Consider the following 56,860-nt stretch of genomic DNA (forward strand, 5'->3'; position numbering starts at 1 on the left):
TGCCGCGCGACAAGGCGAGCCATTTCCGCTTCGTGGCCGTCCAGACCGAGGCCGGCCAGGTGCTTGCCAAGCGCTTCGGCATCGATCCCGCATATCCGCAGACGGTTGCCGTAACCCGCAACGGCCAGGCCCTGTTCAAGAGCGACTGCGCCATCGCCATCGGCCGCGCCCTGCCCGGCTGGGGCTGGGCGGCCGCCTTCCGCCTCGTGCCCCGCCCCTTGCGCGATTTCCTCTACGACCGCATCGCCCGCAACCGCTACCGCCTGTTCGGCAAGCGCGACACCTGCCTCATGCCAACGCCTGAGGTGAGGAGCCGCTTCATCGACGCCCTGCCCGATTTGCCGAAGGCCGCATGATCGACGCCGACATCACCGTCCGCCACGCCGGCTTTTCGCTGGAGGCCGCCTTTACCGCCGATAGCGGCATCACCGCCCTGTTCGGCCGCTCCGGTTCGGGCAAGACCACGGTGCTGAATGCCGTGGCCGGCCTGCTGCGCCCCGACCGCGGCCATATCAGGCTCAACGGCGATACCCTGTTCGATGCCGCCGGCGGCATCTTCCTCAGGCCGCACCGGCGCCGTGTCGGCCTGGTGTTCCAGGATGCCCAGCTCTTCCCCCATCTCACCGCCCGCCAGAACCTTACCTTCGGCCGCCTCTTCAACCGCTCGGCGCGAGACAAGCTCGATTTCGACATGGTGGTCGGAGTGCTCGGCATCGGTTCGCTGCTGAACCGCCGCCCCGGCGCGCTTTCGGGCGGAGAAAAGCAGCGCGTTGCCATCGGCCGGGCCCTGCTGGCCTCGCCACGCCTATTGCTGATGGACGAACCGCTCGCCTCCCTCGACACGGCGCGCAAGCTCGAGATCCTGCCGCTGATCGAGCGGGTGCGCGACGAGATGAAGATACCGATCCTCTATGTCTCCCACGCCGTGGAGGAGGTGGCGCGCCTCGCCGCCCGCGTCGTGGTGCTGGAGGACGGCAAGGTCACCCGCATCGGCCCGCCGCAGGACGTGCTGGCGCCTGCGCCGGGCCCGCTCTCGGACCAGCGCTTCGACACGGTCTCGCTGCTGCAGGCCAAAGTGCGGGCCTATGACGAGCATTACGGCCTCTCGACGCTCGACCATCCGGCCGGTCCCATCAGCATCCCCGGCCGCGCCGGCTCGCCCGGCGCCAGCGTGCGGGTGGTGGTGCGCGGCTCCGACGTCTCGCTCGCCACCAAGCGCCCCGGCGGCGTCTCCATCCGCACCATGCTGCCCGCCAGCGTGAAGGCTGTCGAAGTCGACGACGGCCCGATCGCCCGCGTCGACCTCGCCCTCGACGGCGGCGACATCCTCTCCGCCTTCATCACCCGCAACGCCGTGGACGAACTTGGCCTGTGCCCGGGTGACAGCGTGCTGGCGATGATCAAGGCGGCCTCGATCGACGCGCGGTAAGGGCGGTTAAAATAAGCGAATCGGAGGGCCAGTGTTGACAGTGCGGGAGAGGCACGACGCTTGAGGCGCTTGTTTCAAGCGATCCCTTGCTGACCCGGTCAAACCGCTCGCCAGTGCTCGTGTCAATCGATGGTGCTCTGCGTGGCATCCTACCCCGCGGATGACACAGGCGTTGGATTTCGTTGAACATAGAACGAACGGATATTGACTTTCATTCGTTCCCATGCTTTATTCCGTAACGGAATGAGGCGTCAGCGGCCGGCGTGTGCGCAACCCGGCCCCGAACGCTTCCATCCACCCCAGCGGCCTGTCCAAGTGGCGGGCGCAAGCGGCGGTCCTGCTTCCTTCGAAGCCGGCCTCCAGGGGTGACGAGCGGGACAGACGGGATCGGCACCCCATGGAAGTGCCCTGGATCCCTGGACGGAGCGTGAAGGGCTTGAGCCCGGCAACGCCTTCGTCCCTCCTCCCGCCGATGCGGTGAAGACGGCTGATGCCACCGTCCGGCCAGGACGGACGTCGCTCAGCCCCTTTGCCGGGCCGGCTGGGCCGGGTTCGGATGGTCCGTGCCGTCCGCTCTGGGCTCGCCTCCGCTTTCAGAAGGCGGAAAAAAACAGGTGGCCATGCATGCTTTGTCAGCGTGCCGGGCCGCCGGAACGGGGCGATGGCGTCTGGCACCGACAAGGCGGCCTGCCATCTTCCATGATCCTGCTTTCACGGCTGCCCCGCAGCCGCCATCGCCCGGTCTCCTCAATCAACCCAGCCGGAAACGGCGTGGGAACGAGAGCGTGTGCGCATTGCGGTGAAAAGGTGGCGGAGGCGAGCACAAGCGTCGCGATTGAAGCGCTTAGTGGTCGTTAAAAAATAAGCGCATCGAAGAAGCTGTCATCCCCGGCCGGGCGTAGCGAGGGGAAGGGGATCAAGGGGCCACAAGTTGTGTCCTTCGAGCCCCTGGATCCCCTTCCCCTCGCCCTCTCTCGCTACGCTCAAGAGCGGCTCGGCCGGGGATGACAGTGCGTTTATTCATTAACGATTCCTTATTTTAATTATTCCGATGGCGAGACCGCTCTCAACCCTTCACGGCACCGGCCGCCAGGCCCTCGACCAGGAAACGCTGCAGATAGACGAAACCGAATGCAACCGGCACCACGGCCAGCACCGACGCCGCCATCAGCAAGCCCCAATCCGTCTGGTGCGAACCCCTGAAGATCATGATTCCCGGTGTCAATGTCCGGCGGGCATCGTCGTTGATCAGGACATAGCCGAACATGAACTCATTCCAGGCCGCGACGAAAGCAAAGACGCTCGTGGCGAGGATCCCAGGTGCCGTCAGGGGCAGAAGGATGCGCCAGATGAATCGCAGGCGCGAGCATCCGTCGATCTCGGCCGCCTCCTCCAGGTCGGCCGGAATACCGTCGAAGAAGCTCTTCAACATGAAGGTCACCAGCGGGATCATGAAGGTGCAATAGACGATGATCAGTGCCTGGTAAGTGCTCAGCAGTCCGAGATGCTGCATGAGGCCGTACAGAGGCACCAGCAGGAGGACGCCGGGTATCATCTGCGACACCAGCATGGCCCCGCCCACGACCTGGCTTACCGGATAGCTCCCCCAGCGACTGAGGGCGTAACTTGCGAAGACCGATACGATCAGCGTCAACAGCGTCGAGGAGACCGCCACGATCAGGCTGTTGCGGAAATAGGTCACGAAGTCGCTCTCGAACAGCACCCGGCTGAAATTCTCCAGCGTCGGGGAAGCGATCAGCAGGGAAGGCTCGCTGCTCATGACCTCGGAGGCCGGCTTCAGCGCGGTGTCCACCATCCAGATGAAGGGGAACAGGCAGAAGACGCATAAAAGGGCGAGAACGCCATAGGTCAGGCCCGAAGCGACCAGGCGTTGGCTGCGCGATACCACCATGGCTCAGGCCCTCGCTCGGCGGATGCCGTAGAAATAGACGAAGAAGAGGCTTGCCATGAAGCCCATCGACATCGAGGCGAGGGCACAGGCAGCGCCGATGTCGTAGTCCTGCATGGCATATTTGTAGATCATCACCGGCAGGGTCTGCGAGGCGTTGAGGGGCCCGCCCTCTGTCATCACCCAGATGAAATCGAAGTTGATGGCTGTCCAGATGATGTGGATGACGACCAGGGTGAGGGACACCGCCTTGAGATGCGGCATGGTGATCACCCAGAAGCGACGGATCGGACCGGCGCCGTCCATGGCCGCGGCCTCATGCAGGTCGGCCGGCACCGCCTGCAGCGCCGCCAGCAGGCTGATGGTGTAGAAGGGGAAGCTGCGCCAGATATTGACGAAGGTCACCGTCAGGAGGGCGGTGTCGATCTGGCCGAGCCAATCGCGAGGATGGTCGAGCAGGCCGAGACGCACCATCCAGGCATTCAGCACGCCATAGTCGGGATTGAGCAGCCACATCCAGTTCAGGCCGGCGATGGCGATCGGGATGACCCAGGGCACCACGATGATGCCGCGGAAGATCGCTCTGCCCCTGATGGGTTGGGCGAGGACCACTGCGGCCGTCAGGCCCAACAGATATTCGCCCGCGACCGATAGCGTGGTCCAGCTCAACGTGTGCCAGAGCGCGGGCAGAAACTCCTCGTCCTCCAGCACGGTGCGGTAGTTCTCGAGGCCGGCATAGCCCTGGATTGCCGGATCCACGAGGTTGCCATAGTTGAGGCTTTGCCAGAGCACATTGCCGAGCGGATAGGCGATCAGCGCGAGGATGAAGATGGCCGCAGGCAGCAGGAAGAGCGCTGCCGTCCTGCGAAGCTGGATCTGGCGTGACGTCGCTTGCCGTCTGGACACGGCCTTGCGCCGGACAGCCATGAATTCCGCATTCGCCATATCCGACTCCGTCGCAAGCTGGGCCGCCCGTCAAATCTGCCAGCATTTTCCGAGTTCCGGCCGATCCGCGCTTCGGGGCGGACCGGCGGAGGCGTCCAAGCCGTCAGTTCTGAGCCGACATCTGTCCGGTCTGGCGCAGGCTCTTGTTGATCTGCTTGCCGAGCCATGCCGCCACGGCGGCCGGATCCTCATTCTTCAGGAGCACCCGCCCGATCGATTCCTCCATGTCACGGGTGATCGAGCCAAGCGCCACCTGGGGAAAGGACACGCCGATCGGCGTGAGGGAGGTGAAGGGCGTGCCCCAGATCGAATCGCCCTGGATATCCATGCGGGGCGAGCGGTCAGGAAAAACAGTGGCCTGGAAATCCTTGCTGAGCATGAAGGACGCGAATTCCCAGGTCTCGTCGGGATGCTTGCTCTTGTAGATATAGAAGGGGTTGATCTCGAAGAAGGTGGCGGCCTTCAGGCCGGCAGGCGGCGGGGCGACGCGTACGTCCTTCATCTGTTCGGGATTCTGGTCGGCGCGGTTGCGTATCCATGGCCCATTGACCACCATGGCATATTGGCCGAGCGAGAAATTGGTGTCTTCCTCCTCCCAGCCCCAGCCGGTCGCCTGCGGTGCGATCACGCCCTTGTCGAGGAACTGTCGGTACAGGGCGAATACCTGCGTGGCGCGCTTCATCGCCTCGGGATCGTCGGCCCAGTCATTCTTGAACTTGCCGTCTGCCTGCCGCTTGGCGATCTGAACATCGTTCTGCGCAAGATACATAATCAGTTCCTGCGGGGAGCGCACGCCGCGGCCAGCAATGCCGAAGCCCGGCTTGCCGGTGACCTGCTTGATCTTCAGGCTGGCATCGACCAGTTCGTCCCAGGTCTTGGGCGGCGCGGCGATGCCCGCCTGCTTGAGCATGTCGGCGTGGTAGAGCAGGCCGCGCAGGCCGAGATAATTGGGCAGGGCCAGCAATCTTCCGTCGACGGTGAGCTCCTTGAGGGCGTTGGGATAGATTGCCTCGCGATCGGCCCATTTGGCGGCATAAGGCGTCAGGTCGGCCAGAGCCTTCATGCGATCGAACTCGCCAAGCCACTCGATCAAGCCCCAGCTGAGATCCGGTGCATCGCCGCTGGCGATGGCGGTGACGAGCTTGTCGTGCAGGGCCTGGAAGGCGATCGTCTGCGTCTGGATCTTGATGTCGGGATGGCTCTGCTCGAACTTGGCGATCTCAGCCATTGCGGCCTTGCCATCGGCCTGCGAGGGATCCCAGGCCACCCAGAAATTGAGGGTTACGGGCTCCGCCCTCGCCGGGCTCAACGCCAGTGGCGAGAGCAGGCCGCAGAGCAGCAGTCCGATCTTCAGGATTTTCATGATCTCTTCCTCCAGCGTGTTCCCGGCGGTTCATGGCCGCCCCGGTTTTATGGGGTTCAACGATCTAGGCGACGACCTGCTGGTCGGGCGAGACGCCGCCCTCCTTGCGGGTGCGTTCGGCGCGCAACTCGTCGATCGAACGCACGGGCAGGCGGGCCGCGCCTTGCCAGTCGCGCTTTGGCACCTTCGCCCTGGCGAGGCGCGCTTTGGCGCCGTCGATCGCATGGGCGTATTGCGGCAGCCATTTGGCCTGGGCGATCAGCATCTCATCGGCCATCTGCCAGACTTCCTCGGGCGTGCAGACGGCGCCCACCAGCGGATCATGCAGCATCGCGAGCTTGAGCAGGTCGACATCGCCCGTCATCGCCGCCTTCACCGCCATCCGCTGCACATTGATGGAGGCGATGCAGGGCGCCGCACAGGCATCCGGCAGAGTGAGGCCCGCCACCATGTTGAGGCCGAAGCGGTCGACGAAGCCGGTGCTCTCGACGATGGCATCACCTGGCAGGTTGGTGATCAGGCCGCGGTTGCGCACATTGAAGTGTCCGCGATACACGCGGCCAGTTTCGAGCGCCTCGATGATGTAGCTGGCGTGCTCTGTGGTGCGGCGGCTCGGATCGACCGGCTTGTCGGCATCGGCCAGGAAACGAGGAAATTCCTCCTCGAACCAGTTGCGTCCCTCGGTGCAGACCCTCAGATAGCCGCCGGTCTCGCCGTGGATCCACTCGGACATGTCGATCCAGCGCGCGATCTCCTCGGGCCGCTTGCGGTACCAGGGCAGGTATTCGGACAGGTGCCCGTTGCTTTCGGTGGAATAGACGCCGAAACGCCTGAGGACGTCGATACGAACCTTCTCCTGCCTGGAATAGACCGGATGGCGCTCATAGGCTTCCAGCAGTTCCTGCTTGCCGATGCGCCGGCCCTTGTGCCGTATGTCGATGTACCAGGTCTGATGGTTGATGCCGGTGCAGATATACTCGACCTCCCTCGGATCCTGTGCGCCCAGGACCTCGGCGATCTGGCGCCAGCCATGCTGCACGCCGTGGCAGAGGCCAATGGTGTCGACGCCGCCATATTCGATGGCCGCCCAGGTGTTCATCGCCATGGGGTTGGCATAGTTGAGAAGCCGCACACCGGGCTCGGCGACCTCCCTGATGTCCTTGCAGAAATCCAGGATGGCGGCGATGGAGCGCTGGCCATACATGATGCCACCAGCGCAGATCGTGTCGCCCACGCATTGATCCACGCCGTATTGCAGGGGAATTCGGATATCGTCGGCGAAGGCCTCAAGGCCCCCCACACGCACGCAATTGATGACGTAGCGCGCCCCTGCCAGTGCCTCGCGGCGATCCGTGGTGGTGGTAATGCGGGCCGCGAACCCATTGGTCTCGACCATGCGGCGCAAGATCTCGCCGATCATATCCAGATTGTGCCGGTTGATATCAGTCAGCGCGAACTCGACCTCCCGCAGTTCAGGCACGCAGAGAATGTCGCGTACCAGAGTTCGGGTAAATCCGACGCTGCCAGCTCCGATGATCGCGATCTTGATGGCACTCATGGCCTGAAACCTCCCTGCAACGCCGCTCCCACCTGCCACGGGCGGGAAATCACACCGGGTGCACGCCGATTGATCTGCCGGAACAGCGGCGTATCCTGACGGCGCATCCATCTATGCGCGGCACCGGGTGTCCGGAACAGAGGACGATGGTGCTCTTTAGGGTAATTTTGTGCTCGCCACCCTCGCCACCAATGGCCCCTTCCGTCACACGATCTCGCTGCCACGCCGGCGTGACCGGCTGCACGTGATGCCGACCAGCACCGGTTACGAAATCGCCACCGCGCCTTCCTACGACTGGGACGGACGCAAGCGCGGCAACACCCCTTTCTCGATCCTGCAGCACACCATCGCCGGGACAGGCAACCTGCATTACGAAAGGCGCCGCTACACCATCGGCCCGGGCGAGACCATGCTGGTGACGATTCCCCATGCTCACCGCTATTGGGTGGAGCAGGGCGAAAGCTGGTCATTCTTCTGGATTGCCATGTGTGGCCAGGAGGCGCTGCGCCTGCACCGGGCGATCCTTGCCGCCGCAGGCCCGGTCTTCCGGCTGCGTCCAGAGACGATTGACACCCTGGCGGCCATCTCCATCGGCCTCGCAGATGGTGGACTCGCCGCCGGCAAGGCCTCGGGCCTCGCCTACCATGCGACCATGGCGCTTCACGATGATCTGATGGCCCGCCATGAGTCCGGCCCGGATGCCGGCGGGCATCTGGCGATCGGCCGCGTCACCTCCCACATCCGCCGCCATCTCGACCAGGACCTGGAAGTCCCGGCGCTCGCCGACATAGCGGGGATGAGCCGCGCCCATTTCAGCCGGACCTTCCGAGCCGTCGCAGGGGTCGCTCCCTCTGAATTCGTGATGCGTGAGCGCATGCAGCTGGCCACGCGGCTGCTCGTCAACGGCCAGCTCAGCATCAAGGCAATCGCCAGCACCTGCGGCTTTGCCGATCCAAACTATTTTGCCAAGGCATTCCGGCGCACCTTCGCCATCAGCCCATCCGAATTCCGCACCACCGGTATGTACGCCGCCAGGTCGGCGGGAACCTGAAGCCAGCCCTTTATCTTTCCGATGAGCTTCTCACTGCCCCTTCTTGGCCTCGTCCAGCCAGCGCTGTGCCGCATCGTAGTGGCGTTGCTGCATGGAACCCGACACCATGCGGATGGCAGCGAAGAGGATGGCGGCGTCATCCGTGTAGCCGAGACCGACCATGAAGTCGGGGATGATGTCGAAGGGCAGTACGAAATAGGCGAGCGCGGCAGCCAGCGTCATACGCACCCGCATCGGGGTTTCCCGGTCGAGCACCGTGTAATAGGCGGCGAGCAGATCGAGGGCGAAAGGCACATGCGCCAGCACCCGCTTCAGCTTGGGCAGGAACTGCGCGCGCAGATCGCGCTCGCGCTGCTCGAAGCCTGCATCGGCGTCATCGGACATACGGGACTGCGTGACCATGGCACCTACCTTTCGCGAGAGGATGTGGCCCCGTTAGGGAAGGTTTCAATGGGCCGCATTCCATTGCTCGAAAATAATTGGGCAACGACTGGCGCGCCGGTTCCGCATCGGCCCTTGCGCTTCTAACATGGCAGGCAAACGCGATTTACGGCGCGAATCCATTGCGTCCGACCTCGCAACGGGATATCGCATCGCAACAAGATTATAATGGGTCGAAACTGGAGTTTCTTTCCCGATGGCCGATCCAAAGCTATCTGCCGACAGACCCCTTTCCCCTCATCTCCAGATTTACCGCTGGCCCATCACGATGACGATGTCGATCCTGCATCGCGTCACGGGCGGCGCGCTTTATGTCGGCACGCTGCTTCTGGCCTGGTGGCTGCTGTCGGCCGCGGCGGGCGCGCAGGCCTTCGCCTGGATGCAGTGGTTCATCGGCTCGCCCATCGGCCTGCTCGTGCTCTTCGGCTACACCTGGGCGCTGATGCACCACATGCTCGGCGGCATCCGTCATTTCATCTGGGATCTCGGCCATGGCCTCGGACCGGGCGACCGCGACCGTCTTGCCCGCTACAATCTCATCGGCTCCATCGTGCTAACGATCCTCATCTGGATCATCGGCATCTGGGCGCTCGGCGGCTCGAACTGAGGAATGGGCATGAGCAACAAAAGCCTCAAGACACCGCTTGGCCGGGTCCGCGGCCTGGGAGCCGCCAAATCGGGCACCCAGCATTTCTGGCTGCAGCGCCTCACGGGCGTGGCCATGGTGCCGCTCACCGTCATCTTCGTGTTCACGGTGATCTATCTCGCCCGCGCCAGCCAGACCACGGTGATCAACACGCTCAGTTCGCCCCTGATTGCCATCTTTCTTTATCTTTTCATCATCGCCGGCGTCATCCACATGCGGGCCGGCATGCAGGTCATCATCGAGGACTATGTCGAGAAGGAGGAACTGAAGATCGCGGCCGTGATGGCCAACACCTTCTTTGCCATCTTCATCGGGGCGGCCTGCCTCTATGCCTTGCTGAAATTGAATTTCGGGATTTGATCGATATGGCCGACGGCTCCGTTTCCCAGCCTGCCTCGAGCGGCAACGCCTATCCCATCACCGATCACAGCTACGATGTCGTGGTCGTCGGCGCCGGCGGCGCGGGCCTGCGCGCGGTGGTCGGCTGTTCCGAGGCGGGCCTGCGCACCGCCTGCATCACCAAGGTCTTCCCGACGCGTTCTCACACCGTTGCGGCCCAGGGCGGCGTCGCCGCCTCGCTCGGCAACATGGGACGCGACGACTGGCGCTTCCACATGTACGACACCGTCAAGGGCTCGGACTGGCTGGGCGACCAGGACGCCATCGAATATCTGGTGCGCAACGCACCGGCCGCCGTCTATGAGCTCGAACATTGGGGCGTGCCCTTCTCGCGCACCGAGGATGGCCGCATCTATCAGCGCCCCTTCGGCGGCATGACCACCGACTACGGCAAGGGCATTGCCCAGCGCACCTGCGCGGCGGCAGACCGCACCGGCCACGCCATCCTGCACACGCTCTATGGTGCTGCCCTCAAGCACCACGCCGAGTTCTTCGTCGAATATTTCGCCATCGACCTGATCATGGACGAGGAAGGCCAGTGCCGCGGCATCGTGGCGCTCAAGATGGATGACGGCACCATCCACCGCTTTCGCGCCCACCGCACCATCCTCGCCACCGGCGGCTATGGCCGCGCCTATTTCACCGCCACCTCCGCCCATACCTGCACGGGCGACGGCAATGCCATGGTGCTGCGCGCCGGCCTGCCGCTGCAGGACATGGAATTCGTACAGTTCCATCCCACCGGCATCTACGGCGCCGGCTGCCTGATCACCGAGGGCGCGCGCGGCGAGGGTGGCTACCTCACCAATTCGGAAGGTGAGCGCTTCATGGAGCGCTATGCCCCCTCGGTGAAGGATCTCGCCCCGCGCGACATGGTCTCACGCGCCATGACGATGGAGATCCGCGAGGGCCGTGGCGTTGGCAAGCTCAACGACCACATCTTCCTGCATCTCGACCATCTCGATCCGAAGATCCTGCATGAGCGCCTGCCCGGCATCTCCGAATCCGCCCGCATCTTCGCCGGTGTCGACCTCACCAAGGAGCCGATTCCGGTGCTGCCGACCGTGCATTACAACATGGGCGGCATCCCCACGAATTATCACGGCGAGGTGCTGACCAAGAAGGGCAGCGACCCGGATGCCGTGGTTCCCGGCCTGATGGCGCTCGGCGAGGCGGCCTGCGTCTCCGTGCATGGCGCCAACCGCCTGGGCTCCAACTCGCTGATAGACCTGGTGGTGTTCGGCCGCGCGGCGGGCCTGCGCTGCGCCGAGATGCTCAAGCCCGGCGAGAAGCATCGCGACCTGCCGGCGGATTCGGCCGAAAAGGCTCTCTCCCGCCTCGACAGCCTGCGCTATGCCAAGGGCTCGACGCCGACGGCGGAGCTGCGCCTCTCCATGCAGCGCGTGATGCAGAACGATTGCGCGGTCTACCGCACCGGCGTCTCGCTCGCCGAGGGCAAGGACAAGATCCACAAGGTCTGGAAGAGCGCCGACGACGTGCGCGTCACCGACCGCTCGCTGATCTGGAACTCCGACCTGATCGAAACCCTGGAGTTCGACAACCTGATCGCGCAGGCCGTGGTCACCATGGACGGAGCGGAGAACCGGACGGAAAGCCGCGGCGCCCACGCCCGCGAGGATTTCCCCAACCGCGACGACCAGAACTGGATGAAGCACACGCTCGCCTGGGCCGACACGGAGGCGAAGACCGTTACGATCGACTACCGCCCGGTGCACACCTATACCATGTCGAACGACGTCCAGTATATCGAGCCCAAGGCGCGCGTGTATTGAGAACGAAGGCCCGGTTCCACCGGGCGTTCAACATCCCTTCGGCATATAGCCCCAGCCGGACAGTTGTAGCAGACCTGCAAGAGACCTGATCATGGTTCAGCTCACCCTCCCCAAGAACTCCCGTGTCGTCAGCGGCAAGGTCTGGCCGAAGCCGGAGAGCCAGAAGAACCTGCGCGAGTTCAAGATCTACCGCTACGATCCCGATGGCGGCTCGAACCCGCGCACGGACACCTATTTCGTCGATCTCGACGATTGCGGGCCAATGGTGCTGGACGCCATCATCTGGATCAAGAACAAGGTCGATCCGACGCTGACATTCCGCCGCTCCTGCCGCGAAGGCATTTGCGGCTCCTGCGCCATGAATATCGATGGCTCCAACACGCTGGCTTGCACCAAGGCGATGGATGACATCAAGGGCGCCATCAAGATCTACCCGCTGCCGCATATGCCGGTGGTGAAGGACCTCGTGCCCGATCTCACGCGCTTCTATGCCCAGCATGCCTCGATCGAGCCCTGGCTGCAGACCGACACGCCGATGCCGGAAAAGGAATGGCGCCAGTCGCATGGCGACCGTGAGAAGCTCGACGGCCTCTACGAGTGCATCCTGTGCGCCTGCTGCTCGACCTCATGTCCCAGCTATTGGTGGAACGGCGATCGCTATCTCGGCCCCGCCGCCTTGCTGCAGTCCTATCGCTGGCTGATCGACAGCCGCGACGAGCGCACCGGCGACCGCCTGGACGAGTTGGAGGATCCCTTCAAGCTCTATCGCTGCCACACCATCATGAACTGCGCCCAGACCTGCCCCAAGGGCCTGAACCCGGCCAAGGCCATCGCCGAGATCAAGAAGATGATGGTAGCGCGTCAGGTTTGAATGGATGGGGCGCGATTGGAGTGTCGATCTCCAGATCGACATTCTTGGAAACGGCGCGTTTGTGGGTGAGGAAGATGGCAGTCGGAGACTGCCACTCCGTGTTTGAGGTCCCTGGCCTGGTGAGGTTAGCGCTCCCAGCTCAATTCACCGGTCCTGTGATATCGACATCGTCCACCGGCGCCTGCTTTGCGAGGCCGTCGCGCCCGAATTGCGGCGAGGCGGCGGCCGGGACGGTCGCTGGGGCGTGGATGGAAAGCTTGGGCAGATGGAGGGCCGGCTCGACCTGGCGGCCGGCTGGCGTCGCGGCGGAGGTCACCGTCGACAGGGCGACCAGCACGGCAAGGGCACCTGAGGCGGCCATCGATGTTCTCCGGCGAGAGTCACGTTCGGGCCACACCTTCTCGAATTTGATTTAAGCAAGCCTTAAGATCGCCTGGGTTATCAAAAAATCGACACAGAGTCGGTTCAGCACAACTTGAGCCGATCGGGAACAAATGACCTTCCGTAACGGCAGACATGCCTCGCATCGTATTCTTTGCTATCGAGGCGCTTCTTACTGTCACGCCGTGTGCCAATCTGGTATTGGCACCTTTGAGCGTCACCTGATTTGGAACCGGATGGACCGATGAAATTATACGCGCTGGTACTTCTTCCTTGTGCCCTGGCTCTGGCTTCCTGCGCGTCATCGACCCGTCTTGGAGACACATTCGATTTCGGCGCCCGCAAACCCCCGCCGGACAACCGCCCGATCGCCGCGCCCGAGCCGCTGATGGCCGCACCCACGGAGCAGGTTTCCTCAGAGCCGCTGCCCCCAGCCGGCGGCGGTGGCGTGACGCCGGGCTCCTCGGTGGCCGTGCCCGGCGGCCCCTCCTCGCAGAGCCAGGTCGCCGCCTTGCCCACCACGCCAGCGGCGCCCTCCACGGGCGGCATCGCCGGCTCTTGGAAGATCTCCGACGCGGCCCGCGGCAGCTGCGGCATCTCGCTGACCCGCCAGACCCTGCTCGACGTCTACCGCGCCACGCCGTCGGGCTGCCAGGCCGGGTCGCTTGCCAAGGTCAATGCCTGGCAGCAGCGGGGCCAGGAGATCGACCTGCTCGAGCCAGGCGGGCGCACTGCCGTGCGCCTGTTCCCCACTGGCGACGGCGCCTATGAAGGCGCGGCCACGATGTCGGGCGCCAAGATCCGCATGACGAGATAACTGGGAGCGCTGCTTTCCTGGGATCGCAGGCATCCCTGCCTGCGATCCCAGGAAAATCACATCCTGCTCACCGCCGGCGCCCGGCCATGCGGGTGGATCTGGGTGTCGTGCTCGGTGAGGAAATAGCGCCGCGCGATGTCCCAATAGCCATCGTAGATCAGCCCGCCATTCTCCTGGATCAGGCGCTCGCGGTTCTGCCGGTACCAGGCCGGGATCTCGTACCAGGGCATCGTCGGGTTGTCGTGATGCACCACATGCAAATTGTTGTAGAGGAACAGCAGCCCGAACAGCGGCGCATTCTCGACGATGGCCGTACGCTCTTCCACCTCGCTCTCCGCCCGGTGCTCGGCGAAGGAGCGCACCAGCATCAGCGCCGTGGCCGGATAAACGACAGCCAGGAAATAGACGAGCGGGTTGATGCCGCACACCAGCACCAGCCAGGCCAGCACCGCCAGCGCCTGGAGAGCATGGCTCGCCCAGATATGGCGGTGCATCGGCTCGTCTCTCCACACGGCCCGGGCTTCGCGGGCCAGGAAAGTCGACATCGCACGCGCGGGACCAATGGTCACGCGGCCCAGGAAGGTGGCATTGACCCGGATGAGCAAGGCATGGATCGGGCTCAGCCTGTCCCACTGCTCCTGCGTCCAGTAATGCGATTCAGGATCGTCGAGCGGGTCCGTCAGCCGTTCGTCGCGGTGATGGATGAGATGGCTGATGCGATATGATTCGTAAGGCAGCCACAGCAGCAGCGGCCAGCAACCGATGAAACGGTTCAGCGTTCGATTCGTGGTGGGATGGCCGTGAATGATCTCATGCTGCAGGGAGGCCTGCCACGCCACCGTCCAGCTGCCGAGAAGAATCCAGAGCCAAAACGGGATCGAAGCATGAAAATAGGTCAATAACCCCCAAAGACCATAGATTAAAGCAGAAAGAGCTACGGTCGGCCATTCGACCGCCCGTCGCGCCCTTCGCGCTTGAATCGCAGCCTTAGGCATTCAAATTACTCCACATTATCGCGAATCATGCAGGCAAATCACAAATTACACAAGGATGATGTTGTAGCAGGACATTGACATCTGTCGTTTTTTGTTCTCTTATGTGTACTCTTTCATCATTTGTTGATTGTTGTAACCAAATGGAGCGGCCATGGCACATCCCAGCGCGGCTCAAGGCTTCCGCGACCGACTGGAGCGCGTGATTGCGCAGACCGGCCTGAACCAGGCGGGCTTCTCCCGCCATGTCGGCATCGACCGCTCGACGCTCTCCCAGCTCCTTTCCCCCGAGAACGATCGCCTGCCCCGTGCGGAGACGCTTGCCGCGATCGCCAAGGGCTGCCGCATTTCAATCGACTGGCTGCTGGGCCTCTCTCAGCGCGAGCAGGTCGGCGCCGAACTGGTCGAAGCCGTGCTCACCATCGAAACGCAGGCCCACGCCCCCTTCGACGAGCGCTTCCTGCGCTGGCATGCCGAGGCGGCCGGGCGCAAGCTGCGCACCGTGCCGATGACCTTCCCCGACTTCATGAAGACCGACGACGTCATGCATTTCGAATATGCGGCGGCGCTTGGTCCCGATCCCAGTCCGGCGCTGGCGGATCGGCGGCGCCACGTCGTCGCGTCGGTCCGGGACGGTGGCGAGATGGAGGCCTGCGTCTCGATCCAGGCGCTGGAGGCCTTTACGGAAGGCGAGGCCCAGTGGCAGGGCCTCGACAGCGCGACCCGCCAGATCCAGCTCAACGCCATGGCCGCCCTGGCGGAGGAGCTTTATCCTACCCTGCGCCTGCAGCTCTACGATCTCAGGCAGACCTACTCGGCTCCCTTCACCGTGTTCGGCAATTCGCGCGCGGCCGTCTATCTCGGACCGACCTATCTGGTGCTGAATGCCAGCGAGCATATCCGTACGCTGACACGGCGCTTCGACGACATCGTGCGCACGGCGGTGATCCAGCCGCATATGGTGGCCAGCTATCTGCGTGAGCAGGCGGCGACACTGAGCCAGAAGGCGGCGTGACCTTCCCGGGACCGCCCAGGCGCACTAACTCTGCGGGGTGAGGCGCGATTGGAGTGTCGATCTCCAGATCGACATTCTTGGAAACGAGGCGTTCTGCTAGACAGAAAGATGGCGGTCGGAGACCGCCACTCCGCGTTTGGTGCGCTTCCTCCCACAAAGTTGGCGACATGGGCGAGATACCTGGGGTCTCAAGAAAGATGAACGCTGCATGAACGGCTGCTTGCGGGAGTATTCACACATTCCCAGTTAGGATGGTTTCACGATCTGGTTTGGAGTCGCATCATGTCCCGCCGAGCCCTTATCGGGGTTATAGCCGGTCTTGGCCTCCTGACCGGCGTGAGTACCGCGTTTGCACAGAACTACATGGATGACGACGCCCCGCCGCCCCCACGCATGGGCTGGAACCGCGCCGTGCCGCTGCCGCCGCCGAATGCCGACATCGGCGGTGACCAGTTGCTGCCGCCGCGGACGATCATCGGCAGCCTGTTCCGGCGCGGCTATCGCGATGTCGATATCAAGCGCGTGCGCGGCGACAGCTACATCGCCGAGGCGAGCGACCCGCAGGGCGGGCGCGTGCTGATCGTCGTCGACGGTCATACAACCGAGATTACGGGTCTGCGCCAACTTGGCGGGGACCGGCCTGCTGCTCCCCGTCGCTGGGACGACAATGGCTGGCTCCCCCCGCGACCCTGGGGTGGTCCACGCTGGTAGGCTCGAGGTCTTCCTCGATAGCACGGCGTGATCCGGAGTAGTCCGGCAGCCCGCCTGCGCCCGAGCGCAGGCGGGCTTGTTTTCGGCATGTCATCCCGGACGAGCCGCGATGCGAAGCAGCGTGGCGAAGATCCGCAAGCCTCAACAGGAGAGTTTCCAGTCTGCGGTCTCCGTACCTCTGGTTCGATCCGACTGCATCGCGGCACTTCTCTCAGCGGTTCGTCCGGGATGACCGCGGCGGAGAAATAGTGCTATGGAGCGGGTATCCCTCCATTCCCTAGGTTCCATGCAGCTCTTCGATTGCCCCGAAAATCCCTGTCCGGACGGCGCCGTCGTCGAGATGATCACCACCCGTGACGGGGTGGTATTACGGACTGCCCGTTGGCCGGCCCTGTCTCCCAGGCCCAAGGGCACCATCTGCCTGTTCCAGGGGCGCTCGGAATTCATCGAGAAATATTTCGAGGTGATCCGCGACCTGCGTGCCCGCGGCTTCGCCGTGGCGACGATGGACTGGCGGGGCCAGGGTGGTTCAGACCGTCTGCTGCTCGACGGCCGCCTCGGCCACATCGACGATTTCGCCCATTACGCCCCCGACATCGAGGCGTTCATGCGCCAGGTCGCGCTGCCGGAATGCCCGAGCCCTTTCTACGGTCTCGCCCATTCCATGGGCGGCGCCATCCTGTTCGCCAATCTGCCGCCCAGCACCAGCTGGTTCGAGCGCCTGGTGGTGACCGCGCCGATGATCGACCTCGGCAGCAAGCCGCCGGCCGCCCGCTTCCTTGCCCGCTTTCTCGGCGGCTTAGGCCTGTCCAGGCACACTGTGCCCGGCTTCTCGCCCCGGCCGGTAGGGTTGAAACCCTTCGAGGGCAATCCGGTCACCTCCGATCCCCAGCGCTATGCCCGCGCTGCCATAGTCCCTCGCGAGGCACCGGAGCTTGCCATCGGCGCGCCAACGATCGGCTGGGTCAGGGCCGCCTTCGCGGTGATGGACCATCTCATGGACCCGCGCTTCGGCGCGGACTGGCGAATCCCCACGCTCATCTTCCTTGCCGGCGAGGACCGGGTGGTTTCCTCCCCGGCGGCCAAGCATTTCGCCGCCAAGCTCTTCGCCACCAAGGCCGTGAATATCCCCGGCGCTCGGCACGAGATCATGCAGGAACGCGACACCATCCGCGATGTGTTCTGGGCCGCGTTCGACGCGTTCATTCCGGGAACGAAGTGAGGGCTGTGTCGCACGAGGTTCTCTCCGCGGACGTCGCGCTGCCCCTCACCTCTATCCTCTCCCCGTAAGGACGGGGCGAGGGGACTTTGTAGTCGGGGCTCGGCTTGAAAGGGCTCATCTCGCTCAACCGGCTGGGCGAGATGAGTCGGCGTAGAATAAATCTCGCCGATTGCGCCCCCTCGCCCTGTTCTTACGGGGAGAGGATGGAGGTGAGGGGCTGCACGACTTCAGGAGATAGTGAGGGCCAGCCCCCTCAATACTCCGCCTGCAGCAGGGACAGCGCCGCTGCATGCACACGGGCATCGCCGGCCGCCACGATGCGGCCGCCCGCCTGGGCGGGGCCGCCGTCCCAGGTGGTGATGACGCCGCCGGCGCCCTCCACGATCGGGATCAGGGCGCAGATATCATAGGGCTGCAGGCTCGCCTCGATCACAAGGTCCACCAGCCCCATCGACAGCATGCAATAGGCATAGCAGTCGCCGCCGTAGCGCGAGAGCCTCACCTTCTCCTCGATGACGGCGAAGCGCTTCTGCTCCGGCGGGGCCATCAGGCGCGGCGTCGTGGTGTAGAGCACCGCTTCGGCAAGGCTTGCGCAGGAACGCGTCTTCATCACGCGCTCACCGCCCGGGCCACGATATTTCGCCGAACCGCCGTCGCCGGAGAAGCGCTCGCGCGTGAACGGCTGGTGCATCATGCCGTAGCAGGGCTGGCCGTTGCGCAGGAGGCCGATCAGCGTGCCCCAGCCGACCATACCGGAAATGAAGGATTTGGTGCCATCGATCGGATCGAGCACCCAGACGAACTCGGCGTCGAGGTGCTCCGAGCCATATTCCTCACCCATGACGCCGTGGCTGGGGAACATGGCGCGGATCTTCTGGCGAATCACCGCCTCGGCGCCGCGGTCGGCCTCGGTGACCGGGTCGAAATTGACGCCGCCCGATTTGTCCTCGGCGACCAGCGCGGAGCGGAAAAAGGGCAGGATAGTGGTGCCCGAAACGCTCGCAAGCTCATCCACGAAGGCTTCGAAATCGACAGGCGCCATCATACTCTCCACGCTGCCTCGACAGTGACCGGCCTCGATGCTGTAGAGCAGTTTCGAGTGGGAGAAAACCGGTTTTAGAGCGTTTTGCCTTCGGAGTGTGTCATCAAGAATCGCAACGTGCCATTGATGCCAACACGTTAATTTGGAAATCCGTTTCCACCAGAATGCATTTTGCTCAAGAAAAGAAAACCCCGCCACGAAGGCGGGGCTCTTGTCCTATGCCGGCGGCAAACGCCGGCTCAGGTTACTACTCGTGAACTATCACTGGCAAACGCGCACGCGCTCGATGTGATAGCCGTAATCATACTGGTTCGGCACGCGCTGGCGCTCGAACCAGCAGCGGGGCTGAACATAGACCGGAGCAGGCGCGGGCTCATAATAACCGTCGTCATAATAACGATCGCGATTGGAAAGAGCGCCGCCCAGCAACAGGCCACCGACCAGGCCGGCAGCCGCACCGCCGGCGAAAGCGCCGTTGCGGCCATATTCGGCCTGAGCCGTACCGGTAGTAGCCACCGCAGCACCGGCAACCGTGGCGAGAACCAGAGCCGATGCAAGAACCTTCTTCAACATGATCCACTCCTCACAAGGGGTGTTTAGGGAAGCGCGGCCGCTCGGCAGCACTCTGTGCCCTTGAATTGATAGGGTGCACTCTAAAGCCTAGGACCTGAATGGACTATGAACACGACAGACAGGATCGGCTCATGGCCGTTCTAGACGGCGCTTTCCTACCTGCAACCGCCCTGAAAGCCAAGAGGGCCAAATATTACAATCCAGGATTGCGGCTAGCCCGGACTGGTGAAGTTCACGACATCGACGGCATCGCCGAGCCTTTCCTGCGCGATATCGACGACATGACGGTGGTGGGTGAACAGGATCTTCTGCAGCGAGGAACCCGGCACCGCAAGCACCTGCAGCGCGGCGGCGACACGATCCTCGTCGAAGGTGATCACCAAATCGTCACCGACGAAAGGCGGCACCTCGCGCCGGGCGGCCATGCCCTCGAGATTGGCCAGGCGCAGCGCTAGATAAAGCTGGTCGCGCGTGCCTTCGCTCAGGCCCTCGATGGGCGTGGTGGCACCATCGATACGCCGCGCGGCAAGACGCAGGCGGTCCTCGTCGTCATAAAGCGTGGCGATGCCGGCGAAGCCATTGCTCGTCATGGTCGAGAATAGGGCGCCGGCCCGGGCGATCAGCGGCCCCTGCTCGGATTTGAGCTGGCGCTCCAGCCCGACCTCGATCAGGAGCGAGGCCGTCTTCAGCACGAGATAGTCACGCGTGATGCGTTCAAGATCGCTGCGGGCGTCCTCGAGAGCCTGGGCAGCGCCGGCGGCGCCGGCCTCGCGTTCGATGGCCTCGCGCTTGCGGCGCAGATCTCCAAGTGCCAGGGCAGCCTGCTTGTCCGCCTCCATCAGGGCGGCAAGCTCGACCTGCACCGCTTCGGCCTCGCCAGCCGCTTCATCGGCGCCGATCTCGGCGGCTTCCGCCCGCAAGGTGGCCTCGTCCAGCCCGTCGCTTTGCGCCGTCAGCTCGGCCCGCGCCTTGGCGAGGTCCTGGCGCAGGGCGTTTCGCGCCACCAGATCGGCGGCCAGCGCGGCAAGGCCCGCCGGCTCGCAGCCGGTCCGCGACGCCAAGGTGGCAATGGCCTCGTCATGGCCGCCCTTTGCCACCGCGGCCTCGGCAAGCGCCGCCTTGCGACGCTCCAGCGCTTCCTGTGCGGCGCGACGCCTGGTCGCAGCCTCTCGCGCTCGCGCGAGACCGGCGGCCAGGCCGACGGCGATCTCGGCGGGTTCGGCCACTTCGTCAGGCGTCAACCGGCCCGCCAGGCCGGCGGCACGCTCTGCGAAGCCGGCCTGGTCGTCGCGGATACTGGCGATGCGGTGCTCGATGTTGTCGAGCTGGGCGAGCTTGCCCTGCACCGCGACCCACAATTCGCCCGCCTTGGCCGCTTCCTGCGGACTCGCATCAGCAGGCAGGCCGAGAGCGCCCAGCGCCGCCGACCATTCCGCTTCCATGCCGGCGAGCACCGTCTCGGCCTCTTCCCGTGCCTTGCCGGCCCGCGCGAGCTCGGCCCGGGCCGTGGCGAGCTGATCGGTCACGGAGCGGGCCTCGCGCGCACCCTGCTCAAGGGCGCCAAGGCGGTCTTCGATCAGGCGGATCAGGCTCGGCAGGCTCTGCGCCGCCGCGCCGGCCAAACCGGCCTCGGTAGCGAGCGCTTCCAGGGCGGGACGCTCCGCGGCGAGGCGCTGCCTGGCCTGGTCGATGCGCATTTCGAGATCACGCTGTGCCTGGCGCTCCTCGCGCAGGCGGGCCAGCTCGGAAAGGAAGCGGCGCATCACGGCGGGCGCGGCAGCCTCGCAGCCGAGCGGAGTGAACAAGGCCTGCCAGGTTCGATCGGCGGCCTCGCGATCTTTCGCCAGCGCCACGATATGATCCTGCAGCGTTGCCAGCGCCGCCGTTTCCTTCTCGCGCGTGCGCAGCATCACATCGCGGCGTGCGAGGCGCTCAGCCTGGGCCAGGCGCCTGTCGGCCAGCGCATCGACCTGCGCCACGATCTTGCGATACGCCTTGATCGCCGCGGCGGAGGGCTCGGCGGCGATCGCCTCGAACAGAGCATCACGTTCCGCGCGCTCTCCTGCAAGTTGCCCGCTATCGATCAGGCCATCCCCGCCCGCGGCTGCCTCCAGCGCCGTATCGATTTCGTCGATGACCCCCTTCAGACGGCCGGCTTCGGCCTCATATTGGCGCGCCTTAGCGTCGAGCCCCGCGAAGCGGCGCTCCACCTCGGCCAGCATTTCCTCACTGGGCTCTTGCCGGGACCAGAGCCTGGTCTCTTCCGGTACGGCAGGGGAGAGCCGCGCAAGCCGGTCCGCGAACAACCCACGGCGTCGCTCAAGCTCGGCCTCCTGCTCGCCAATGGTCGCGGCCTCGGCCAGAGACGGCTGCATGGCTTTCAGACGCTGGCGCAAAGGCTGGGGATCGGCACTGTTGCCGACGCCGGCCGCCTTGCGCTGCAGGGCCTCGATCGCCTCGACGGCCCTGACGGCTGCACGCTGGTTTTCGGCAGCGGCCTCCCCCGCCTTGCGTCGCCGCTCGGCTACCACGCGGATGCGCTCCAATGCGAGATCGTCGGGCCTGAGATCCGCCAGCGCCGCCCGGTCGGGCTGGCCCAGGCGCCGGGCGAGCTCGTCGAGGTCGCGGGTAAGGTCGCGCGCCTCCAATTCCCGACGCGGCAAGTCCTGCAGGGCCTTGGCGAGCGCGGCGCGCTCCTCGTTCAGCGCGGCGATTCTCTCGCCCTCGACCAGGAAATCCTCCTCGACGCGGATCGAGGCAAGGGCCTGCCCGGCCTCGTCACTCTCACGGGCGAGACGCGTCAGGGCTTCCCGGCCGGTCTCGGCCCGGACAAGGGCTGCCTCGATCTCGCCCGCCACGATGTCGGGCACATCCGGCAAGGTCTTGAGTGCGGCAAGCGCCTGCTCGCCCTGATCGATGCGGATGAGCAGCGGTGCGATACGTCGCACACGATCGATGCGCGCGCGCCTGATGCCGGCCTCGCGCAATTGTCCCGTCAATGCAAGAGCTTGCGCTTCCTGGGCGGCGATCTGCTCTTCCAGCGAGCGTACGTCGTCGGCCCGCAGAGACTGTTCGCGCAAGGCGCGGCGCGCCTGGTCGTAGCGCTCCTGGGCTTCATAGAAGGCCCGCTTGTTCGATTTGCGGCTGCCGAAGAGCCCATCGGCTTCCGCCTCAAGCCCGGTACGGACGGAAAGCAGGGTCTTCAAGCCCGAGGCGGCGGCGAACAGGCTTTCACCGACTTCGCCCTGGGCCGCCAGCATCTGCCGCGCGCCCTCTCGCAGCCCGGCCTGGTCGAGGCCGAAGGCCGCGAGAAAGACCTCGCGCGAGACGCCACTGAGGGCGCCGTCGAGCAGCCCGTCATCGAGCGGTGCGTCGGCGCCGTCGCTCAGCGAATTGCGCAGACGCTTGCGACGCCAGAAGGCGAGAGTGGTGCCATCGGCCCGCAGCACTTGCGCGCCGATCTTCAGATCCTCGTAGCGATGACGGAAATTGGCCGGGCTGCGCGGCTCGAAGCCGTAGAGCAGGTCGGTGATGGCGGAGAGCGCAGAGCTCTTACCGGCCTCGTTGGGGCCATAGACGATGTGCAGCGCCGCTTCCGGGCGGAAGTCCAGCCCTGCGTCTGTGAAGGGACCGTAGCGGGTAAGTTCGAGACGGGTGAGCTTCATACCGCGTCCCCGCCACCATGCCGCAGGCGCGCCAGCGCGACCGACCGGGCTTCCGTGACCAGCGCCGCCACAGTCTCTTCCCCGTCCCCGATCACAACCTGACGAATCTCATCCGGAAGCCTCGCCAGGATCTCCTCGATGAGGGCATTGAGGTGCTGGCTGAATTCGACTTCTCCCTCAAGGCCAGCCAGCAACTCCTGCGGATCGGCGAAACCGACGGCTTCGCCGCCTCCTGCCACGCGCGGCGGTAAAGTCGCGAGTTCGACGCGCTCGATATAGAGGCGGTCGCTCACACGGTCTGCCGCGGCCTGGACCTCGGCCTGCAGATGCTGGCTGTCGGCCGCGAGAGCGTCATGGGCCTGCGTCTCGCCCTGCAGGGTCAGGCGCAGGGCGAGCGGCCGCTCCTCGGCTGCAGCGAGTTCCATGCGCAGCGCCGACTCGACGAGCGCCAGCACCTCGGGAAGATCCGTGGCGCCGCCAACATCCATCCGGGCATGCGCCCAGCGGGCCTTGTCGAGCACCAGCGGCGTGGCCGAGACCACGGTGCCATTGTCGACCTCCACCAGCATCGCGCCCTTGGCGCCGGCCTCGCGCACATGGCGACCCTGGAGATTGCCGGGAAAGACCACATAGGGGTCCCTGGAAACCGTCTCGGCCGCGTGGATATGACCGAGCGCCCAGTAATCGTAATATTTGGCCCGGAGATCAGCCAGCGTGCAGGGCGCATAGGAGGCATGGCCGGCGCGCCCGTCGAGCGAGGTGTGCAGGAGGCCGATATTGAACCAGCCTTCGCGGGCGGCAGGATAGGCGCGCACGATATTGTCGCTCACGGAGCGATCGGCGAAACTGCGGCCGTGCAGCGCGACCTTGAGATCGGCGAGTTCCAGCGTCTCGGCCTTTCTGGTGCCGAAGAGATGGACGAGCGGGGGCAGCGTCACCTTGCGCGAGATTTGGCTCTCGGCGTCATGGTTGCCCTGGATCAGGAAGGTGGGAATACCCGCCCGCGACAGCCGCGCCAGCTGTCCGGCGAAGAACAGCCCGGTGTGATAGTCGCGCCAATCGCCGTCATAGACATCGCCGGAAATGATCAGGAAGGAGGCCTCGCGCGCCAGCACCTCGTCGATGAGCGCGACAAAGGCCCCGCGTGCCGCCTCACCGAACAGTGCCGCCAGATGCGGCTGGCGCGCGGTAAGCCCCTGCATCGGACTGTCGAGATGAAGATCGGCGGCGTGGACGAAGCGAAAGCGCATGGGAGGCTTTTAGGGCGTGGAGCGGCCGGAGGAAAGGCATCCCGGGAGTATCCGTATTCGGTCAAGCAGCTTTAGGCGTCCAAATCCGATTATCTCGCAAGAGGGCGTTAGCGAGGATGATGAGCTTGCGCATGATGGCGACGATGGCGATTTTTTTGGGTTTTCCGGCGGCGACCATGGCCTGGTATTTAGCGGCGAGGTCGGGGTTCCATCGGATAGCGGCGACCATGGGCATATAGAGGGCTCGTCGCAGAAGGGCTCTTCCCCCGCGAATGAAGCGCTTGCCATTTTTGCTGCCGCTGTCGCGTGGGACAGGGGCGAGGCCGGCCAGGCTTGCGGCTTGAGGGGGAGACAGGGTGCCCAGTTCAGGCATGTGGATGAGCATGGCGTGAGCTGTGATGGGTGCCACGGCGGGGATGGAATCGAGGATTTCGGCTCTGCGCTTGAAGGCGGGATCCTTGTCGGCCCGCCTGGCGATCTCCTCGTCGATGGCGTTTATCTGCGCTTGGGTCAGAGCCAGTGTCTTGGCGAGTTGGCGCTTGATCAGGGGGAGTTCGGCGGTTTGCTGGCGGGTCTGGGTTGCCACTTTGATCTTCATCAGGGCGTCCCGCGCCGCGGCCAATTGCTTCATCTCCTCAAGGGCCTGGCTGACGATGAGGGTCGGCTCGGGCTGGACGGCCTGGCCATAGCGGGCCAGGGTCATGGCATCGATGCGATCGGTCTTGGCCAGCCTGCCAATACCTTCGGCAAAGCGTCGGGCCTGGCGCGGGTTGAGCTTGACGGCCGGCAGGCCGGCCTGGTTGAGCGCGCGTTCGAAGGCGCGATGATAGGCCCCCGTTGCTTCGAACACCACACGCTCGACAGTCCAGGAAGAAAGCCAGGCAAGCAGGGCGCGATGGCCCGCCTGGGTGTTGGCAAAGCGCTTGATGAGGCCTGCCGGGTGGACAGCCACATCCAAATGATCCTTGCCGATGTCGGTGCCGACATTGTGTGCTAGGCTGCTCGTCATCTTTTCCAAGTCCTCTGCTTGTCTCCGGAGCAATGCCGGTATCCGTTCAGGCCTCATGGAAAAGAGAGGGGTGGTCAGACTCCTAAGTCAGTCCTTCGATTATCGCAGGCACGACCCGTCCCCTCCCGCCTCCAGCTCGGCGGCCACCGAGCTGGAGGCATCCAAAAGCTAGGCTTGCACGATGGGATTGAAATAGACAATCGCAGGCATCCCTGCCTGCTCTTATCCCCATCCGGAGCAATGTCCTGGAGAGGAAAAGCAGGCAGGGATGACTGCGATCCGAGGATGTAGAGCCCACTCATCCCAATATCGCCCCGAGATAATCCCGCTTGCTCAGCTCCACCCCGTTGGCGCGCAGGATCGCGTAGGTGGTGGTCACGTGGAAGTAGAAATTCGGTAGGGCAAAGAGGGTGAGATAGGCCTCCGGCTCGAACTCGCGCGGCTCGCCGCCGAGCTTCAGGCTGACCTTGCGCCCGGCCGCCGCCTCGACCGAAGCCTCCGGCACCGAGCGGATATAGTCGAGCGTCTTGGCGATGCGCGACTGCAGCTCGACGAAATCCTTCTCCTCATCGGCATGCTTGGGTGCCTCGACACCTGAAAGCCTGGACACCGCAAGCTTGGCCGAGTCGCAGGCCGTCGAAACCTGGCGCGAGAGCGGCAGCATGTCGGCCGTCAACCGCAAACCGCACATCACCACCGGGTCTATCTTCCGGGATTCCGCGTAAAGAGCGCCCTTTTCGAGGATGGCTGAAAGGTTTCCCAAAGCGTGAACGAACACCTGGGCCGAGGCTTGATAAAAGGACAGGGGCATATTTCCTCTCGATATTTGTCTGATTTATTTACACAACATCTTTCGATTGCACGATTGTGATTGCAAGGGAGGTAATATGGTAAGCTTTACCGGCTCTCTCTTTCACTAAACCACGGCAATCGTATGGACCCCGCGGCAAGGCTTTTGCTGGGGATCGCATGCCGGAGTGGTCCGATCCTGCAAGATCAACGCCATTCGATAACGCAAAACGACGAAAAGGGAAGAATCCATAGAGGCAGACGTAGGTTTGATGACCCGAGAACCCTTTGCATCATTATCGTTTCAAGAGCGTACAAGGACGTCCGCGATCCCAGCTACCCCCCGAAGATCGACCAGCCCATTCTTTGCGTCAGGATTTCCAGCGCGATCCGCCCCAGATGCGAATTGCCGGAGGCGTCGAGCCCCGGGGACCATGCCGCAATCGACGCCCTGCCGGGGGCGATGGCCAGGATGCCTCCGCCGACGCCGCTCTTGCCGGGCAGGCCGACGCGATAGGCGAACTCGCCCGAGCCGTCATAATGGCCGCACATCAGCATGAGGGCGTTGATGCGCCGGGCGCGCTCGGGCTGCACCACCCGATGACCGGTGGTGGGGTTGCGGCCATACTGGGCAAGGAACCGCCCCGCCATGGCGAGCTGCCGGCAGGACATGGCGATGGCGCAATGGTGGAAATAGACGCCGAGCGTGTATTCGACCGGGTTGTCGAGCACCCCGAAGGCCTTCATGTAGTTGGCCAGAGCATTGTTGCGGTAGCCCGTGCGCTGCTCGGAGGCCGCCACCGCCTCGTCGATGATGATGGCGGGATCGTCAGCGAGGAACTGCATGAAACGCAGGATCTCGCCCAGCGCCTCGCGCGGCTGGTGGCCGGAGAGGATGAGATCTGTGACGGCGATGGCGCCGGCATTGATGAAGGGGTTGCGCGGGATGCCGCGCTCGTTCTCGAGCTGGACGATCGAGTTGAAGGGGCTGCCGGAAGGCTCTCGGCCGACCCGCCGCCAGAGACGATCGCCGGCCTTGCCGAGCGCCAGGGTCAGCGTGAAGACCTTCGAGATGGACTGGATCGAGAACGGCATGTCGCCATCGCCGCCGACATGGGCATTGCCCTCGGCATCGATGACGGCAATGCCGAAATGCTTCGGATCGGCGCGCGCAAGCTCGGGAATATAGGTGGCAACATCACCGCGGTCGGGACGCGCGGCCATCTCCTCGGCGATTTCCTTCACGACTTGGTCAAGCTGGGGCAAGGCGAGGTCTCGGGTGGTGGTAGGGCTAACCTGCAGGAGGGCTGCCAGGGCGGGCTGCTTAGGCGGGGCGTGGGCCTATGTCCAGGGCTTTCCTGGGAGCGCGGACGTCCCGTCCGCTCTTGGAAACGAATCACTTTATGATTGACGAAGAGCGGACGGGACGTCCGCGCTCCCAGCAATTGACTCTCGCGCCCTTTTCCCCTATTCCCCGGCCGTTCTTACATCGGTAAGGCACCCGACCCGCCGACCATTCCTGGAGGATGGAGGCCAACGCCCGTCAGCGCGATGCGCCCACGGGCGTGTTTTGCGTTGTGTGCCTTGTCGCTGCCAGGAGCGGCTCCGATATCAGCGTCGTAGCCACAAAGGGATATGTGAATGTTCGATGGCCTCTCCGCGCGTCTTTCCGACGTGCTTGACAAGCTCACACGCCGCGGCGCTCTCAGCGAGAGCGACGTAGGCGAGGCGATGCGCGAGATCCGCCGTGCGCTGATCGAGGCGGACGTAGCGCTCGACGTGGTGCGCTCCTTCACCGACAAGGTGCGCGCGCGTGCTGTCGGTTCGGACGTGCTGAAGTCGGTCACCCCCGGCCAGATGGTCGTCAAGATCGTCAGCGACGTGCTGATCGAAACGCTCGGCGGCGAGGGCCAGGCCATCGACCTGCAGGCCGTGCCGCCGGTGCCGATCCTGATGGTCGGCCTGCAGGGGTCGGGCAAGACCACCACCACCGCCAAGATCGCCAAGCGCCTCACCGACAGGCTTGGCAAGAAAGTGCTGCTGGCCTCCCTCGATACGCGCCGCCCGGCCGCCATGGAGCAGCTCGCGGTGCTCGGCCAGCAGGTCGGGGTCTCCGTACTGCCCATCGTCGCCGGCCAGAGCGCCGTGCAGATCGCCAAGCGCGCCATGGATGCCGGCCGTTTCGGCGGCTATGACGTGGTGATGCTCGACACCGCCGGCCGCACCACGGTCGACGAGGCGCTGATGGCAGAGGCCGCCGAGGTCAAGGCCGTCACCGATCCGCATGAAGTGCTGCTGGTGGCCGATGCCCTCACCGGCCAGGATGCGGTCAACACCGCCCGCGCCTTCGACAGCCGCCTCGGCATCACCGGCATCGTGCTGACCCGCCTCGACGGCGATGGCCGCGGCGGTGCGGCCCTTTCGATGCGCGCCGTCACCGGCAAGCCGATCAAGCTGGTCGGCACGGGTGAAAAGGTCGATGCGCTCGACGATTTCCATCCCGCCCGCATCGCCAACCGCATTCTCGGCATGGGCGACATCGTCTCGCTGGTCGAGAAGGCCGCCGAAACCATCGACGCCGAGAAAGCCGCCAAGATCGCGGCCAAGATGCAGAAAGGGCACTTCGACCTGGAAGACCTGCGCGATCAGCTCATCCAGATGGAGAAGATCGGCGGCATGTCCGGCGTGCTCGGCATGCTGCCGGGCATGGGCAAGATGAAGGAGCAGCTCGCCAGTGCCAATATCGACGAGAAGGTGTTCAAGCGCCAGCGCGCCATCATCGACTCGATGACGCCGGAAGAGCGCCGCAAGCCTGAGATCCTCAAAGCCTCGCGCAAGCGCCGCATCGCCGCCGGCTCCGGCACCTCGCCCGAACAGATCAACCGCCTCCTCAAGATGCATCTGCAGATGGCGGATATGATGAAGAAAATGGGCGGCGCCAAGAAAGGCGCGCTCGGCAAGATGGCCTCGATGTTCGGACTCGGCGGCGGCATGCCGGCGATGCCCCCGGGCGCCATGGAGGCTCTCTCCAAGGGTCAGATGCCGCCAGGAATGCCTTCTGGCATGCCTCCCATGCCCAACCTGCCGCCGCAGTTGCCGAATTTCGGTGCCGGTGGCCCCAAGCTGCCCGGCCTCGGCGGCCCCAAACTGCCGGGCGGCCTGCCGCCCGGCTTCCCCTTCGGCGGCAAGAAGAAATAGCTGCCCGAACCTTTTCACCTCGACAACAAACAAACTGACAAACGGAGTATCCCATGTCCCTCAAGATCCGCCTCGCCCGCCGCGGCGCCAAGAAGCGCCCGTTCTACGCGGTCGTGGTCACCGATTCGCGCTCTCCCCGCGACGGCCGCTTCATCGAGAAGCTCGGCACCTATGATCCGATGATCGCCAAGGATTCCGGCCAGCCGCGCTGGACCGTCGATCTGGAGTCCGCCAAGGCCTGGATCGCCAAGGGCGCCCAGCCGACCGACCGCGTGCTGCGCCACTTCGCCGATGCCGGCCTGCTGACCCGCCAGGCTCGCAACAACCCGGCCAAGGCCGTTCCCGGCAAGAAGGCGCAGGACCGCGCCGCCGAGAAGGCAAAGAAGGCCGAAGCTGCCGCCGCCGAAGCGGCTGCGTAAGGATCAAAACCTGGGAGCGCGGACGTCCTCGTCCGCTCTTCCGCTATCCTAGAGCGAATCGGTTCCAAGAGCGGGTCGTCCGGCACTCTATTGAGTGTCGTAGGGACACCCGCGCTCCCAGGAGAGTCATGTCCACTGCCTCGCAAAATCTCGTCCTTCTCGGCGTGTTCGGGGCGGCCCATGGCCTCAAGGGTGAGGTGCGGCTGAAATCCTACACGGAAGAGCCGCTGGCAATCGCCAATTATGGGCCCCTCCTCACCAAGACCGGCCGCAAGATTCACATCACCAGCCTGCGCCAGCAGAAGGACATGCTGGTGGCACGGATCGAGGGCGTGAACGACCGCACGGCAGCCGAACAGCTCGTCAATCTCCAGCTCTTCACCGAACGCGAAGCCTTGGGTACCCCCGAGGACGAGGACGAATTCTTCCACGCCGACCTCATCGGCCTCGCCGCCCGCGACGAGAACGGCGCGCTGATCGGCACCGTCACCGGCATGTTCGATTTCGGTGCCGGCGATATCGTCGAGATAACCCCGCAGGGTGACGAGCCCAAGGATACAAAAACGTTGCTGCTGCCCTTCACCAGGGCCGTGGTGCCGACGGTCGACATCAAGGCTGGACATATTCTCGTCGTGCTTCCGCAGGAAACAGGGGAGGAGGACGAGAGGGATGGAAAAGATGAACGCTGATCACGTGTTTCAAGGCAGCCTTGCAGGCGATTTCGGCGCTCTTTCAGCCAACCCCGTCGCCGGCCTGATCTTCGACATGGATGGCACCCTCGTCGACAACATGCGTGTCCACAACGATGCCTGGGAAACCTGGTATCAGCGACACCAGCTTCCCTTCGATCGCAACACCTTCTTCCAGGAGACGGCCGGGCGCGCCAATCGGGAAGTGGTGAAGTGGGCCAAGCCCGATGCCACGGAGCTGGAGCTCGATACGCTCGGCCTCGAGAAGGAAGCAATCTACCGCGAGATCTATCGCGGGCAGATGGCGCCGCTGCCCGGCCTGATGCCGGTGATCGCCGCCTGCGAAGCTCATGGGCAGAAGATGTCGGTGGCCACCGCCGCGCCACCGGAGAACGCCGCGTTGGTGCTCGATGGCCTCGACCTGCGCCGCCATTTCGTCACCGTGGTCTCGCCTTCGATGGGCTATCGCGGCAAGCCCCATCCCGACCTCTTTCTCGCCGCCGCCAAGGCGATGGGCCTCCCGCCCGCGCAATGCGTGGTGTTCGAGGACGCCCCGCTTGGCATCGAGGCCGCCGCCAACGCCGGCATGCGCGCCGTGGGTGTGACCACCATGCTCGATGCCGCCGCCCTGCAGGCGCCGAATGTGGTGTTCTCGATCCAGGACTTCACGGATGAACGGCTGAAGGGACTGCTGAGGCTGTAGAAAGCCACCGTCGGCCAAGCCGATACCTATCGAGAGGGCGCGGGCAGCCTCCCCCACGAAGCTGGGGGAGGCTCGCGTCGCGCTCTTTTTCTTCGCGGAATTCCCCATGTGGCGCGCATCGATCCTCACCCTCTATCCTGAGATGTTCCCCGGCCCGCTCGGCGTTTCGCTGTCTGGCGAAGCGCTGGCCGCCGGCACCTGGGCGCTGGAGACGCGCAATATCCGCGATTTCGGCCAGGGCCGGCACCGCGCCGTCGACGATACGCCGGCCGGTGGCGGCCCGGGCATGGTCATCCGCGCCGATGTGCTGGCCCAGGCCATCGACGCCCTGCCCGACGATGGCCGCCCCCGTCTCCTGATGTCGCCGCGCGGCACCCCGCTCACCCAGGCTCATGTTCGCGCGCTGGCCGGCGGTGAAGGTGCCGTGATCATCTGCGGCCGCTTCGAGGGCGTCGACCAGCGGGTGATCGAAGCGCGCAACCTCCATGAGGTTTCGATCGGCGATTACGTGCTCTCGGGCGGAGAACTCGGCGCCATGGTTCTTGTTGACGCCTGCGTGCGCCTTCTGCCCGGCGTGATGGGTGGCCAGACCTCAGGGGACGAGGAGAGCTTCGAGAACGGCCTTCTCGAATACCCGCATTACACCCGCCCCCTCAATTTCGAGGATCGCGAGATCCCGGAGATCCTGCGCTCCGGTCATCACAAGAACATTGCCGCCTGGCGCCGGGCGCAGTCGGAGGCACTGACGAAAGAGAGGCGACCGGACCTGTGGTCAAACTTCGTGCAGAAGCCTCCCCGAATTAAATAGACTCAGCCTCCGATTTGGCGTATTGGCTCGCCTCCACATAAAGCAAGAGCAAGATGCGCCCTTCGGGTGCGCGCGGAGATCGATCATGAACCTGATTCAGACTATCGAGCAGGAAGAAGTTGCCCGCCTGTCGGCCGGCAAGGACATTCCGGAATTCCAGCCGGGCGACACGGTTATCGTGAACGTCAAGGTCGTCGAAGGCGAACGCTCCCGCGTTCAGGCCTATGAAGGCGTCTGCATTGCCCGCGATGGCGGTGGCCTGCAGGAAAGCTTCACCGTCCGCAAGATCTCCTATGGCGAAGGTGTCGAGCGCGTGTTCCCGCTCTACTCGCCGATGATCGATTCCATCAAGCTCGTGCGCCGCGGCAAGGTCCGCCGTGCCAAGCTCTATTACCTGCGCGATCGCCGTGGCAAGTCGGCCCGCATCGCCGAGCGTGTCGACAACAAGAAGCCCGAGGGCAAGAAGTAAGCTCGACGACGATCCAAGAGTTTTCGACGCCGGTCTGGAAACAGGCCGGCGTTTCTGTTTCCTGGGATCGCAGGCATCCCTGCCTGCTCTTGGAAATGCTGCGCTTGCGGAAAAGGAACAGCAGGCTGGAAGCCTGCGATCCCAGGGATGTGACGCCGCTCGTCGCCTCTGCGGCCAGCCTCGGTTCGGCCCTTCCTCGATGACATTGCCGCGTGCAAGCTGCCGCTCGCGGACAGGCCGCAACTCCTCGCGTTGCATCACATCTTCGGCTTGGCCCACCACAGATCCATCGCCCCGAGTTCATAGATCACGCCGGGGTTGCCGTGTTCGAACTCGTCCCAATAGGCGAGCCAGCGTTCGGTGCGGTACCACATCGGTACCCAGTAATAGCCCGCCCGCAGCACGCGATCGAAGCAGCGGCAGGCCGTGATCAACTCCTCGCGGCTATCAGCATTGCCCATTCGGTCCATCAGCGCGTCGAGCACGGGATCGGCGACGCCGCTGCGGTTGAGCGTGCCTTTCCGATTGGCGTTGATGCTGGCGTAATAGCCGCGCATGTCGTCGGCCGGCGTGGAATTGTAGGAGACACGCTGGGTGATCACGTCGAAGTCGAAATTGTCGGTGCGGATCTGCATCTGCGAGGGATCGACCACGCGGAAGGTGGCCTGGATCCCGAGGCGCTGCAGGTTCTGGATGAAAGGCGCCGTATGCTTGTAGAGCCCGTCGTCGTCCTCCAGGAACTCGATGGCGAACACCTCGCCCTTGGCATTCTTGAGAACGCGATTGTCGACGGTCCAGCCGGCCTCCGCCAGCATCTTGCCTGCGGCGCGCAGAAGATTGCGGTCGAAGCCCGAACCGTCGGACACCGGCGGCACGATCGCCTCGCCGAATACTGCCTCGGGCACCTTGCCGCGATAGGGTTCGAGCATGGCTAGTTCCTGCGGCGAGGGCTTGCCCGTGGCCTTGTAGGACGAATTCTCGAAGATCGATGTCGCGCGCTGGTAGAGCGAGTACATCACATGCTTGTTGGTCCACTCGAAGTCGAAGGCCATGCCGATGGCCTGGCGCACCCGGGGGTCGGCAAGCTGCGGGCGTCGCGTGTTGAAAAGCCAGCCCTGCCCACCGGAGGCGGTATGGTCGGGTACCGTTTCGCGCTTGATGCGCCCGTCCCTGACCGGCGGGATATCGTAGCCCGTCGCCCAGTTGAGCGAGGTATATTCCTCGCGGAAGAGGAAGTTCTTCGTGGAGAAGGCGATGAAGGAAGCGGCCCTGTCCTGATAATAGACATAGGTCTGGGTGTCGAAATTATTGCTGCCGACCTGGGTTGGCAGCTTCTCGCCCCACCAATCCCTAACGCGCTCGAAGCTGATGCTCTGGCCGGCCTGGACCCTGCCGATCTTGTAGGGGCCGCTCCCGAGGATCGGCTCCAGCGTCGTCTTGGTGAAATCCCTGCCCGTCCACCAGGCCTTGGAAAAAATAGGCAGGCCGGCGACGGTGAGCGGTGCGGTGCGCCCGCGCTCCGGCGTCAGGGTGACGCGCACGAGATCCGCCGCTTCGGCCACCGCCTCCTTCATGAAAGCCAGCGGCTCGGTGATATAGGGATGGCCGTCCTCCTTCAGCCGGGTGAAGGACCAGGCGCAGTCCTCGGCCGTGAGCGGTGTGCCGTCATGGAAGGTGAGGCCGGGCCTGAGGCGGAAGCGATAGGTCAGCCGGTCTGCCGACACCTTTACGGTCTCTGCGGCATAGGCATACATCGCATCCATCTCGTCCCAGGCACGCGCGAAGAGCGTGGCAAAGCACATGTCGATGCCAGACGCTCCCGCCCCCCTCAGGATATAGATGTTGAGATTGTCGAAGGTGAACAGGTTCTGGTTGTAGATGGTCTGCACCACCTGCTGGGAGAAGGCGCCACCCTTGGGAGCATCGGGGCGGACATAGTCGAAGGCCTTGAAATCCGGCCCATATTTGAGGTCGCCGAACAGCGAGAGACCATGGCTCTCGACCTCTTCCCCCCGCACGCCAGCCGGCAGCAGGGCGGCGGCCGCGCCGAGGAAACCCGCCTTGAGGACGGTGCGACGGGTCGGGTGGGTCATGGCCTCCGCCTGCGACATCCCCCTCACTTCGGCGCCCCCTTCCTGGCGGCGAGAGCCTGGTCGTACCACCACACGGTGGGGAAGCCACCGGTCGGGCTTTGTGTCGGCAGCACGTCGGGATGGCCGAAGCGGTTCCAGCGCAACGTGTGCCAGACGCCCGAATACCACATAGGCACCACATAATCGCCGGAGAGCAGCACCCGGTTGAGCGCCTTGGTGGCGGCCACCAGCTCGGCCCGGTCCTTGGCATAGACGATGCGGTCAATCAGGGCATCGACGGCGGGATCCTTGATACCGATGGAATTGCGCGACGTCGGCTTGTCCGCCGCAGCCGAGCTCCAGAAGTCGCGCTGCTCGTTGCCGGGCGATTGCGACTGGCCGGCACCGAATACGATCATGTCGAAGTCACGGTTGTTGACGCGCAGAGTGTACTGCGAGTCATCCACCACGCGCACATTGGCATCGATGCCCAGGCGCTTGAGATTCTGGATATAGGGCAGAGCGATCTTGGTGAAGGTGTCGTCGTCGAGCAGGATCTCGACGGTCATGACTTCGCCCGTCTTCACATTGGTCAGCTTGCGATCCCTGATCTCCCAACCGGCGTCCTTGAGCAGGCCGAGGGCCGTGTGCAGATTGGTGCGGCGGGCTTCGTCCGTGCCGTTGACGGGATTGGTGTAGGGCGTGGTGAACACCTCTGGCCGGACCTTGTCCCTGATCGTATCAAGGATTGCCAAATCCTGGCCCTGCGGCAGGCCGGAGGCGGAGAATTCATCGAGGCCGGCGAAATAGGAGTCGATACGCTTATACTGCCCGAAGAAGGTGGAGCGGTTCAACTCCTCGAAATCGAAGGCGAAGTTGAAAGCCTGGCGAACCCTTATGTCCTGGAATTTCGGCCGCCTGATGTTGAAGCCGAAGGCCTGCATGCGCCCGCTGGTATTGCTAGGGAAATCCTGCTTGACGATGCGCCCGTCCTTCACGGCCGGAATGTCGTACTGCGTCATCCAGTTTGCGATGACGTTCTCCAGCCGGAAGTCATAGGAATCGCTCTTGAAGAACTCCGGCAGCTGCTGGACATTGGTGTAGTAGACATAGCGCATCTCGTCGAAATTATACTGCCCCTTGGCGGTGGGCAGATCGGCGCCCCACCAATCCCTCACGCGCTCGTAGGTGGCGGAGCGGCCCGCCTCGAAGCTCTTGAGCTTGTAGGGTCCGGACCCGAGCGGCGGCTCCAGCGTGGTTTCGGCAATGTTGCGCGGCTTGCCGCCAGGGCCGTTGGCGAGCCACCAGTGCTTGGGCAGGATGAAAAGCTGGCCGACGATCTGGGGCAGCTCGCGATTGCCCTTGGTGGAGAAGGTGAAGGTCACCTGGTCGGGCGCCGTCACCTCGGCCTTGGCCACGTCATGGTAATACGCGGCCGTCTGGACATTGTTGGCCTTCTGAACGTCGAAGGACCAGACCACATCCTCGGGCGTGATGGCCTGGCCATCGTTCCAGCGCGCCTTGGGGTTGATGCGGAAGGTGACGGAGGAGAGGTCATCGGGATAGCGCACGGCATCGGCGATCTCGCCGTATTCGGTGGATGGCTCGTTCTGCGAATCCGTCATCAGGGTCTGGTAGACGTTGAGAATACCGCTCTCGATCACGCCCTTCACCTGCGCGCCCGAGATCGACATCAGCGCGATGTTGAAATTGTCGAACGTACCTGGGATCGCCAGCCGCACCGTGCCGCCCTTGGGCGCATCCGGATTGACATAATCGTAATGGTCGAAGGGCTTGGTGTTTTTGGGCTCGCCGAGCAGCGAAAGGCCGATGCGCCAGGGCGGGGCGCCCGCGGTACTGTCCTGTGCAGCGACGGGAGCCGGGACGACGAGGCTGCTCCAAGTGAGAGCTGCGGACAAGGCGGCGAGATGGACAAGACGCATAGAGATCCCGATGGTTTCAGCCGCCCGCGGCCCGGACGGCGATTCCAGTTCAGGATAGGGGGCATTGCGGCGGAAATGTAGGCAGTTTTTTGAACAATCGGAGAGTATTCTTGCCGTCCGGGCAGGGCTTTGCCCGTGCTGCTGATTCGGAGGGCCCGCCATGCTGGGAAGCAAGATCGCCGTTGCCACACTCCCGGTGCGGAGCCTGCCCGCTGCACGACTCTTCTATGAGGAAAAGGTGGGGCTGGAGATCGCCTTCATGCACGAGCCCAGCGCGATCGCCTACAAGGCCGGCAACTCCATCGTGCTGGTTTATGAATCCACCTATGGCGGCACCAACAACGCCACCGCCGTGACCTGGGTGGTTGATGACGACATGACTGTTCTGGTCGCCGAGCTGAAGCAACGTGGCGTCGCCTTCCAACATTACGACTTGCCCGGCGTCACCCGGGAGGGCGACATCCACCATTCTGGCGCGTTGCAGCAGGCCTGGTTCAAGGATCCCGACGGCAACATCCATGGCCTCGCCAGCGGCTGAAACGCGCAATCCCCGATTGACGCCGGACTCTCTCTCGCTATAGTGCGCGCCGCGTTGCCCCTATGGCGGAACTGGTAGACGCGTCCGACTCAAAATCGGATTCCGCAAGGAGTGCTGGTTCGATTCCGGCTAGGGGCACCACCAACCTGTTCGGCGAAATTCGCCAAGGTTCAGAAATATCCTAAAATCAATAACTTAAGTGAAAAATCTGTTCGCAACGGTCCGTTTTCGTGCGCCCGCAGCCGCTTCGAATGGTGGTATGCCTGGTGGTATCGGTGCGAGATGGTGATACAGTGTGGTGGTATTCGATACCACCAAATGGGTTCGCCATGCCTTTGACCGACGTTGAATGCCGCAATGCCAAGCCCTCAGAATCAGTGCGCAAACTCTCGGATGGAAAGGGTCTGCAGCTCTGGATCATGCCGAATGGTTCGAAGCTCTGGCGGCAGGACTACCGTTTCGCCGGCAAGCGCAAACTTTTGTCGATTGGCGCCTATCCGGCTTTCACCCTGATTGCCGCCCGCAAGGCGCGCGACAATGCCCGTGCGCTCGTTGCTGAAGGCGTTGATCCTTCCGAGGCCAAGCAGGAAGCCAAGGCGGCAAGAATCGCGCAGGAGGCCGCCGCTGACAGTTTCAAGGCCGTTGCCGATGCCTACGTGGCCAAGCTAAAACGCGAGGGTCGCGCACTCGCCACAATGGTCAAGATCGAATGGCTACTTGGCCTCGCACTATCCGATCTAGGAAAACTCAGGATTGGCGAAATCAGTTCGGCGAAGGTGCTGGCGGTCCTGCGCAAGGTGGAGGGGCGTGAAGCCTACGAAAGCGCACACCGGCTGCGCTCCACCATCGGTGCGGTGTTTCGCTATGGCATTGCCACGGCGCTTTGCGAAAATGACCCGACGGTCGCACTCAAAGGCGCGCTCACAACTCCCACTGTAACCCCGCGCGCCGCCATCCTGAAACCGACGGCCTTTGGCGCACTGCTTCGCTCAATGGACGATTTCGACGGGCAACCCACGACGCATGCAGCCCTGAAACTTATGGCCTATCTCTTCCCGCGCCCCGGTGAACTGCGCATGTCCGAATGGGCGGAGTTCGACCTTGAGGCAGGAATATGGGAAATACCGGCAAGCCGGATGAAGATGCGCCGGCCGCACAGGATACCTTTGCCCCGGCAGGCAATCGCTATCCTTACGGACCTTCGCGCGATTGCCAGCAAGGGCAAGCTTGTCCTACCCTGTGTGCGTACGCTCTGTAGGCATCCGGCGTAGGCCGCATGCTGGCTACTCGGTCCGGTCCCATCGTGTGAGTAGTGTCGGGTCGTCTTTGTGCATCTTGATGAGCTCGATCAGATTCTCGATTCCAAAGTCGGTGAACGCCATGACGCCATCTTCGCCAACACCGTAGACCCAGATAACGCCATCCTCGATTTCCATTTCATTGGCAACGTCGTGCAGCCAGTCCTCGTCTTCACCCAGGTCCTGGGCGACGCGAGCGATGGTCGTGACGTGATGGACCTTATTGATGTGCATGGTCAGGCCGCTCGAGCGCGGATCGCTGATGCTGGAGACGTCCAGTTCCATGGCAGCAACTCGTCCAGCCGGTGAACGGGATGGGCGGCGATGCGAGAGAGGACGTCAGCCAGCCAGGCCTGCGGATCGACGCCGTTCATCTTGGCCGTGACAATGAGGCTGTACATGGCCGCTGCACGCTGCCCGCCGCGGTCAGATCCGCAGAACAGCCACGACTTTCTGCCAAGAGCAATACCACGCAGACTTCGTTCGGCGGCATTGTTGGACAGGCAAACCCTCCCATCTTCGAGGAACAGGGTGAAGCTCGCCCACCGCTTGAGGATATAGTTGAAGGCCTTGGCCAGGTCATGCCCGCGAGCCAGCCTGGCTGCCTGCTCGCGCATATAGACATGGAGATCCTCGACCAAGGGCCGGCTTAGGGTCTGTCGAACCGCCAGGCGCTCTTCTGGGCTCTGGCCATTGATGGATCGCTCGATCTCGAACAAGGTATCGATGCGACGCACGACCTCGATCGCAATCGGCGACAACACGATCTCCTTCTTGCCCGCGGCCTTGCGACGCGCATTCTCCTCGATATCGGCCATGGCAAAGAACGGGCGCCGCGCATGCACCCAACATGCCGCCTCCCGGATAGGACCGGGATTGCGACCGGCCAGATAGAGCTTGTTATAGCCCTCAAAGGCATCCGCTTGCAGGATGCCGGTATATCCGGCCAGATGCGCCTGAGGATGTTCGCCCTTGCGATCACGCGAGTAATAAAACAGCGCCGCCGGCGGCCCCGTGCCCCCAAAAGGTCGGTCATCCCGAACATAGACCCAGCATCGACCTGTGTCGGTCTTGCCTGCTGCCAGTACAGGCACTGTCGTGTCATCCCCATGGAGACGCTCGGCGGCCATGACATGCGCCTCGATCCGTCGGCGGAGGGGGGTCAAGCACCGTACAGACCGATCCGACAGCGTCGGCCATGGTCGACAGAGCGATCGGCACGCCCTCCAGGTCGTAGCGCTCGGCTTGACGGTTCAGGGGCTGGTGCTGACCAAACTTCTCGAACACCATCATGGCCAGGAGGCTGGGCCCCGCCCATCCCCTTGCAATGACATGGAACGGCGCCGGCGCTTGCGTGATCTTCTCGCAGTCGCGACAGCTGAACTTCTCCCGCACGGTCTCGATCACCTTCCATTGCCGAGGGATCGATTCCAGTGTTCGGGTCACGTCCTCGCCAAGTTTGCGCAGGCGATGGCCGCCACAGCACTCGCACGCTGTCGGCGCCTCGATCACCACGCGCTCGCGGGGAAGGTGATCGGGGAACGTATTGCGCTCAGGGCGCTTACGCGTAAATCCGTTCACAGCTGTTGTGTTGGCAACCGCTTTCTCGGCCGCAAGCTCATCTTCCGTGGCGCTGGCTTCCAGCTCCTCGAACGAAAGCACCAGCTGATCAATCAGGCGAGAAGAGCGTTCCGATCGCTGCCCGCAGACCTGGCGCTCCAGTTTGGCGATCCGCAGCTTCTGCTGGGCGATCAACGCCAGATCCTCGGACGCTTTCGCGCGCGCGACCGCGAGCTCTGCCGCCATCTGCAAAGCCTGCGCGCGCTCGATCCTCAACGCCTCTTTCAGGGCGGCGATGTCGTCGGGAACGGCGTCGCTGGCAGCATTCATGCCAGGAAGTGAATCACAAATTCGGCGCGTTGTGATGCCCCAAAATGGTCCTCGCTTCGCATTTTTCTGCCTCAACCCGCGCGCTCGGGCCGCCATGTCAGTTGGGGATTTCGCCAGTCGATCCCTTCCAACATATAGGCCATCTGCGCCGCCGAGATCGACACCGCCCCAGCCGATGCCGAGGGCCAGATGAACTTTCCGCGATCCAGCCGCTTGGCGTAAAGAGACAGCCCGATGCCGTCATGCCACAAAATTTTGGCTAGATCGCCACGACGGCCCCGGAAGATGTAGAGATCGCCCGCATGCGGATCACGTTTGAGGCTTTCCTGCACCGTCAGAGCCAGGCCTTGCATGCCGCGGCGCATGTCCGTGTGGCCCGTCGCGATCCAAACCCTGACATTGCTTGGGATCGGGATCATCGTCGGCTCAGAACATCAAGAACCCGCCCCAACGCCTCAGCGTCGACATTCTCATCAACCCGGATACTTTTGCCGTCACCGAGTTTGATTTCGATCAGGCCGCGGCGTTTCCTGACGGGCGCCCCCAATGGCGGTTCCATGGAGGGTGCCTTCTCGGCCACGAGCTCGGCTGGGACGATCCGGACTGGAACAAGGTGTGCCGCTGTCGAAGGGCTGCTCGCAACACGGGCCTGTCGCCGCCACGTGAACACCAAACTCGTCGCAATGCCGTGTCTGCGCGCGATCTCTGCCACCACCGCGCCAGGCGCCAACGTCTCTTCAATGATCCGCATCTTCTCGTCGCGAGACCAGCGACGGCGGCGCTCAATTCCGCCCAGAACTTCAACTCGCATCAACCGACCTTAAGGCTAGCCTTAAAGCCGCATGCTTCGCCTCAGGCCGTCACCATGCAAGGCGGCCCTCGCCGGAGGCCTACTACGCTCTCGCGTCCGATCAGTGAAAACACGCTCAACGCGGCCTTGCGACGGCTAGGCTATGGCAAGGACGAAGCCACGGCGCATGGCTTTCGAGCGACTGCCTCTACCCTACTCAATGAAAATGGCAAATGGCGTCCGGACGTTATTGAGGCGGCACTCGCTCACATTGGCGCCGACGAAATTCGCCGCGCCTATTTGCGGTCGGACTTTTGGGAGGAGCGCAAGCAGATGATGCAGTGGTGGGCGGATTACATCGACGCGCTGCGCGAAGGCGGCAAGGTGGTGGCACTGAAGCTAGGATAGAGATCGTTCAGGCACCAGCAATGATCCGGTCAATCTGCGCGTACTCCTTTGCGCCGAACAGCAGGAAAAGGCTCTTCCCGCCCGAACGTTCCGCCCAAAGTTCACCAACCAGCTTCTTCTCCTTCGAGTCGTCATTCGTGATGTAGGGCGTTCCCTTGTATTCGATCACAAGAATGCGCCCGTCGTTCAGCAGCGCGACAAAATCCGGGTAAAATTTATCGGTCGCGGTTTGTAGCCAGAAGGAATGTGGCTGGCGAGACGTGTTACGAACCCAAGCCTTGACCTGCGGGTTGCGTTCAATCGCTACTGCGCATTCGTGCTCTTCGCCACTTGCGTCCAGATCGCCGACAATCCGAAACAGGTGTTTCTTGAAATCGGCACGGCCCTTGTAGGGCTGATTATAGGCGTAGCGACTTTCATCAAACACTAGCTCCATGTCGCTGCCGACTTGGAACTCAAGGCCACTTTGCGGGAACAACGCGCGTTCGAAAGCAAGTGTTTCGCGGCTGTCCCGGTGTTTGGCGATCACCTTCACGAAGGCTTCGACTAGCCGGAAATTCGATCGCCCCAGCGCTTCGAGCGACATGCCGTAACGAGCGGCGATCACATCCAGCGCTTGCGCAATGAAGAGCGTCGACGACAAACGCGTGATATCGCGCCGTGCCGAGTAGGGCAGCCGCCGGTCAAGCCAATTCACCAGCGCATTCTTTGTCCAGCCCCGGATGCCGAGCGCGAGCGAAAGCTGCTCATGCAGATCGGCAACGAAGGTCACCTTTATTTCGCGCCCTTCGTCGATATCAATATGGGCCTCATCGATGGCCCTTCTGGGTGGCATGAAGAAATCCAGAATTGAGGTCGGATCGTTTTCTTCAAGCTTCCATGGAATATCGAGAAAATGCGCACGGTCGAATAATTGCCAGTCTTTACCACATCGCACGGTCAATTGCGGCACCGCGAGGCGGATCGGCGCCGCAGTGGGATCAAGCACTCTCAGTCGTGCGCCACGTGAACGGTGTACGAGTGCGTCAATGGTCGCTGCCGCTCTTTCCGGCATGGCGAGCCTCATGGCGGTGCGGTCATAGTCGGTAAGCGCGCCGCGCGCCCGAATGATGCCCGTTTGGGGGTCAATCTGCACCCGACCGCTCGTCGCAACTTCGATATTGGTCTTGAACGTCGCGACGTCCAGATCAGCAGGAAGCATCTCTTCATAGACGAAGGCCGTTCCGCCCTCTTCAAAGCCAGGAAGGGCCGCAACGGCGCGCACCAGCGATTGTGCTTCGACCTTCTCGAACCCGTTGTTCACAAGCCCGTCTCGTAGGGTGTTAGCGGCCTGCTGAAAGCTCGTGGTGGTGGCAAAGGCGTAGGCGCGGTTCAGATCCTCATGTCTCTTGCGCGAGGCGCGCGGCAGGCGCAGCACGCGACCGAGCAACTGTTCCACCGCGCGTGGCGATTTTTGCTCGGCTACCGAACACAGCACGTAAGCAAAGAAGCAATCCCACCCTTCTTTGAGCGCCTGCTGCGTGATGATGAAACGCACCTTGCAGTCACGGTCGAAGAGATCGACGCCATCCAGTCCGCGCACATCGCCGGTGGCGATAACAATGTGGACTTCCGGCACTCGAAAGTCTTCGATCAGAAGCTTCATGACTTCTTCTGCGTGCAGCGTCGGCTTGTCCTTGGATTTGGCCTCGGACTGAAGCAGCATCACCGGCCGGACGAATTCGCCCGTTGCCCTTTCTTCAGCAGCCGCCGTCTCGCTGAGTTCGTCAAGCCAGGCGATAGCATCCCCGATGGTTTCTCGTGGATCGGCCCGGCCGCGTAGGATTACCGGCAGCTTGATCATGTCTGCGGCCCTAAGTTCGGCGGCGGAAACTTGGTGGAGCAAGTTGGAAGCGTAGATGCCCCTTTCGGGCTTGTGCTCTTCTGGCGTGACAGGTGTCGCGGTGAATTCGACGATCAGGGAAGGCTTCAGGCGTGCCAACGTGTCGAAGGAAAGATTGGTCCGCGCATTATGCGCTTCGTCGACGATAACCATCGGGCGGCGCAGGCGCAGAACATTGGCAAAAGAGGGCACTGGATCACCCAACGGGCCGGTCTCCAGAGCCTCGCTCAAGCCGTCGGCAAGCCCACTGAAATGGTCCATTAGTTCGCCATTAGCATCATAGACTTTGCGCCCCTCCGTCTCTTCCACCCGGAACGCCTGGATGGTTGCCACGATCACCACCACGCCGCCATCGTAATCGGCGCGCTTGGCGTAGAGTGCATCCGCAACCGTCATCACTCGGACATTCTCGCCGAAGCGATCCGCCAGCGCTCGGCGATTAGGATGGGCTCGATCCTGAAGCGTCGCCAGCGTCTGTTCGCGGATAGTCTGCGAGGGCACAAGCCAGAGCACCGTCGGAGTATCCGTGCGGAGGAAGCTGTCTGCGGCCACACCAACCGAATGCGCCGCCATAATAGTCTTGCCACCCCCGGTAGGAATGCGCAGGCAAACATAGGGCAGACCGGGCAGGTTCGGCGGCTGCACGAAGGGCCGCTTCGTCATGGCGTAAAATGCCGTATCCGCGTCGTTAAACTCCACCGTCTTCTCGAGAAACCGGCGTAGGCTGGCTAGCGTCTGAATTTGATAATTCTTCAGCGAAAACACGGGCAGACTCATAGCTCTTTCTTCCTCGGCTTGCCCGACAGCAACGCCTTGGTCGCGCGATCGAAATCACTGACATAGGCACGATCTTGCTCGACCCGGTATTTCTCGAATTCCGCCAACGCATTGGCGTCGGGCGCTGCCATGGTCACAGCCCCTCAATCTGGTAGGGGATTTGCTTGAAGGTAACGCCGAGCCGCGCAAGTCGGTCATCGGGTACGGTGCAGCCTTCGCCATATACGATGCGCGCACCAGCATAACCAGATTCTGGCAAGGGCAGGCTGTCAAGCGCGCTGCTGGTGAGCACGTTCCCCGCATCGGCACTTGCAACGCCCACGGCATCGGCATTGTGTAACAAATAGATTGCTCGCCCTTGGAACGTGCCGATCAGCGGCGTTGAGCCATCCACCCGGCGAGGGAGGGGGGAGCCCGTTTCGCAAAAGAAGACATGGGCTGCAATGTCGGAATAGGCGACGGCGGAACTGACATTGCCGTCGGCATCGAATAAAGGTTCGCCAAGGTGAAGGGTTTCGGGTGCCGTGAGGCGTACGAAAGCCTCTCATGCAGGAACCCGCGGGCCACAGTCGATGGCTATGGGGATTTCGATTTGCGACTGATGTCGGCGATGGCGCGACCGCTGCGGGGAAGCGCCGCGATAGACGCGGACAGACCGCTTCGTTGCGTCTCCACGTGATGTTGTCGGCCCGTCGCGCGGCCAGACGCGGCCCCTTCGGCATCGAGGATCACCGTGGACGCGCGTGGGCTCGTCGCCGAGGGCTGAGTGCCTGAGGCTGAAGGCTGGACCATGCCATGCCGGGTCATGGCGTGCGGCTCCCGGTCGAAGGGGAATGGTGGGGCGGTCCGCGCGGCTGCCTCCACCGTTCGAACACCTCGATGACGATCATGCGTCCGCCGCAGTATGAGCATGGCGGGCGGACGTCAGCCGGTTCTTTCGGCATATTGTCATCGGGCGGCGACGCCACGCTTAGCAATTCGCGGGCGAGCGCGAGGCCGGCCTTGCAGCCGCCTGCGAGCAAGCCGTAGTGGCGGATACGGTGGAAGCCACGCGGCAGGATGTGGAGCAGGAACCGGCGGATGAACTCGTCGGTTGCGAGCGTCATGACCTGCTGCCGGTCGGCGCCGTCGCGGCGATAGTCCTTGTAGCGGAAGGTGACGCCGCTCTCATCGAACTGGATGAGGCGCCCGTTCGAGATCGCGACCCGGTGGGTGTAGCGCGACAGATAGGCGAGCACCGCCTCCGGCCCGGCGAAGGGCGCTTTGGCGTAAACCACCCAACGTGTCTTCCGGACGGGAGCAAGATGGCGCAGGAATGCCCGCCGCTCGGTGAGGTGCGCCTGCGACCCAAAGAAGGCGAGCCGACCAGCCTCGTGGAGCGCGACCAGCCGGGTGAGGAACAGCCGGCGGAACAACTTGCCGAGAACCCTCACCGGCAGCAGGAAGGCCGGTCGCGACGATATCCATCGGCTTCCGTCCGGCGCGATGCCGCCGCCGGGCACGATCATGTGCACGTGCGGATGGTGGGTCATCGCCGAGCCCCAGGTGTGGAGCACTGCGGTGATGCCAATGCGCGCGCCGAGGTGCCTGGGATCGGCCGCGATCGTCAGCATCGTCTCCGATGCCGCCTTGAACAGCAGGTCGTAGACGAGTGCCTTGTTGTGGAAGGCGATGTCGGCGACGTCGGCCGGCAGCGTGAACACGACGTGGAAATATCCGACCGGCAGCAGGTCGGTCTCGCGCTCGGCAAGCCAGGTCCGCGCCGCCGCGCCCTGACACTTCGGACAGTGCCGGTTGCGGCAGGAGTTGTAGGCGATCCGCCACTGGCCGCAGTCCTCGCAAGCCTCGACGTGACCGCCGAGGGCGGCGGTGCGGCAGTGCTCGACCGCCGACATCACCTTGAGCTGCTGCAGGCTGAGGTGCCCTGCATGGACGGCCTTGTAGGCGGGCCCGCCAGTACGGAAGATGTCGGCGACCTCCACACAGGTGCGCACGTCAGCCGGGCGGCGTCTTGCCTTCCATCAACGACATCAGCCGGTCGAGCGGCCCGGCGACCGCATGGATCGTCCGGGTCGAGACCTTGGTGTAGAGCGCGGTGGTCTCGAGCTTGCTGTGCCCGAGCAGTACCTGGATGACGCGGATGTCGACGTCCTGTTCGAGCAAGTGCGTGGCGAAGCTGTGCCGCAGCGTGTGCGGACTGACGCGCTTGCGGATGCCGGCGACTTCGGCCGCTTCCTGGACCGCGCGGTGCAGTTGCCGCGACGAGATCGGCGACGTGCAGCCCCGCCCCGGGAAAAGCCAGCCATGCGGGAGCATGACCCCGCGCCGCTTGCCCTCACGCCACCACAGCCGCAACAGTTCAAGAAGCTGAGGCGACAGCATCGCGTTGCGATCCTTGCGGCCCTTGCCCTGCTCGACACGGAGCAGCATGCGTGTCGAGTCGACATCGTCGACCTTGAGGTGTGCAACCTCGGACACGCGCAGGCCCGCGCCGTAGGCGACACCGAGCGCGGCCTTGTACTTGATGCCCGGTGCCGCTTCGAGCAGCCGCGCCGTTTCCTCGACGCTCAGCACCTCGGGCAGCTTGCGAGGATGCCGGATGATTACCAGCGCACGCGCCAGATCCCGCCGCTTCAGCGTCGCCAGGAACAGGAACCGCAGTGCCGAGACTGCACCGTTGATCGTCGCAGGGCCGACGCCGTTCTCATGCTGGTACAGCTGGAAGCGGCGGATGTCATCGGGCGTCGCAGTATCGGGAGAGCGTCGGAGGAAGACTGCGAAGCGCTGGACGTGACGAACGTAGTCCTGCTGGGTATGGGAGCCCAGGCCCCGCATGAGCATGTCTTGCTGCATGCGCTGGCGCAGCGGCGTGATCGATGCATTGGTCGACAAGGTAGCCATGGCGAGTTCCTCTCGTTGAAGGAACTCCATGGTCAGATCGCGGCCTCTACCCGCTCAAGGCCAATGACGAGCCCGCCATCTCAGAAGGAGGCGGCACTCCCGCGGAGCGGGTTCGTGCATGGGTACAGAAGCGGACCCCGCCACCCAAACCCGCCGCAAATTCAGTTATTATCTTTTGTCCAGTGACAACAAGGACGCCATCATCAAGCTTTACATCGACATTATCAAAGCGCTTTGCATTCAATGCAACAATTTCATCGACCTCCAATAGTAAAGTTTCTGAGGAGCGTAGCTTTGTTAGTGTCAGTTTTTCTTCCAGAAGCTTATCGTTCTTTGTACCTTGATACTTATATCCGGTGATTTGGCGAGAAATCCGCGCTGTTGTCACTGACTCGGCTACCTCGCGATCCATCTCGACTAAAATGAATTTTCTAGTCCCTGCGTCTATTTTGTTTTGCTCCATCACTGCGCTTGCTGTCGTCCCAGATCCCGCGAACGCATCCAAGACAATGGAATCAAAATTGGAAGCAATTTGCAGAATTCGACGAATTAACTTTACCGGCTTTGGGGTATCGAAAACGTCATGCACATCCGAGCCGACTGCTTCACGCAACTCCCTTTTGGAATGGCGAGTGCTCCCTACGTCCTTCCAACTCCAAAGGGTTTGAGGTACCACTCCGTCGCGGACTTCACTAAGAAAACGCTTGATATTTGGTTCCGAAGTTCCGTCTGGCCCCCACCAAATTCGATTGTCTGTCACCAGCTCAGCGAACTTCTCTTCACTCACGGTCCAATATCGCCCCTGCGGAGGGCCGGATATCACTCTCCCCGTTGGGCTAGTTATGGGATAGACGCCCTTCGAATAGAAATTCCGCGCATCAAGGTCACTGACCATCCACGGGCCTCGCGGATCGCTATCGGGGTTTCGATACCGAGCGATCATCTCATCGGAGCGGGGGACAAGTTTAGGGCGCCAAACTGAAATATCGCGGGCATAAACGACAAGATGCTCATGGTCCTCACTAAATAATTGAGCGGTGTTTTTAGGACTATCTGACTTATGCCATATCGCATTGGTTACGCGATGTTTTCGACCGAAGATCTCATCCAACATAAGGCGTAGATTTGGGGCTTCGTTGTCATCTATTGAAACAAATATGGCACCGTCTTCGCTCAAGAACTCCCTCAGCAACCGCAAGCGCGGATACATCATACAAAGCCATTTATCATGCCGCGACAGGTCTTCAGCCTCCTTCCCCACGACTGACCCAAGCCAAGCTTTAATTTCCGGCGAGTTCACATTGTCGTTGTAAACCCACCCCTCATTACCGGTATTGTAGGGCGGATCGATGTAGATGCACTTCACCTTGCCCGCATAATAGGGCAGCAGCGCTTTCAGCGCCTCAAGGTTGTCACCCTGCACCAGTAGATTGCCCGCATCCGGATCGCCGACGCTCTTGTCCTTGTCGCAATGGATCAGCCGGTAAGGCACTTCGCGATGATGGTTCACGACGGCCTTTTTGCCGATCCAATCGAGAGTGGGCATGACTTAGTGATTCTCCTTTATTTGTCGGCGACCTTTACCCGCGTGGACGCCAGAAGCAATTGTCCAATTTGGATTGATTGTCGACCGAGAAGCTGCCGGCCAACGGTCTAGGCCCACGTCAGAACATATTACGAACATCTACTTGCCAAGACGCGCGCTCATTCGCCATAATTCGCCCATGTATGATATCGCCAAACATGATACCGACCCCCTCCCGACCGACTGGGAGCAAGGCGAGCACGCCCAGGGCGTCGAATTCCAGAGGCATGCAACCCCGCAGGAATATGACTTTTCATTACCCTTCGAGGGCCTTGAACGCGAGAGACGTGTGCAAAGCTATAGGCTTTCTCAGGAATGGCGGAAAACGCGAGAACTGTATCGGCAGCTTCAGGCGGATGATCGTGCACGCCATGACGCCATCGTCGACCAGATGGAGCGGCACTTTATAAATAGACGCATCGAAGCTCGAGCGAAGTTAGCCACAGAGCCCCCCTGCATGCAGCGTGCCCGCAAGAAGGCTGGCTTAGATTATTGGCAGCCTTACGACGCATGGAGGTTGCTACGCCTATACCATCTCGCACCTCTCGACGGCATGAGAACCATGGAGGACAAGCTGGAGGAACGTGCGCTTTGGCGAGCGCGACGTGAACGTGGCCAATATATATCGAACGGACTTGGACGCATGGAAGCGCTGGCGAAGCCAGATGAAGCTCTCAAGGATTGGAATCGTCATACCACCGCGAAAGCCCGCGAAGCCAAGGCCAACAAACCTCGACGCTTAGCTTTGCGCCGCATCATCGCCGAAGAGGCGGACCTACGATCGAGCAGGCTATCGAAGGAGGCGGATCGCATTTGGGATCTTGTCAATTCCAGACTCGTGCAAGAGGGGCACGACCCCGTGTCGATGAGAACTATCAACCGATACATATTGGCGTTGAGAGGCTGACATTCTGTCAGAACGCCGGTTTGTCTTCGGACATTCTGACAGCTTGTCAATGATGAAGGCGGACACGCGAACGTTCATGCGAATAGTTACGAACCATCGCCCTTTCGCGATGGAGATTGAAAATGAACGCGTCTCACTTGAAAGAATCCTCGCGCCCTTTATTGCACCGCATTAACGACGTGGTGCGTATGGCCAATGTCGGCCGCACCACCATTTATGGCGAGATCGCCAGCGGACGGCTTCGCATCGTCAAACTTGGCCGCGCCACGCTGGTTCGTGACGAAGACCTCCACACTTGGCTCGATGCCATGGCGGCGGGCACGCACCATGCAGCCTAATAGTTATGCATCGGGCAACCAAACAATGGGACAAGCCGCATGCGCGCATCTATGCGGAGTGGTTACTCCTTCCCGCGTGGAAGGCCCTGAAGCCGGAAGCCGTTACCTTGCTCATCACTGTGATGACGATGTACCGACCCAACGATGGCAACGAGTTCAAGATATCGGATCGGCGCGCGGCCGAACTGGCGCGCTGTTCACGCCCGACGGCCGTGAAGGCACTGGAAAGCTTGATAAGCACCGGATGGTTGGAAATCGAGAACTTTGGGAGGATGACAGGCGAACTCAACAAGCGCGCATTCCGCTACACGCTGACCTCCCAACCCCGATATCCCGGCGATCAGGCCAAGATGACCTTTCTTCACTGGCGGGGATTTTCCGACGGCAAAAAAAACAACAGGTCACGGCCAAAGTCGGCGCCAGAAGCGGAAAAGGACCGAGCCAATGAGATGCGATTACCGATACATTTTGCGGACGCCCAAGCCGTTGAAATCACGGCTATTCCTCCAAAGATTGCGGCGCGTTCGCATTAGGCTCGACATAGCTAATAATGCGCCCGCCCCCTCGTTCGCAGTAAACTACCCCAAAGGCACATTGGGGGTCCTTGGCCGAATATGGAACGCAGTATGACCACGAAAGTGAAAACGGCATCACCCCCGGCAGGGAAGAGAGACGAAACATCGGCAAAAAGCCAAGCGGCCCTCATGACGCACGCAGGTGTTAATGCCGCCGCTATCATCACGAAATTCAGCGCCAGCGCTTTCGGCGAGACTGGCTTAGACGCGATTGCCGAGGCAGTTTGCAGTTCGACCGACAAGGTAAAGGAAGGAAGCCTTCGCGGCTGCGAGGCGATGCTCATGGGCCAGGCTATGGCCTTGCAATCAATGTTCATGAGTCTGTCGAGACGCGCTGCCTCGCAGGAATATCTGAAGCAGTACGAGACCTATCTGCGTCTCGCACTCAAAGCCCAAAGCCAATGCCGCGCGACGCTGGAAACTCTGGCGACCATCAAGAACCCACCGGTGGTTTTCGCCCGACAAGCCAATATCGCCAGCGGCCCGCAACAGGTGAACAACGGCGCGGTGCCGCCAACTAATACGCGTGCGGAAGAAACAAGATCTGCGCCAAACAAACTATTGGAGGCAAGCCATGAACAACCCATGGACATCCGAACGCCGAGCGCGCCAAGCAGTGCTGATCCGCCGTTGGCAGCCTTGGCTGAAGTCGACAGGACCGCGTAGCTCCATCGGCAAATCAACCTCATCGCTCAACGCCTGGAAAGGTGGAAAGCGTGGAAAATTCAGAGAGCATATATCCGAGATCAGGCGAATGCTGCTCTTACAGGAATGGGCGCACGATGAGGAAGCAGAAACTAGTTTTGTGCCGTTGCGCCGCACCTTCCTGGAATAGCTGAAAGAGAGTATGTGAGGTGAAACAGCTTTGCAGGCTTGTACTCCGCCTAAGCCGGGTTAGGCTTCCAGTAGGTTAATCTTCGCCCCATCAGCGACCACTCGGTAAATTCATGGAGCGGGTCATATGCGTGAAAGAAACCAGCATGCCGGCGCCGAATCCCACCCAGCTTTTCCATATCACGGCAATCGATAACCTTCCGGTAATTGGGGCCAGCGGTCACCTTCTTTCAAAATCAATTCTCAATAGTGCCAAAGTGAATTCCACCAGCATAGCACACGAGACCATTCAGATTAGACGTGCACGGAAGGTAGTTCCAATTAATCCAGGAGGCACATTGCACGATTATGTCCCGTTTTATTTCGCGCCACGGTCGCCAATGCTCTTTACTATCAACAACGGAAATGTTGAAGGCTGCAACCTTAACCAAGACGACATCGTCCATCTCAGCACGACTGCCCAAACAATTGTGGAAGCTGGCTGTTCGACTGTTTTCACGGACTATCATGCAGTGATGGCAATCGCCAAATTTTACGATGATCTCGCCAAACTAGATGTCATCGATTGGGAGCTCTTTTTTGAAAGCCCTCGCATTGCGGGCTACTGCCAGTTTTGGCAAAATCGCCAAACTGTTCGGCATTTGATGCGAATGGAAACACGTCAGGCCGAATTCCTTGTGCGTGATTCGGTGCCGCTTGCTGCAATCACCCAAATCGGGGTACGTTCGGAGTTGATGGCTAATCGAGTGCGGGCTGCGCTGGCTAATACGGCATGGGACCCCGAAATTCTGGTGGTCCCTGGATGGTATTATTGATGGAGTCCTTATGACCGTGGAGATTGCAAAAGGTGATTTGCTAGAGCAGCGCGTCGATGCGATCGTGAATACGGTTAATACAGTCGGCGTGATGGGCAAAGGTATTGCCCTTCAATTTAAGCGCAAATGGCCTAATAACTTCAAGGCCTATGAAGCAGCTTGCAAGCGGGGTGAAGTGGTGCCCTGCAAAATGTTTATTTTTGATAATGGTCAACTCGCCGAGCCGAAATTTATTATCAATTTCCCTACTAAGCGTCACTGGCGTCAACCGTCGCGTTTTTCTGACATAAAGTGCGGATTAGAGGACTTAGTCAAGCAAGTTAAAGCGCTTCAGATTAGGTCGATCGCGATCCCGCCTTTGGGTTGCGGAAACGGCGGATTGGACTGGGCGGAAGTCCGTCCCTTAATAGAAAGTGCATTTGCCCAAACGCCGAATGTAGACGCATTCCTTTTTCCACCAAATGCGACGGACAGCGTGCGGGAACTGGTCCCGGAAGCAACAAAACCCCCCATGACGGCGGGACGAGCGGCCGTGCTCAAAGTGCTTTCGATCTATAGGTCTATGATGTACCCATTGAGCCAAATCGAGGTGCAGAAACTTGCTTATTTTCTATCTGTCGCTGGGCAAGACCTAGGCAGTCTAAAGTTTAGGAAATACACTTACGGCCCCTACGCCCCCTCATTGCGGCACGTGCTCACGAAGATGGACGGCGCTTATCTCCAGGGCGTCGGAGACGGCACCAAGCCATCAGAGATAAGTATCAAAGGGCCTGCGTTGGGCGAAGCTAACGCATTCCTTGACTCCCACAAAGACGCGGCCACGTCTGAACGCGTTCAGAAAATTTCGCGACTTATTCAGGGTTATGAAACTCCTTATGGGATGGAGTTATTGGCGACGGTGCATTGGGTGGCAAAAGAAAGCCGCGATGCAACTGATTTAGAAGAGGTTACGCGCAGGGTTCACGCCTGGAATGATCGAAAACGGCAGATCATGCGGCCATCGCATATTCAGGTCGCTCACGAGCGCTTGATGCAAGAGGGCTGGTTGAACTGATAGCCACAAGGGCTAAATTTGCGCAGTTCGCATTGGTCACAGACCGTCCAGGAAATTAATCGCGCGCTGCGGTCATGGCATCGACCGAATTTTGTCTGGTTCGACGAGAACTCACAAAAAGCAACTGACTGCCAACAAGCGGATTTGGTGGTATTATTGGTGGTATCGACGCTCGGCAAAATAAATTAAATCACATAAAATCAAACACTTATGCAGTTAATTTGGTGCCGGCTAGGGCACCACCAACCTGTTCGGCGACATTCTCCGGCGTTCACAATTATCTAAAATCAAGGATTTGGTTGAGACGTCACCTCCGTCGACGTCTCCGGTCTCCTCAACAGAATTTGGCAGTGTCCGCATTGCGGCAATTGGGAGCACCCGCTCAGGCACCAGGCTAGCGCCGGATCTTCATATAGTCGCATGAAGGAAGCGGACAATCGCCTATCGATAGAGGATTCACAGTCTTCGTCATCCTCCAGATAAGCCAAACCCTCAACCCGGGTGAAGCAGGCACCCAAAGTGACCAAGACCCCTCAGTCCGGCTCAGCCTTTTTTTTCTTCGGCCTGACGCTGGATAGTGGCAGCCGCACGCTGAACACCGTACCTCCGCCTTCGCGACTTTCCGCACGTATCGAGCCGCCATGCGCCTCGATGATGGTGCGGGTGATCGATAGTCCCATGCCCATGCCATTTGGTTTCGTCGTGAAAAAGGGCTCGAAGATTTGTGCGCGCTGGTCCGCAGCGATTCCTGGTCCCGTGTCGCAGACGGCAATCTCAGCCTTCCTGTCGTCAATTCGCCGTGTGCGAATAAAAATGCGTCTCACCTTCGATGAAGCGGTCCCGCTGATAGCATCAATCGCGTTCAGGACAAGGTTCATCACGACTTGCTGCAGCTGTATGGGATCCGTGCTGACGGGAAGCGGTCCTGCGGACAGGTCTTCGACGAGCTCGATGTCATGAGAAGTTGCCTGAGCCGAGACAAAGCCCAGGGCATCCCGAACCGGTTCGTTGAGGTCGACATCCTCTTTGCAGGGTTCCGATCTTTGCATCAGGCGCTGTAGCCTGACGATGACCTCGCTGGCGCGATGGTTGTCACGCTTGAGGTCAGCCAGAATCTCCTTGACCAACGGCATATCCGGACTCGGCGATTCGAACAGGAGCTCGCAAGTCTCGATGTTGGCGAGAACCGCACCGAGCGGTTGGTTGACTTCATGTGCGATAGATGCGGACAGAGCTCCGGCCGTGGCCCGGCGGTTGACGTGAGCCAGTTCGTGCGAACGTGCCCGCACCTCGTTTTCCGCCCGTCGTCGCCTCTGATGCTCATAGAGGAGCGCGGCGATGAACAGGCTCTGAAAGAACACGATGGCGACAATCGCTGTTGTCTGCGCCGGATATTGCTGCCAGATCGGCACAGGTCGGTTTTGAATTTCGCTACCCGGGGGCAGACGGCTTTCGGGTACGCCCCAGCGTTGCAGGCCCTGCCAATTGAATAGAGGCCGCAACGAATTGCCATTCGTGATGGGGATCTGGGAGGGTTTGTCGCCATTGAGGATCTGAAGAGCCAAGCCAGCCGCTTCGTCGCCGACGATGGCAGGGGACAGCATATATCCCCCCACCGCTCCGCGGTCGATATAGGTTTCGACGTTTGCGATAATCGGCCGGTTCGCGACTTCAGCGAGAAGAGAGACGGCGACAGCGGGGAGCAGCTGTGCGCCTTTTCCATCCGAGTAAATTGGCGTGTACAGAATTGCGCTCTTCTCAGGCAAGTTCGAGACGCGCTTTCGCAGTTCCGCCATGGGCAGGCCCGTCAGGTCGACAATTTTAAGTTCCTTGGATATCGCTGGGATTTCGGCGGGAAACTGCTTGAAAGGGATGGCTGGCTGGGAGGCAAAGGGTGCGCCGACAATCACCGCCTGATCGAGGTCGGGAACGATCGCACGCGCGGCTTCGACCATGTCCGCGAGCCGCAACTTTATAGTTCTGCCCGTGACATAGGGCGGCAGCGTGTCACTCCCTATCGAGGTGTCGACGGCATCTGCAAAAACGATCGGGGTGCTCGACCAAACCTCGGAACGCCAGGCGATGGCGCGCCTGAGAGCGCCCTCCCCGATGACGATGACAACGTCAATGGATCTGTCGTGGTATTTGCGCGCAAGAAACTGCTTTAAGGTGTCCTCGTATTCTGGTCCCTCAAAAAAAGGCAGATCCAAGTTTTCGACATAAAGAGAAATTGGTCGCTGCGATGCGTTGAGGCGCGCCCGCAATGCAGAAAACATCGCTATGTAGTAAGGCCCGCGAATAGCGTCGGCCTCTTCAATAACAAGGACCGACTTGGGAAGCGCTTCACCCCACGCTGGCGACGCGATGACAGCGTACAGCAGCGCGAGCGCGAAACATCCCCAAATTGTCCTGCAAAACGAAGTGGCCCGGAATAGCTTCTCGATTCCGATTTCAAGAACTTTGTCGAGCGAAAGGCGGGATCGCGAGCGCATCAGGCATCGGTCTACATTAGAACCAAGAGTTATATATATAGTCGAGTTGAGGCAACAGCGCGAACTTTCGTAATTCTATGGTGCCCTCATGCTCGCCGCGCACTGAGCTTCACGATGTGAACGACTACCGACGGCACGAGATGATCGGGGTGGGTTCTTCCGCCCCCTTGCATCATCGGAGTGGGATCACCTCGCACGCTGTCCATATCGCTGGATCACTTGGCGTTTCGAGCCGGAAATCCATGTGTCGAATATGGCACTGTCATAAGAGTGACATAATCTAATTCTCAACTAGATCTAAGATATTCTTCTATTTTTTGTGATTTGTCGCCTCGAACTGCCCAGATTACTCGTTCTTAGGCAGTCTTAAATTGTACCCAAGGCCAGTGATCGAAGGTACAATGGTTCTTTTCTGCTCAATTTGCTCGAATAAACCCCATTCAGGACGGGCTGCCCCGGCCAAGGATGCCTCGGAGTTCGGCCGGTGGGGCGGTCGTGGGACCTGGGTGCATACCATTGGCGGCTCGCAAACGGGCGGGCGATGCCGATGTGGGCTGCCCGCTTATCCTACCCACCGCCCCAAGCGCTACGTTAGAAGAGGGGAACGGTCATGGCGGACGTCGGCATCTACACCAAGTTCGAAGACCTCAGCCCATTCGAGATCAAGGACGAACTCATCCGCCTGGCGCAGGCCGACAAGTCCGGGCGTGCTTATCTCAACGCCGGCAGAGGAAATCCGAATTGGGTTGCAACGCGGGCTCGTGAAGCGTTCTTTCTGCTCGGACAGTTCGCACTCACCGAGTCCAAGCGAACATTTTACGATGAAGCAGCTGGGCTCGCGGGCATGCCGCCGACGGATGGCTGTTACAGCCGGCTGAAGTCCTGGGTCCAGAAGCGCAAGAATGATCCGGACACCCCTGGAGCGGACACGCTCGAGGCGGCGGTGGATTTTGCGATCAAGAAGTTCGCCTTCGATCCTGACAAATTCGTCAACGAACTGACGGATTCGATTATCGGCGACCATTACCCCGTGCCCGACCGCGCTCTCGTTCACAACGAAGCGATCACCCACGAATATCTGATGTGGGCCATGTGTGTTGGCCATCGTCCAAGCGCGAAATTCGACCTCTATCCCGTCGAGGGCGGCACGGCGGCTATGTGCTACATCTTCAAGGCGCTGAAGAATGCGCGGCTTCTGAATGCCGGCGACACGATCGCTCTCGTCACGCCGATCTTCACGCCTTACCTCGAGATGCCGCATCTCGAAGACTACGCATTGAAGCTGATCCACGTCTCAGCCGAGGCCGAGGACCGTTTCCAACTCACCGATGAAGATCTGAAGCCACTTGAGAACAAGTCGGTCAAGGCACTCTTCATTGTCAATCCCGGGAATCCTTCGGCCGTCGCGCTTGATCCTGAAACGATGGAGCGCCTGGTCAAATTCGTGAATACCAAGCGCCCGGACCTGATGATCCTGACCGACGACGTCTATGGCACCTTTGTGCCGAACTTCGAGTCGGTGATGGGCCATCTGCCGCATAACACAATCGGCGTCTATTCCTTCTCCAAGTATTTTGGCTGCACGGGCTGGCGCTTGGGCGTCG

The 56,860-nt window shown here is 62.0% G+C and carries 53 protein-coding genes, 1 tRNA gene and 1 pseudogene (2 of these 55 cut by a window edge); 28 read left to right on the forward strand and 27 right to left on the reverse strand.

Annotated features, from left to right (window positions below; translation table 11 throughout):
• Positions 1-356, forward strand: the 3' portion of a protein-coding gene (locus ACMDCR_RS31485; RefSeq protein ID WP_413990392.1) for a thiol-disulfide oxidoreductase DCC family protein. The gene continues 100 nt to the left of window position 1, outside the view; the window shows 356 of its 456 coding nt (coding positions 101-456); its start codon lies beyond the left edge, outside the window; its stop codon occupies positions 354-356.
• The gene (gene modC, locus ACMDCR_RS31490; protein ID WP_413990393.1) at positions 353-1,429 is read left to right on the forward strand and encodes a molybdenum ABC transporter ATP-binding protein; all 1,077 of its coding nucleotides are present in this window, start codon (positions 353-355) and stop codon (positions 1,427-1,429) included. The genes ACMDCR_RS31485 and modC overlap by 4 nt, the downstream gene beginning before the upstream one ends.
• Positions 1,430-2,495: 1,066 nt before the next feature.
• Here modC and ACMDCR_RS31495 read toward each other — a convergent pair.
• From ACMDCR_RS31495 to ACMDCR_RS31510, 4 genes are all read right to left on the reverse strand, one after another.
• Positions 2,496-3,341: a carbohydrate ABC transporter permease gene (locus ACMDCR_RS31495; RefSeq protein ID WP_413990394.1), complete on the reverse strand. Its 846-nt coding sequence runs from the start codon at positions 3,339-3,341 to the stop codon at positions 2,496-2,498.
• A 3-nt stretch (positions 3,342-3,344) separates the two neighbouring features.
• Entirely contained in the window at positions 3,345-4,283 is a 939-nt protein-coding gene (locus ACMDCR_RS31500; protein WP_413990395.1) for a carbohydrate ABC transporter permease, read from the reverse strand.
• Positions 4,284-4,386: 103 nt separating this feature from the next.
• Positions 4,387-5,646 (reverse strand): ABC transporter substrate-binding protein, encoded by a 1,260-nt coding sequence (locus ACMDCR_RS31505; protein WP_413990396.1) that lies wholly within the window; start codon positions 5,644-5,646, stop codon positions 4,387-4,389.
• A 64-nt stretch (positions 5,647-5,710) separates the two neighbouring features.
• Positions 5,711-7,204, reverse strand: a complete 1,494-nt coding sequence (locus ACMDCR_RS31510; protein ID WP_413990397.1) for an alpha-glucosidase/alpha-galactosidase — start codon at positions 7,202-7,204, stop codon at positions 5,711-5,713.
• A 169-nt stretch (positions 7,205-7,373) separates the two neighbouring features.
• Here ACMDCR_RS31510 and ACMDCR_RS31515 point away from each other — a divergent pair, with 169 nt between their 5' ends.
• Positions 7,374-8,255, forward strand: coding sequence for an AraC family transcriptional regulator (locus ACMDCR_RS31515; protein ID WP_413990398.1), 882 nt, complete (start codon positions 7,374-7,376; stop codon positions 8,253-8,255).
• A 30-nt stretch (positions 8,256-8,285) separates the two neighbouring features.
• Here ACMDCR_RS31515 and ACMDCR_RS31520 read toward each other — a convergent pair whose 3' ends face one another.
• A complete protein-coding gene (locus tag ACMDCR_RS31520) occupies positions 8,286-8,657 on the reverse strand; it encodes a YkvA family protein (RefSeq protein WP_413990399.1) in 372 nt (123 codons plus the stop codon).
• Between the two features lie 235 nt (positions 8,658-8,892).
• Here ACMDCR_RS31520 and sdhC point away from each other — a divergent pair, with 235 nt between their 5' ends.
• From sdhC to ACMDCR_RS31540, 4 genes are all read left to right on the forward strand, one after another.
• On the forward strand, positions 8,893-9,303 hold the full coding sequence (sdhC, locus tag ACMDCR_RS31525; protein ID WP_413990400.1) for a succinate dehydrogenase, cytochrome b556 subunit: 411 nt from the start codon (positions 8,893-8,895) through the stop codon (positions 9,301-9,303).
• A 3-nt stretch (positions 9,304-9,306) separates the two neighbouring features.
• The gene (gene sdhD / locus ACMDCR_RS31530) at positions 9,307-9,702 is read left to right on the forward strand and encodes a succinate dehydrogenase, hydrophobic membrane anchor protein (RefSeq protein ID WP_413990401.1); all 396 of its coding nucleotides are present in this window, start codon (positions 9,307-9,309) and stop codon (positions 9,700-9,702) included.
• A gap of 5 nt (positions 9,703-9,707) precedes the next feature.
• Entirely contained in the window at positions 9,708-11,534 is a 1,827-nt protein-coding gene (gene sdhA, locus ACMDCR_RS31535; RefSeq protein WP_413990402.1) for a succinate dehydrogenase flavoprotein subunit, read from the forward strand.
• Positions 11,535-11,625: 91 nt separating this feature from the next.
• Positions 11,626-12,405, forward strand: a complete 780-nt coding sequence (locus tag ACMDCR_RS31540; protein ID WP_413990403.1) for a succinate dehydrogenase iron-sulfur subunit — start codon at positions 11,626-11,628, stop codon at positions 12,403-12,405.
• A 139-nt stretch (positions 12,406-12,544) separates the two neighbouring features.
• Here ACMDCR_RS31540 and ACMDCR_RS31545 read toward each other — a convergent pair whose 3' ends face one another.
• Positions 12,545-12,766 (reverse strand): hypothetical protein, encoded by a 222-nt coding sequence (locus tag ACMDCR_RS31545; RefSeq protein WP_413990404.1) that lies wholly within the window; start codon positions 12,764-12,766, stop codon positions 12,545-12,547.
• Between the two features lie 264 nt (positions 12,767-13,030).
• Here ACMDCR_RS31545 and ACMDCR_RS31550 point away from each other — a divergent pair, with 264 nt between their 5' ends.
• Entirely contained in the window at positions 13,031-13,603 is a 573-nt protein-coding gene (locus ACMDCR_RS31550; protein WP_413990405.1) for an AprI/Inh family metalloprotease inhibitor, read from the forward strand.
• A 56-nt stretch (positions 13,604-13,659) separates the two neighbouring features.
• On the opposite strand, the gene ACMDCR_RS31555 is transcribed toward ACMDCR_RS31550, so the two are convergent.
• Positions 13,660-14,502, reverse strand: coding sequence for a fatty acid desaturase (locus tag ACMDCR_RS31555; protein WP_413990406.1), 843 nt, complete (start codon positions 14,500-14,502; stop codon positions 13,660-13,662).
• A gap of 247 nt (positions 14,503-14,749) precedes the next feature.
• Here ACMDCR_RS31555 and ACMDCR_RS31560 point away from each other — a divergent pair, with 247 nt between their 5' ends.
• The 3 genes from ACMDCR_RS31560 (at position 14,750) to ACMDCR_RS31570 (ending at position 17,543) form a co-directional block, all read left to right on the forward strand.
• A complete protein-coding gene (locus tag ACMDCR_RS31560) occupies positions 14,750-15,610 on the forward strand; it encodes a helix-turn-helix domain-containing protein (protein ID WP_413990407.1) in 861 nt (286 codons plus the stop codon).
• 282 nt (positions 15,611-15,892) lie between these two features.
• Positions 15,893-16,321 (forward strand): hypothetical protein, encoded by a 429-nt coding sequence (locus ACMDCR_RS31565; protein ID WP_413990408.1) that lies wholly within the window; start codon positions 15,893-15,895, stop codon positions 16,319-16,321.
• Positions 16,322-16,574: 253 nt separating this feature from the next.
• Positions 16,575-17,543, forward strand: coding sequence for an alpha/beta fold hydrolase (locus tag ACMDCR_RS31570; protein ID WP_413990409.1), 969 nt, complete (start codon positions 16,575-16,577; stop codon positions 17,541-17,543).
• A 253-nt stretch (positions 17,544-17,796) separates the two neighbouring features.
• Here the strand turns inward: ACMDCR_RS31570 and hisN are convergent, their stop codons facing one another.
• The 7 genes from hisN to ACMDCR_RS31605 all read right to left on the reverse strand — a co-directional run bounded on the left by hisN (position 17,797) and on the right by ACMDCR_RS31605 (position 27,095).
• Positions 17,797-18,585: a histidinol-phosphatase gene (gene hisN / locus ACMDCR_RS31575; protein ID WP_413993776.1), complete on the reverse strand. Its 789-nt coding sequence runs from the start codon at positions 18,583-18,585 to the stop codon at positions 17,797-17,799.
• Positions 18,586-18,846: 261 nt separating this feature from the next.
• A complete protein-coding gene (locus ACMDCR_RS31580) occupies positions 18,847-19,158 on the reverse strand; it encodes a hypothetical protein (RefSeq protein WP_413990410.1) in 312 nt (103 codons plus the stop codon).
• A 212-nt stretch (positions 19,159-19,370) separates the two neighbouring features.
• On the reverse strand, positions 19,371-22,823 hold the full coding sequence (locus tag ACMDCR_RS31585; protein ID WP_413990411.1) for an AAA family ATPase: 3,453 nt from the start codon (positions 22,821-22,823) through the stop codon (positions 19,371-19,373).
• The gene (locus ACMDCR_RS31590) at positions 22,820-24,073 is read right to left on the reverse strand and encodes a metallophosphoesterase (protein WP_413990412.1); all 1,254 of its coding nucleotides are present in this window, start codon (positions 24,071-24,073) and stop codon (positions 22,820-22,822) included. Before ACMDCR_RS31590 ends, ACMDCR_RS31585 begins: the two co-directional genes overlap by 4 nt.
• 61 nt (positions 24,074-24,134) lie before the next feature.
• A complete protein-coding gene (locus ACMDCR_RS31595) occupies positions 24,135-25,082 on the reverse strand; it encodes an IS110 family transposase (protein ID WP_413987661.1) in 948 nt (315 codons plus the stop codon).
• A gap of 298 nt (positions 25,083-25,380) precedes the next feature.
• Complete coding sequence (locus tag ACMDCR_RS31600; protein ID WP_413990413.1) at positions 25,381-25,893, reverse strand: DUF1993 domain-containing protein; 513 nt, start codon at positions 25,891-25,893, stop codon at positions 25,381-25,383.
• Between the two features lie 314 nt (positions 25,894-26,207).
• Positions 26,208-27,095 carry a glutaminase gene (locus ACMDCR_RS31605; RefSeq protein WP_413993777.1) on the reverse strand — a complete coding sequence of 296 codons (888 nt, stop codon included), beginning with the start codon at positions 27,093-27,095 and terminating at the stop codon, positions 26,208-26,210.
• A gap of 417 nt (positions 27,096-27,512) precedes the next feature.
• Here ACMDCR_RS31605 and ffh point away from each other — a divergent pair, with 417 nt between their 5' ends.
• The 6 genes from ffh (at position 27,513) to rplS (ending at position 32,157) form a co-directional block, all read left to right on the forward strand.
• A complete protein-coding gene (gene ffh / locus ACMDCR_RS31610; RefSeq protein WP_413990414.1) occupies positions 27,513-29,069 on the forward strand; it encodes a signal recognition particle protein in 1,557 nt (518 codons plus the stop codon).
• Positions 29,070-29,122: 53 nt separating this feature from the next.
• Positions 29,123-29,488: a 30S ribosomal protein S16 gene (rpsP, locus tag ACMDCR_RS31615; protein WP_413990415.1), complete on the forward strand. Its 366-nt coding sequence runs from the start codon at positions 29,123-29,125 to the stop codon at positions 29,486-29,488.
• 128 nt (positions 29,489-29,616) lie between these two features.
• Positions 29,617-30,177, forward strand: coding sequence for a ribosome maturation factor RimM (rimM, locus tag ACMDCR_RS31620; RefSeq protein ID WP_413990416.1), 561 nt, complete (start codon positions 29,617-29,619; stop codon positions 30,175-30,177).
• The gene (locus ACMDCR_RS31625; protein WP_413990417.1) at positions 30,167-30,880 is read left to right on the forward strand and encodes an HAD family hydrolase; all 714 of its coding nucleotides are present in this window, start codon (positions 30,167-30,169) and stop codon (positions 30,878-30,880) included. The genes rimM and ACMDCR_RS31625 overlap by 11 nt, the downstream gene beginning before the upstream one ends.
• 106 nt (positions 30,881-30,986) lie before the next feature.
• Positions 30,987-31,688: a tRNA (guanosine(37)-N1)-methyltransferase TrmD gene (gene trmD, locus ACMDCR_RS31630; protein ID WP_413990418.1), complete on the forward strand. Its 702-nt coding sequence runs from the start codon at positions 30,987-30,989 to the stop codon at positions 31,686-31,688.
• Positions 31,689-31,773: 85 nt separating this feature from the next.
• On the forward strand, positions 31,774-32,157 hold the full coding sequence (gene rplS, locus ACMDCR_RS31635; protein ID WP_413990419.1) for a 50S ribosomal protein L19: 384 nt from the start codon (positions 31,774-31,776) through the stop codon (positions 32,155-32,157).
• Positions 32,158-32,414: 257 nt separating this feature from the next.
• Here the strand turns inward: rplS and ACMDCR_RS31640 are convergent, their stop codons facing one another.
• Both ACMDCR_RS31640 and ACMDCR_RS31645 read right to left on the reverse strand, forming a co-directional pair.
• Positions 32,415-34,250 carry an extracellular solute-binding protein gene (locus ACMDCR_RS31640; RefSeq protein WP_413990420.1) on the reverse strand — a complete coding sequence of 612 codons (1,836 nt, stop codon included), beginning with the start codon at positions 34,248-34,250 and terminating at the stop codon, positions 32,415-32,417.
• A 23-nt stretch (positions 34,251-34,273) separates the two neighbouring features.
• Positions 34,274-36,172, reverse strand: coding sequence for an extracellular solute-binding protein (locus ACMDCR_RS31645; RefSeq protein ID WP_413990421.1), 1,899 nt, complete (start codon positions 36,170-36,172; stop codon positions 34,274-34,276).
• 160 nt (positions 36,173-36,332) lie between these two features.
• Here ACMDCR_RS31645 and ACMDCR_RS31650 point away from each other — a divergent pair, with 160 nt between their 5' ends.
• From ACMDCR_RS31650 to ACMDCR_RS31660, 3 genes are all read left to right on the forward strand, one after another.
• Complete coding sequence (locus ACMDCR_RS31650; protein WP_413990422.1) at positions 36,333-36,710, forward strand: VOC family protein; 378 nt, start codon at positions 36,333-36,335, stop codon at positions 36,708-36,710.
• Between the two features lie 56 nt (positions 36,711-36,766).
• Positions 36,767-36,851 (forward strand) — tRNA-Leu (locus ACMDCR_RS31655).
• A gap of 188 nt (positions 36,852-37,039) precedes the next feature.
• Positions 37,040-37,981, forward strand: coding sequence for a tyrosine-type recombinase/integrase (locus tag ACMDCR_RS31660; RefSeq protein ID WP_413990423.1), 942 nt, complete (start codon positions 37,040-37,042; stop codon positions 37,979-37,981).
• Positions 37,982-37,993: 12 nt separating this feature from the next.
• On the opposite strand, the gene ACMDCR_RS31665 is transcribed toward ACMDCR_RS31660, so the two are convergent.
• The 4 genes from ACMDCR_RS31665 to tnpA form a co-directional block, all read right to left on the reverse strand.
• Positions 37,994-38,293 carry a hypothetical protein gene (locus tag ACMDCR_RS31665; protein ID WP_413989784.1) on the reverse strand — a complete coding sequence of 100 codons (300 nt, stop codon included), beginning with the start codon at positions 38,291-38,293 and terminating at the stop codon, positions 37,994-37,996.
• Positions 38,245-39,898 (reverse strand): IS66 family transposase gene (tnpC, locus tag ACMDCR_RS31670; RefSeq protein WP_413989783.1). Its coding sequence is split into 2 segments (ribosomal slippage): positions 38,245-39,168 and positions 39,170-39,898, totalling 1,653 coding nucleotides; the frame shifts between segments, so codons are not numbered across the junction. Before tnpC ends, ACMDCR_RS31665 begins: the two co-directional genes overlap by 49 nt.
• Before the next feature lie 71 nt (positions 39,899-39,969).
• Positions 39,970-40,263, reverse strand: coding sequence for an IS66 family insertion sequence element accessory protein TnpB (gene tnpB / locus ACMDCR_RS31675; RefSeq protein ID WP_413989782.1), 294 nt, complete (start codon positions 40,261-40,263; stop codon positions 39,970-39,972).
• A gap of 50 nt (positions 40,264-40,313) precedes the next feature.
• Positions 40,314-40,709 carry an IS66-like element accessory protein TnpA gene (gene tnpA / locus ACMDCR_RS31680; RefSeq protein ID WP_413989781.1) on the reverse strand — a complete coding sequence of 132 codons (396 nt, stop codon included), beginning with the start codon at positions 40,707-40,709 and terminating at the stop codon, positions 40,314-40,316.
• An 84-nt stretch (positions 40,710-40,793) separates the two neighbouring features.
• On the opposite strand from tnpA, the pseudogene ACMDCR_RS31685 reads away from it, so the two are divergent.
• Positions 40,794-41,096 (forward strand): annotated as a pseudogene (locus tag ACMDCR_RS31685) (tyrosine-type recombinase/integrase); the annotation flags it as partial.
• A 7-nt stretch (positions 41,097-41,103) separates the two neighbouring features.
• Here ACMDCR_RS31685 and ACMDCR_RS31690 read toward each other — a convergent pair.
• From ACMDCR_RS31690 to ACMDCR_RS31715, 6 genes are all read right to left on the reverse strand, one after another.
• Positions 41,104-43,755: a DEAD/DEAH box helicase gene (locus tag ACMDCR_RS31690; RefSeq protein WP_413990424.1), complete on the reverse strand. Its 2,652-nt coding sequence runs from the start codon at positions 43,753-43,755 to the stop codon at positions 41,104-41,106.
• Complete coding sequence (locus ACMDCR_RS31695; RefSeq protein WP_413990425.1) at positions 43,752-43,886, reverse strand: hypothetical protein; 135 nt, start codon at positions 43,884-43,886, stop codon at positions 43,752-43,754. Before ACMDCR_RS31695 ends, ACMDCR_RS31690 begins: the two co-directional genes overlap by 4 nt.
• A 2-nt stretch (positions 43,887-43,888) precedes the next feature.
• Positions 43,889-44,098, reverse strand: coding sequence for a hypothetical protein (locus tag ACMDCR_RS31700; protein ID WP_413990426.1), 210 nt, complete (start codon positions 44,096-44,098; stop codon positions 43,889-43,891).
• Between the two features lie 460 nt (positions 44,099-44,558).
• Entirely contained in the window at positions 44,559-45,749 is a 1,191-nt protein-coding gene (locus ACMDCR_RS31705; protein ID WP_413989380.1) for an IS91 family transposase, read from the reverse strand.
• Between the two features lies 1 nt (position 45,750).
• Entirely contained in the window at positions 45,751-46,656 is a 906-nt protein-coding gene (locus ACMDCR_RS31710) for a tyrosine-type recombinase/integrase (protein ID WP_413989379.1), read from the reverse strand.
• 46 nt (positions 46,657-46,702) lie between these two features.
• A complete protein-coding gene (locus tag ACMDCR_RS31715) occupies positions 46,703-48,202 on the reverse strand; it encodes a site-specific DNA-methyltransferase (protein ID WP_413990427.1) in 1,500 nt (499 codons plus the stop codon).
• A gap of 178 nt (positions 48,203-48,380) precedes the next feature.
• Between ACMDCR_RS31715 and ACMDCR_RS31720 the strand changes: the two genes are divergently transcribed.
• The 6 genes from ACMDCR_RS31720 (at position 48,381) to ACMDCR_RS31745 (ending at position 52,764) form a co-directional block, all read left to right on the forward strand.
• Positions 48,381-49,148 carry a hypothetical protein gene (locus tag ACMDCR_RS31720; protein ID WP_413990428.1) on the forward strand — a complete coding sequence of 256 codons (768 nt, stop codon included), beginning with the start codon at positions 48,381-48,383 and terminating at the stop codon, positions 49,146-49,148.
• A gap of 122 nt (positions 49,149-49,270) precedes the next feature.
• Positions 49,271-49,486, forward strand: a complete 216-nt coding sequence (locus tag ACMDCR_RS31725; protein ID WP_413990429.1) for a helix-turn-helix domain-containing protein — start codon at positions 49,271-49,273, stop codon at positions 49,484-49,486.
• A gap of 5 nt (positions 49,487-49,491) precedes the next feature.
• A complete protein-coding gene (locus tag ACMDCR_RS31730) occupies positions 49,492-50,019 on the forward strand; it encodes a hypothetical protein (protein WP_413990430.1) in 528 nt (175 codons plus the stop codon).
• A 93-nt stretch (positions 50,020-50,112) separates the two neighbouring features.
• Positions 50,113-50,727, forward strand: coding sequence for a hypothetical protein (locus tag ACMDCR_RS31735; RefSeq protein ID WP_413990431.1), 615 nt, complete (start codon positions 50,113-50,115; stop codon positions 50,725-50,727).
• Between the two features lie 299 nt (positions 50,728-51,026).
• Complete coding sequence (locus tag ACMDCR_RS31740) at positions 51,027-51,710, forward strand: DUF4433 domain-containing protein (protein WP_413990432.1); 684 nt, start codon at positions 51,027-51,029, stop codon at positions 51,708-51,710.
• A 10-nt stretch (positions 51,711-51,720) separates the two neighbouring features.
• Entirely contained in the window at positions 51,721-52,764 is a 1,044-nt protein-coding gene (locus tag ACMDCR_RS31745; protein WP_413990433.1) for a macro domain-containing protein, read from the forward strand.
• Positions 52,765-53,297: 533 nt separating this feature from the next.
• Here the strand turns inward: ACMDCR_RS31745 and ACMDCR_RS31750 are convergent.
• Entirely contained in the window at positions 53,298-55,256 is a 1,959-nt protein-coding gene (locus ACMDCR_RS31750; protein ID WP_413990434.1) for an ABC transporter substrate binding protein, read from the reverse strand.
• Positions 55,257-55,866: 610 nt separating this feature from the next.
• Between ACMDCR_RS31750 and ACMDCR_RS31755 the strand changes: the two genes are divergently transcribed.
• Positions 55,867-56,860, forward strand: partial view of a bifunctional aspartate transaminase/aspartate 4-decarboxylase gene (locus ACMDCR_RS31755; protein WP_413990435.1) — the 5' portion only. Its footprint extends 632 nt past the window's final position; the window shows 994 of its 1,626 coding nt (coding positions 1-994); its start codon is at positions 55,867-55,869; its stop codon lies off the right edge, out of view.

It is taken from the genome of Labrys okinawensis, assembly GCF_047345005.1.
In the GTDB taxonomy this organism is placed as follows: Bacteria; Pseudomonadota; Alphaproteobacteria; order Rhizobiales; family Labraceae; genus Labrys; species Labrys okinawensis.

Coding starts and splice junctions, on each gene's coding strand:
- modC (WP_413990393.1), top strand. CDS start 353: ATGATCGACGCCGACATCACCGTCCGCCACGCCGGCTTTTCGCTGGAG.
- ACMDCR_RS31495 (WP_413990394.1), bottom strand. CDS start 3,341: ATGGTGGTATCGCGCAGCCAACGCCTGGTCGCTTCGGGCCTGACCTAT.
- ACMDCR_RS31500 (WP_413990395.1), bottom strand. CDS start 4,283: ATGGCGAATGCGGAATTCATGGCTGTCCGGCGCAAGGCCGTGTCCAGA.
- ACMDCR_RS31505 (WP_413990396.1), bottom strand. CDS start 5,646: ATGAAAATCCTGAAGATCGGACTGCTGCTCTGCGGCCTGCTCTCGCCA.
- ACMDCR_RS31510 (WP_413990397.1), bottom strand. CDS start 7,204: ATGAGTGCCATCAAGATCGCGATCATCGGAGCTGGCAGCGTCGGATTT.
- ACMDCR_RS31520 (WP_413990399.1), bottom strand. CDS start 8,657: ATGGTCACGCAGTCCCGTATGTCCGATGACGCCGATGCAGGCTTCGAG.
- sdhC (WP_413990400.1), top strand. CDS start 8,893: ATGGCCGATCCAAAGCTATCTGCCGACAGACCCCTTTCCCCTCATCTC.
- sdhD (WP_413990401.1), top strand. CDS start 9,307: ATGGGCATGAGCAACAAAAGCCTCAAGACACCGCTTGGCCGGGTCCGC.
- sdhA (WP_413990402.1), top strand. CDS start 9,708: ATGGCCGACGGCTCCGTTTCCCAGCCTGCCTCGAGCGGCAACGCCTAT.
- ACMDCR_RS31540 (WP_413990403.1), top strand. CDS start 11,626: ATGGTTCAGCTCACCCTCCCCAAGAACTCCCGTGTCGTCAGCGGCAAG.
- ACMDCR_RS31545 (WP_413990404.1), bottom strand. CDS start 12,766: ATGGCCGCCTCAGGTGCCCTTGCCGTGCTGGTCGCCCTGTCGACGGTG.
- ACMDCR_RS31550 (WP_413990405.1), top strand. CDS start 13,031: ATGAAATTATACGCGCTGGTACTTCTTCCTTGTGCCCTGGCTCTGGCT.
- ACMDCR_RS31560 (WP_413990407.1), top strand. CDS start 14,750: ATGGCACATCCCAGCGCGGCTCAAGGCTTCCGCGACCGACTGGAGCGC.
- ACMDCR_RS31565 (WP_413990408.1), top strand. CDS start 15,893: ATGTCCCGCCGAGCCCTTATCGGGGTTATAGCCGGTCTTGGCCTCCTG.
- ACMDCR_RS31570 (WP_413990409.1), top strand. CDS start 16,575: ATGGAGCGGGTATCCCTCCATTCCCTAGGTTCCATGCAGCTCTTCGAT.
- hisN (WP_413993776.1), bottom strand. CDS start 18,585: ATGGCGCCTGTCGATTTCGAAGCCTTCGTGGATGAGCTTGCGAGCGTT.
- ACMDCR_RS31580 (WP_413990410.1), bottom strand. CDS start 19,158: ATGTTGAAGAAGGTTCTTGCATCGGCTCTGGTTCTCGCCACGGTTGCC.
- ACMDCR_RS31585 (WP_413990411.1), bottom strand. CDS start 22,823: ATGAAGCTCACCCGTCTCGAACTTACCCGCTACGGTCCCTTCACAGAC.
- ACMDCR_RS31590 (WP_413990412.1), bottom strand. CDS start 24,073: ATGCGCTTTCGCTTCGTCCACGCCGCCGATCTTCATCTCGACAGTCCG.
- ACMDCR_RS31595 (WP_413987661.1), bottom strand. CDS start 25,082: ATGACGAGCAGCCTAGCACACAATGTCGGCACCGACATCGGCAAGGAT.
- ACMDCR_RS31600 (WP_413990413.1), bottom strand. CDS start 25,893: ATGCCCCTGTCCTTTTATCAAGCCTCGGCCCAGGTGTTCGTTCACGCT.
- ACMDCR_RS31605 (WP_413993777.1), bottom strand. CDS start 27,095: ATGGCCGCGCGTCCCGACCGCGGTGATGTTGCCACCTATATTCCCGAG.
- ffh (WP_413990414.1), top strand. CDS start 27,513: ATGTTCGATGGCCTCTCCGCGCGTCTTTCCGACGTGCTTGACAAGCTC.
- rpsP (WP_413990415.1), top strand. CDS start 29,123: ATGTCCCTCAAGATCCGCCTCGCCCGCCGCGGCGCCAAGAAGCGCCCG.
- rimM (WP_413990416.1), top strand. CDS start 29,617: ATGTCCACTGCCTCGCAAAATCTCGTCCTTCTCGGCGTGTTCGGGGCG.
- ACMDCR_RS31625 (WP_413990417.1), top strand. CDS start 30,167: ATGAACGCTGATCACGTGTTTCAAGGCAGCCTTGCAGGCGATTTCGGC.
- trmD (WP_413990418.1), top strand. CDS start 30,987: ATGTGGCGCGCATCGATCCTCACCCTCTATCCTGAGATGTTCCCCGGC.
- rplS (WP_413990419.1), top strand. CDS start 31,774: ATGAACCTGATTCAGACTATCGAGCAGGAAGAAGTTGCCCGCCTGTCG.
- ACMDCR_RS31640 (WP_413990420.1), bottom strand. CDS start 34,250: ATGACCCACCCGACCCGTCGCACCGTCCTCAAGGCGGGTTTCCTCGGC.
- ACMDCR_RS31645 (WP_413990421.1), bottom strand. CDS start 36,172: ATGCGTCTTGTCCATCTCGCCGCCTTGTCCGCAGCTCTCACTTGGAGC.
- ACMDCR_RS31650 (WP_413990422.1), top strand. CDS start 36,333: ATGCTGGGAAGCAAGATCGCCGTTGCCACACTCCCGGTGCGGAGCCTG.
- ACMDCR_RS31660 (WP_413990423.1), top strand. CDS start 37,040: ATGCCTTTGACCGACGTTGAATGCCGCAATGCCAAGCCCTCAGAATCA.
- ACMDCR_RS31665 (WP_413989784.1), bottom strand. CDS start 38,293: ATGGAACTGGACGTCTCCAGCATCAGCGATCCGCGCTCGAGCGGCCTG.
- tnpB (WP_413989782.1), bottom strand. CDS start 40,263: ATGCGCCGCGGCATGCAAGGCCTGGCTCTGACGGTGCAGGAAAGCCTC.
- tnpA (WP_413989781.1), bottom strand. CDS start 40,709: ATGCGAGTTGAAGTTCTGGGCGGAATTGAGCGCCGCCGTCGCTGGTCT.
- ACMDCR_RS31690 (WP_413990424.1), bottom strand. CDS start 43,755: ATGAGTCTGCCCGTGTTTTCGCTGAAGAATTATCAAATTCAGACGCTA.
- ACMDCR_RS31695 (WP_413990425.1), bottom strand. CDS start 43,886: ATGGCAGCGCCCGACGCCAATGCGTTGGCGGAATTCGAGAAATACCGG.
- ACMDCR_RS31710 (WP_413989379.1), bottom strand. CDS start 46,656: ATGGCTACCTTGTCGACCAATGCATCGATCACGCCGCTGCGCCAGCGC.
- ACMDCR_RS31715 (WP_413990427.1), bottom strand. CDS start 48,202: ATGCCCACTCTCGATTGGATCGGCAAAAAGGCCGTCGTGAACCATCAT.
- ACMDCR_RS31720 (WP_413990428.1), top strand. CDS start 48,381: ATGTATGATATCGCCAAACATGATACCGACCCCCTCCCGACCGACTGG.
- ACMDCR_RS31725 (WP_413990429.1), top strand. CDS start 49,271: ATGAACGCGTCTCACTTGAAAGAATCCTCGCGCCCTTTATTGCACCGC.
- ACMDCR_RS31730 (WP_413990430.1), top strand. CDS start 49,492: ATGCATCGGGCAACCAAACAATGGGACAAGCCGCATGCGCGCATCTAT.
- ACMDCR_RS31735 (WP_413990431.1), top strand. CDS start 50,113: ATGACCACGAAAGTGAAAACGGCATCACCCCCGGCAGGGAAGAGAGAC.
- ACMDCR_RS31745 (WP_413990433.1), top strand. CDS start 51,721: ATGACCGTGGAGATTGCAAAAGGTGATTTGCTAGAGCAGCGCGTCGAT.
- ACMDCR_RS31750 (WP_413990434.1), bottom strand. CDS start 55,256: ATGCGCTCGCGATCCCGCCTTTCGCTCGACAAAGTTCTTGAAATCGGA.